At 65.4% G+C, this 57113-nt stretch carries 54 protein-coding genes and 1 tRNA gene (2 of these 55 running past the window's edge); 32 read left to right on the top strand and 23 right to left on the bottom strand.

What is annotated here, in order from left to right; genetic code table 11:
- From tsf to rpmE, 11 genes are all read left to right on the top strand, one after another.
- Positions 1-85, top strand: the end of a protein-coding gene (gene tsf / locus FHS94_RS07450; RefSeq protein ID WP_184056262.1) for a translation elongation factor Ts. 860 nt of this gene lie to the left of the window's left edge; 85 of the gene's 945 nt are visible here — the last part of the coding sequence; its start codon lies off the left edge, out of view; the stop codon is at positions 83-85.
- Positions 86-221: 136 nt separating this feature from the next.
- Positions 222-962 carry a UMP kinase gene (pyrH, locus tag FHS94_RS07445; protein ID WP_184056260.1) on the top strand — a complete coding sequence of 247 codons (741 nt, stop codon included), beginning with the start codon at positions 222-224 and terminating at the stop codon, positions 960-962.
- Positions 949-1506 carry a ribosome recycling factor gene (frr, locus tag FHS94_RS07440; protein WP_184056258.1) on the top strand — a complete coding sequence of 186 codons (558 nt, stop codon included), beginning with the start codon at positions 949-951 and terminating at the stop codon, positions 1504-1506. The genes pyrH and frr overlap by 14 nt, the downstream gene beginning before the upstream one ends.
- Before the next feature lie 73 nt (positions 1507-1579).
- Entirely contained in the window at positions 1580-2302 is a 723-nt protein-coding gene (gene uppS, locus FHS94_RS07435) for a polyprenyl diphosphate synthase (protein ID WP_184056256.1), read from the top strand.
- Positions 2299-3123 (top strand): phosphatidate cytidylyltransferase, encoded by an 825-nt coding sequence (locus FHS94_RS07430; RefSeq protein ID WP_425506169.1) that lies wholly within the window; start codon positions 2299-2301, stop codon positions 3121-3123. The genes uppS and FHS94_RS07430 overlap by 4 nt, the downstream gene beginning before the upstream one ends.
- Positions 3120-4292, top strand: coding sequence for a 1-deoxy-D-xylulose-5-phosphate reductoisomerase (locus tag FHS94_RS07425; protein WP_184056254.1), 1173 nt, complete (start codon positions 3120-3122; stop codon positions 4290-4292). The genes FHS94_RS07430 and FHS94_RS07425 overlap by 4 nt, the downstream gene beginning before the upstream one ends.
- Entirely contained in the window at positions 4289-5422 is a 1134-nt protein-coding gene (gene rseP / locus FHS94_RS07420) for an RIP metalloprotease RseP (protein WP_184056252.1), read from the top strand. Before FHS94_RS07425 ends, rseP begins: the two co-directional genes overlap by 4 nt.
- Before the next feature lie 178 nt (positions 5423-5600).
- Positions 5601-8321 (top strand): outer membrane protein assembly factor BamA, encoded by a 2721-nt coding sequence (bamA, locus tag FHS94_RS07415; RefSeq protein ID WP_184056569.1) that lies wholly within the window; start codon positions 5601-5603, stop codon positions 8319-8321.
- On the top strand, positions 8321-8992 hold the full coding sequence (locus tag FHS94_RS07410; RefSeq protein WP_246348422.1) for an OmpH family outer membrane protein: 672 nt from the start codon (positions 8321-8323) through the stop codon (positions 8990-8992). Before bamA ends, FHS94_RS07410 begins: the two co-directional genes overlap by 1 nt.
- Entirely contained in the window at positions 8989-9471 is a 483-nt protein-coding gene (gene fabZ, locus FHS94_RS07405; protein WP_184056250.1) for a 3-hydroxyacyl-ACP dehydratase FabZ, read from the top strand. Before FHS94_RS07410 ends, fabZ begins: the two co-directional genes overlap by 4 nt.
- Before the next feature lie 104 nt (positions 9472-9575).
- On the top strand, positions 9576-9806 hold the full coding sequence (gene rpmE / locus FHS94_RS07400; RefSeq protein ID WP_184056247.1) for a 50S ribosomal protein L31: 231 nt from the start codon (positions 9576-9578) through the stop codon (positions 9804-9806).
- Positions 9807-10017: 211 nt separating this feature from the next.
- On the opposite strand, the gene FHS94_RS07395 is transcribed toward rpmE, so the two are convergent.
- A tRNA-Ser gene (locus tag FHS94_RS07395) sits at positions 10018-10107 on the bottom strand.
- Between the two features lie 93 nt (positions 10108-10200).
- Here FHS94_RS07395 and FHS94_RS07390 point away from each other — a divergent pair.
- The 8 genes from FHS94_RS07390 to mazG all read left to right on the top strand — a co-directional run bounded on the left by FHS94_RS07390 (position 10201) and on the right by mazG (position 18071).
- The gene (locus FHS94_RS07390; protein WP_184056245.1) at positions 10201-11250 is read left to right on the top strand and encodes a lytic murein transglycosylase; all 1050 of its coding nucleotides are present in this window, start codon (positions 10201-10203) and stop codon (positions 11248-11250) included.
- A 154-nt stretch (positions 11251-11404) separates the two neighbouring features.
- The gene (locus FHS94_RS07385; protein ID WP_184056243.1) at positions 11405-12568 is read left to right on the top strand and encodes a D-alanyl-D-alanine carboxypeptidase family protein; all 1164 of its coding nucleotides are present in this window, start codon (positions 11405-11407) and stop codon (positions 12566-12568) included.
- A 14-nt stretch (positions 12569-12582) separates the two neighbouring features.
- Positions 12583-13563, top strand: coding sequence for a DNA polymerase III subunit delta' (locus FHS94_RS07380; protein ID WP_184056241.1), 981 nt, complete (start codon positions 12583-12585; stop codon positions 13561-13563).
- Between the two features lie 10 nt (positions 13564-13573).
- Complete coding sequence (metG, locus tag FHS94_RS07375; protein ID WP_184056239.1) at positions 13574-15145, top strand: methionine--tRNA ligase; 1572 nt, start codon at positions 13574-13576, stop codon at positions 15143-15145.
- Positions 15145-15921, top strand: a complete 777-nt coding sequence (locus FHS94_RS07370) for a TatD family hydrolase (protein WP_184056237.1) — start codon at positions 15145-15147, stop codon at positions 15919-15921. The genes metG and FHS94_RS07370 overlap by 1 nt, the downstream gene beginning before the upstream one ends.
- Entirely contained in the window at positions 15918-16682 is a 765-nt protein-coding gene (locus tag FHS94_RS07365; RefSeq protein WP_184056235.1) for an MBL fold metallo-hydrolase, read from the top strand. Before FHS94_RS07370 ends, FHS94_RS07365 begins: the two co-directional genes overlap by 4 nt.
- Positions 16679-17293 (top strand): retropepsin-like aspartic protease family protein, encoded by a 615-nt coding sequence (locus FHS94_RS07360; protein WP_184056232.1) that lies wholly within the window; start codon positions 16679-16681, stop codon positions 17291-17293. The genes FHS94_RS07365 and FHS94_RS07360 overlap by 4 nt, the downstream gene beginning before the upstream one ends.
- Positions 17294-17339: 46 nt before the next feature.
- Entirely contained in the window at positions 17340-18071 is a 732-nt protein-coding gene (mazG, locus tag FHS94_RS07355) for a nucleoside triphosphate pyrophosphohydrolase (RefSeq protein WP_184056230.1), read from the top strand.
- Between the two features lie 48 nt (positions 18072-18119).
- Here mazG and hflX read toward each other — a convergent pair whose 3' ends face one another.
- The 7 genes from hflX to dusB form a co-directional block, all read right to left on the bottom strand.
- On the bottom strand, positions 18120-19418 hold the full coding sequence (hflX, locus tag FHS94_RS07350; protein ID WP_184056228.1) for a GTPase HflX: 1299 nt from the start codon (positions 19416-19418) through the stop codon (positions 18120-18122).
- Positions 19415-19906 (bottom strand): RNA chaperone Hfq, encoded by a 492-nt coding sequence (hfq, locus tag FHS94_RS07345; RefSeq protein ID WP_184056226.1) that lies wholly within the window; start codon positions 19904-19906, stop codon positions 19415-19417. Before hfq ends, hflX begins: the two co-directional genes overlap by 4 nt.
- A 140-nt stretch (positions 19907-20046) precedes the next feature.
- Complete coding sequence (gene ntrX, locus FHS94_RS07340; protein WP_184056224.1) at positions 20047-21417, bottom strand: nitrogen assimilation response regulator NtrX; 1371 nt, start codon at positions 21415-21417, stop codon at positions 20047-20049.
- 4 nt (positions 21418-21421) lie between these two features.
- Positions 21422-23626: a sensor histidine kinase NtrY-like gene (locus tag FHS94_RS07335; RefSeq protein WP_184056222.1), complete on the bottom strand. Its 2205-nt coding sequence runs from the start codon at positions 23624-23626 to the stop codon at positions 21422-21424.
- 70 nt (positions 23627-23696) lie between these two features.
- Positions 23697-25124 carry a nitrogen regulation protein NR(I) gene (gene ntrC, locus FHS94_RS07330; protein ID WP_184056220.1) on the bottom strand — a complete coding sequence of 476 codons (1428 nt, stop codon included), beginning with the start codon at positions 25122-25124 and terminating at the stop codon, positions 23697-23699.
- Entirely contained in the window at positions 25121-26218 is a 1098-nt protein-coding gene (locus tag FHS94_RS07325) for a two-component system sensor histidine kinase NtrB (RefSeq protein WP_184056217.1), read from the bottom strand. The genes ntrC and FHS94_RS07325 overlap by 4 nt, the downstream gene beginning before the upstream one ends.
- Positions 26187-27185 (bottom strand): tRNA dihydrouridine synthase DusB, encoded by a 999-nt coding sequence (gene dusB / locus FHS94_RS07320; RefSeq protein WP_184056215.1) that lies wholly within the window; start codon positions 27183-27185, stop codon positions 26187-26189. The genes FHS94_RS07325 and dusB overlap by 32 nt, the downstream gene beginning before the upstream one ends.
- A gap of 84 nt (positions 27186-27269) precedes the next feature.
- Between dusB and FHS94_RS07315 the strand changes: the two genes are divergently transcribed.
- From FHS94_RS07315 to FHS94_RS07305, 3 genes are read left to right on the top strand one after another with little or no spacing between them, the layout of a single operon-like run.
- Entirely contained in the window at positions 27270-28427 is a 1158-nt protein-coding gene (locus FHS94_RS07315; protein ID WP_184056213.1) for a bifunctional 2-C-methyl-D-erythritol 4-phosphate cytidylyltransferase/2-C-methyl-D-erythritol 2,4-cyclodiphosphate synthase, read from the top strand.
- Positions 28424-28948: a hypothetical protein gene (locus tag FHS94_RS07310; RefSeq protein WP_184056211.1), complete on the top strand. Its 525-nt coding sequence runs from the start codon at positions 28424-28426 to the stop codon at positions 28946-28948. Before FHS94_RS07315 ends, FHS94_RS07310 begins: the two co-directional genes overlap by 4 nt.
- A complete protein-coding gene (locus FHS94_RS07305) occupies positions 28945-29475 on the top strand; it encodes a CinA family protein (RefSeq protein ID WP_184056209.1) in 531 nt (176 codons plus the stop codon). The genes FHS94_RS07310 and FHS94_RS07305 overlap by 4 nt, the downstream gene beginning before the upstream one ends.
- Here FHS94_RS07305 and FHS94_RS07300 read toward each other — a convergent pair.
- The gene (locus FHS94_RS07300) at positions 29412-29894 is read right to left on the bottom strand and encodes an SRPBCC family protein (protein ID WP_184056207.1); all 483 of its coding nucleotides are present in this window, start codon (positions 29892-29894) and stop codon (positions 29412-29414) included. The genes FHS94_RS07305 and FHS94_RS07300 overlap by 64 nt on opposite strands.
- Before the next feature lie 19 nt (positions 29895-29913).
- Positions 29914-30813 carry a lipoyl synthase gene (gene lipA / locus FHS94_RS07295; protein ID WP_184056205.1) on the bottom strand — a complete coding sequence of 300 codons (900 nt, stop codon included), beginning with the start codon at positions 30811-30813 and terminating at the stop codon, positions 29914-29916.
- Between the two features lie 102 nt (positions 30814-30915).
- Between lipA and FHS94_RS07290 the strand changes: the two genes are divergently transcribed.
- Positions 30916-31545 (top strand): carbonic anhydrase, encoded by a 630-nt coding sequence (locus FHS94_RS07290; RefSeq protein ID WP_184056203.1) that lies wholly within the window; start codon positions 30916-30918, stop codon positions 31543-31545.
- A 9-nt stretch (positions 31546-31554) separates the two neighbouring features.
- Here the strand turns inward: FHS94_RS07290 and FHS94_RS07285 are convergent, their stop codons facing one another.
- Positions 31555-32952, bottom strand: coding sequence for an APC family permease (locus FHS94_RS07285; RefSeq protein ID WP_343055210.1), 1398 nt, complete (start codon positions 32950-32952; stop codon positions 31555-31557).
- Between the two features lie 61 nt (positions 32953-33013).
- Complete coding sequence (aspS, locus tag FHS94_RS07280) at positions 33014-34834, bottom strand: aspartate--tRNA ligase (RefSeq protein ID WP_184056201.1); 1821 nt, start codon at positions 34832-34834, stop codon at positions 33014-33016.
- 158 nt (positions 34835-34992) lie between these two features.
- On the opposite strand from aspS, the gene rnd reads away from it, so the two are divergent.
- Positions 34993-36180: a ribonuclease D gene (gene rnd / locus FHS94_RS07275; protein ID WP_184056198.1), complete on the top strand. Its 1188-nt coding sequence runs from the start codon at positions 34993-34995 to the stop codon at positions 36178-36180.
- 236 nt (positions 36181-36416) lie between these two features.
- Here rnd and FHS94_RS07270 read toward each other — a convergent pair whose 3' ends face one another.
- The 4 genes from FHS94_RS07270 to FHS94_RS07255 are packed head-to-tail and all read right to left on the bottom strand — an operon-like array spanning position 36417 to position 41942.
- Positions 36417-37889 carry a Ppx/GppA family phosphatase gene (locus FHS94_RS07270; RefSeq protein ID WP_184056196.1) on the bottom strand — a complete coding sequence of 491 codons (1473 nt, stop codon included), beginning with the start codon at positions 37887-37889 and terminating at the stop codon, positions 36417-36419.
- Positions 37890-37891: 2 nt separating this feature from the next.
- Positions 37892-40054 (bottom strand): RNA degradosome polyphosphate kinase, encoded by a 2163-nt coding sequence (locus tag FHS94_RS07265; RefSeq protein WP_184056194.1) that lies wholly within the window; start codon positions 40052-40054, stop codon positions 37892-37894.
- On the bottom strand, positions 40051-40671 hold the full coding sequence (locus FHS94_RS07260) for an HdaA/DnaA family protein (RefSeq protein WP_184056192.1): 621 nt from the start codon (positions 40669-40671) through the stop codon (positions 40051-40053). The genes FHS94_RS07265 and FHS94_RS07260 overlap by 4 nt, the downstream gene beginning before the upstream one ends.
- 8 nt (positions 40672-40679) lie before the next feature.
- On the bottom strand, positions 40680-41942 hold the full coding sequence (locus FHS94_RS07255) for a heavy metal-associated domain-containing protein (protein ID WP_184056190.1): 1263 nt from the start codon (positions 41940-41942) through the stop codon (positions 40680-40682).
- 60 nt (positions 41943-42002) lie between these two features.
- Here FHS94_RS07255 and purM point away from each other — a divergent pair, with 60 nt between their 5' ends.
- The 3 genes from purM to FHS94_RS07240 are packed head-to-tail and all read left to right on the top strand — an operon-like array spanning position 42003 to position 44591.
- Positions 42003-43106 (top strand): phosphoribosylformylglycinamidine cyclo-ligase, encoded by a 1104-nt coding sequence (gene purM, locus FHS94_RS07250; protein WP_184056188.1) that lies wholly within the window; start codon positions 42003-42005, stop codon positions 43104-43106.
- Entirely contained in the window at positions 43099-44016 is a 918-nt protein-coding gene (gene purN / locus FHS94_RS07245) for a phosphoribosylglycinamide formyltransferase (protein ID WP_184056186.1), read from the top strand. Before purM ends, purN begins: the two co-directional genes overlap by 8 nt.
- The gene (locus FHS94_RS07240; RefSeq protein WP_184056184.1) at positions 44013-44591 is read left to right on the top strand and encodes a hypothetical protein; all 579 of its coding nucleotides are present in this window, start codon (positions 44013-44015) and stop codon (positions 44589-44591) included. Before purN ends, FHS94_RS07240 begins: the two co-directional genes overlap by 4 nt.
- A 30-nt stretch (positions 44592-44621) precedes the next feature.
- Here FHS94_RS07240 and FHS94_RS07235 read toward each other — a convergent pair whose 3' ends face one another.
- The 4 genes from FHS94_RS07235 to FHS94_RS07220 all read right to left on the bottom strand — a co-directional run bounded on the left by FHS94_RS07235 (position 44622) and on the right by FHS94_RS07220 (position 47577).
- Positions 44622-45140 (bottom strand): GNAT family N-acetyltransferase, encoded by a 519-nt coding sequence (locus tag FHS94_RS07235; protein WP_184056182.1) that lies wholly within the window; start codon positions 45138-45140, stop codon positions 44622-44624.
- On the bottom strand, positions 45140-45562 hold the full coding sequence (gene ndk, locus FHS94_RS07230) for a nucleoside-diphosphate kinase (protein WP_184056563.1): 423 nt from the start codon (positions 45560-45562) through the stop codon (positions 45140-45142). The genes FHS94_RS07235 and ndk overlap by 1 nt, the downstream gene beginning before the upstream one ends.
- Before the next feature lie 91 nt (positions 45563-45653).
- Positions 45654-46094, bottom strand: coding sequence for a DNA polymerase III subunit chi (locus FHS94_RS07225; protein WP_184056180.1), 441 nt, complete (start codon positions 46092-46094; stop codon positions 45654-45656).
- Between the two features lie 10 nt (positions 46095-46104).
- Complete coding sequence (locus tag FHS94_RS07220; RefSeq protein WP_184056178.1) at positions 46105-47577, bottom strand: leucyl aminopeptidase; 1473 nt, start codon at positions 47575-47577, stop codon at positions 46105-46107.
- A 162-nt stretch (positions 47578-47739) separates the two neighbouring features.
- On the opposite strand from FHS94_RS07220, the gene FHS94_RS07215 reads away from it, so the two are divergent.
- From FHS94_RS07215 to rsmA, 4 genes are all read left to right on the top strand, one after another.
- Positions 47740-49992, top strand: a complete 2253-nt coding sequence (locus tag FHS94_RS07215; protein ID WP_184056561.1) for an LPS-assembly protein LptD — start codon at positions 47740-47742, stop codon at positions 49990-49992.
- Between the two features lie 70 nt (positions 49993-50062).
- Complete coding sequence (locus FHS94_RS07210; protein WP_184056175.1) at positions 50063-51406, top strand: peptidylprolyl isomerase; 1344 nt, start codon at positions 50063-50065, stop codon at positions 51404-51406.
- A gap of 13 nt (positions 51407-51419) precedes the next feature.
- The gene (gene pdxA / locus FHS94_RS07205; RefSeq protein WP_184056559.1) at positions 51420-52421 is read left to right on the top strand and encodes a 4-hydroxythreonine-4-phosphate dehydrogenase PdxA; all 1002 of its coding nucleotides are present in this window, start codon (positions 51420-51422) and stop codon (positions 52419-52421) included.
- Positions 52418-53248 (top strand): 16S rRNA (adenine(1518)-N(6)/adenine(1519)-N(6))-dimethyltransferase RsmA, encoded by an 831-nt coding sequence (gene rsmA, locus FHS94_RS07200; protein WP_184056172.1) that lies wholly within the window; start codon positions 52418-52420, stop codon positions 53246-53248. The genes pdxA and rsmA overlap by 4 nt, the downstream gene beginning before the upstream one ends.
- Here the strand turns inward: rsmA and FHS94_RS07195 are convergent.
- From FHS94_RS07195 to guaB, 3 genes are read right to left on the bottom strand one after another with little or no spacing between them, the layout of a single operon-like run.
- A complete protein-coding gene (locus FHS94_RS07195) occupies positions 53229-53729 on the bottom strand; it encodes a tetratricopeptide repeat protein (protein WP_184056170.1) in 501 nt (166 codons plus the stop codon). The two genes, rsmA and FHS94_RS07195, sit on opposite strands and share 20 nt — an antisense overlap.
- 32 nt (positions 53730-53761) lie before the next feature.
- Positions 53762-54937, bottom strand: a complete 1176-nt coding sequence (locus FHS94_RS07190; RefSeq protein WP_184056168.1) for an RsmB/NOP family class I SAM-dependent RNA methyltransferase — start codon at positions 54935-54937, stop codon at positions 53762-53764.
- A gap of 9 nt (positions 54938-54946) precedes the next feature.
- Positions 54947-56404 (bottom strand): IMP dehydrogenase, encoded by a 1458-nt coding sequence (guaB, locus tag FHS94_RS07185; RefSeq protein WP_184056166.1) that lies wholly within the window; start codon positions 56402-56404, stop codon positions 54947-54949.
- A gap of 164 nt (positions 56405-56568) precedes the next feature.
- Between guaB and FHS94_RS07180 the strand changes: the two genes are divergently transcribed.
- Positions 56569-57113 carry the 5' portion of an SPFH domain-containing protein gene (locus FHS94_RS07180; RefSeq protein WP_246348421.1) on the top strand. It continues 445 nt past the right edge of the window, so the window shows 545 of its 990 coding nt (coding positions 1-545); it begins with the start codon at positions 56569-56571; its stop codon lies beyond the right edge, outside the window.

Raw genomic sequence — 57113 nt, 5'->3', positions numbered from 1 at the left:
CGAGGGCATCGAAAAGGAGTCGTCCGACTTCGCGGCCGAAGTGGCTGCCGTCTCCGGTGTGCCGCAGAGCGCCACCGCGGCCTGATCCGCACCGCCACGATCAGTGGCGGCCAGTCACCCCGGGCAGGCGCCCGGGGTGATCGCGGCACCGGCCGCACATGTATTGAAGATTTCGTGCAAGGCATTGCCCCTGCGCGCGACCCCGAGTACCTCCGCACCCCATGACGGCTCCCCAGTTCAAACGCATTCTCCTCAAACTCTCGGGCGAGGTGCTGATGGGTGATGGCAAGCTCGCGATCGATCCGGAGGTGACCGCCCGCGTCGCCCAGGAGATCGCCGATGTGCGTGCCGAGGGGTATCAGCTCTGCATCGTGGTCGGGGGCGGCAACATCTTCCGTGGCCTGTCCGCCGCAGCCAAGGGCATCGAGCGCGCCACCGCCGACTACATGGGCATGCTGGCAACCGTGATGAACGCCCTGGCCGTGCAGAACGCGCTGGAGCAGATCGGGGTTGAAACCCGCGTTCAGTCGGCGATCCCCATGGCAAGCGTATGCGAGCCGTTCATCCGCCGCCGCGCCGAGCGCCACCTGGAGAAGGGGCGTGTGGTGATCTTCGCCGCAGGAGTCGGCTCTCCCTTTTTCACCACCGACTCAGGCGCAGCGCTCCGCGCCGCCGAAATGAAGTGCGACGCCCTGTTCAAGGGGACGAGCGTCGATGGCGTGTACGATGCGGACCCCAAAAAGGTGCCGACTGCCAAGCGCTATGAAACCGTGACATTCAGCCGGGTGCTGTCCGATGACCTGAAGGTCATGGACGCGTCCGCCGTGGCCCTGTGCCGCGATAACAACATCCCGATCGTGGTGTTCAACATCCGTGAGCATGGCAATTTCGCCGCCGTGCTGGCCGGGGAAGGGACGTCCACCATCGTTCAGACCCAGGAGATGGCCGATGCCCGCCTATGACAAGTCAGACCTGGAGCGCCGCATGGTCGGCGCCGTCGATTCGCTCAAGAGCGACCTGGCGGGCCTGAGGACCGGGCGCGCCTCGACCGCGTTGCTCGATCCGGTGACGGTAGAGGTCTATGGCAGCCACATGCCGCTGGTCCAGGTCGCAACCGTGTCTGCGCCCGAGCCGCGGATGCTGTCGGTGCAGGTCTGGGACAAGTCGAATGTCGGGCCGGTGGAAAAGGCGATTCGCTCGGCGGGTCTCGGCCTAAACCCGATCAACGATGGCAACACGCTTCGCCTGCCCATCCCCGACCTGACCGAGGAGCGCCGCAAGGAACTCGCCAAGCTGGCCGGCCAGTACGCCGAAAAGGCGCGCATCGCGGTTCGCAACGTGCGCCGCGATGGCATGGACAGCCTGAAGGTCGATGAAAAGAAGGGCGTGTTTGGCGAGGACGAGCGCAAGCGCCACGAAACAGAGATCCAGAAGCTGACCGACAAGACCATTGCCGATCTGGACGCAGCAGCGTCGGCGAAGGAAAAGGAAATCCTGGGCAAGTGATCGTCGTCCGGCCCCTGTTCTCCTGCGCTCCTTGCGCAGCGGAGTTGGCCGGCACCACGGGGCGTCGGGGCTGGTGAGTTCCGCTCCCATCCTTACTCCGGTCGCGGAGGCGGCGGCGATCCCGCGCCATGTGGCCATCATCATGGACGGCAACGGTCGTTGGGCGAAACAGCGCGGCCGTCCCCGGATCTTCGGGCACAAGGCCGGGGTGGAGGCGGTGCGCCGTGTGACGCGAGCGGCTCGCGCAATGGGGATCGAGGCACTGACGCTGTATGCGTTCTCGTCGGAGAACTGGCGTCGGCCCGAAGCCGAGATCGGCGAGTTGATGGGCTTGCTCCGGATCTTCATCCGCTCGGACCTCAACGAGCTCGCGCGCGAGAATGTCCGCCTGCGTATCCTCGGCGACTATCGCCGGTTCGCGCCGGACCTGGTGGAGATGATCGACGACGCGGTTGCCCGGACCGCAACGAATAGTGGCCCGATCCTCGCGATTGCACTGAACTATGGTGCTCAGGCCGAACTGGCGGCCGCCGCGCGGCGGCTCGCGGCACGGTTGCCCGCCGACGCCATCGACGAGGCGGCAATCGAGGCGGAGCTCGAAACCCAAGGCCTGCCTCCTCTCGACCTGCTGATCCGCACCTCGGGCGAGCAGCGATTGTCGAACTTCCTTCTCTGGCAGGCAGCTTATGCCGAGCTCCTGTTCGTTGACACGCTCTGGCCCGACTTCGACGAGGGCGCGCTCGCTGAGGCGATTACCGCGTTCGGTTCGCGGCAGCGCCGGTACGGGGGCCTGTGACCGACACTCCTCCGGGTAGCCCGGTGCCTGCGCGATCGTCCGGGCTTGCGGTTCGAACGGTTGCTGGGATCGGCATGGTCGCAGTCGCGATCGTCGCGCTGGCCATTGGCGGTTACCTTTTCTGGCTGCTGTGCGTCGTCGCCGGCCTGTTCATGATGGCGGAATGGTCGGACCTGCACGGCATTGCGCCGCGGCAGAAGCGGCTGGCCCAGTATAGCCTTTTCGTCTCGCTCGCCCTGATGAGTCCGCCGCCGGGCGCTGGGCCGCACTTCTTTGTGCTGGGCGTGCTTGCGGGCGCAGCGTTCTTCATCGTGATCGTTACGGCACGACGAGAACTGGCGGCCGGTACCATCTATGTCGGGCTGCCGATCCTGTCCTTGCTTCTACTGCGGCACCAGCATGAAGGCATTGTCTGGACCCTTTGGGCGCTTTCGCTTGTGTGGGCGACCGACATCGGCGCGTACTTCGCGGGCCGTACGATCGGCGGGCCCAAGCTCGCGCCCAAGCTCAGCCCTTCCAAGACGTGGGCCGGGCTGATCGGTGGTGTTGTTCTGGCGTCGGCACTGGGGGCGGGCTTTCACGCCTTTTACGGCCTGCCGTTGCGAATGACGCTGGCGACGCCGGCACTCGCGGTGCTTGCCCAGGGAGGCGATCTGTTCGAAAGCTCGCTCAAGAGGCGGGCCGGGGTAAAGGATTCGGGTAACATCCTGCCGGGCCATGGCGGCGTGCTTGACCGGTTGGACGGCGTGGTACCGGTGGCGCCGGTCGCTGCATTCCTCGCCGTGGCCGTACCCTGGCTGTATACCTACGCACCGTGGTGAAGACGGTTTCGATCCTTGGTGCGACCGGCTCGGTTGGCACATCGACCCTCGACCTTGTCGAGCGCGAGCCCGGGCGGTTTCGCGTCCGCGCGTTGACCGCGAACTGCGATGTCGAGGGACTGGCTGCTGCCGCCATCCGGACCGGCGCCGAACTGGCGGTTGTAGCGGACGAGGGCTGCCTGCCAGCTCTCAGGTCCGCCCTTGCCGGAACGGGCGTGGAAACGGCCGGGGGCGCGCGTGCCGTGGTCGAGGCGGCCAGGCTGGGCGCGGACTGGACGATGGCCGCGATCGTCGGCTGCGCCGGGCTGGAACCTGTCATGGCCGCGGTAGAGGCGGGCGGCACGGTCGCTCTGGCCAACAAGGAAGCGCTGGTATCCGCGGGTGAGGTGGTGATGGCCGCCGTCCGCCAGTATGGCGCAACCCTGCTGCCCGTCGACAGCGAGCACAACGCGATATTCCAGTGCCTCAGCGTCGATCGGCCGCATGAGGTGCGGCGCATCATCTTGACCGCAAGCGGTGGCCCTTTCCGTGACTGGGCGCTCGACGACATGGCGCGGGTCACCCCGGCCCAGGCGGTTGCGCATCCCAACTGGTCGATGGGCGCCAAGATCTCGGTCGACAGCGCCACCATGATGAACAAAGGGCTCGAACTGATCGAAGCGGCCCGCTTGTTTCCCGTTCCCTCAGATCGGATCGAGATCGTGGTCCATCGCCAGTCGGTGATCCACAGCCTGGTTGATTATATCGACGGGTCCGTGCTGGCACAGCTTGGCCCGTCCGACATGCGGGTGCCGATCGCCCATGCGCTTGCCTGGCCCGACAGGATGGCGACCCCGATGGAGCCGCTCGACCTGGTGAAACTTGGTCGGCTTGATTTCGAGGCGCCTGATGAGACGCGATTCCGCAGCTTGTGGCTTGCGCGGGCGGCGGTGGAAGCGGGGGGCGCCAGGCCGGCAATTCTCAACGCCGCCAACGAGATAGCGGTGGCAGCGTTCCTGGCAGGCCGGATCGGCTTTCTCGAAATCGCCGCAATTGTGGACGATACACTTAGTCGCTACGACCCGCCCGCCCCGGAAACGCTCGACGCCGTTCTCGCGATCGATGCCGAGGCGAGGTCCATTGCGGGCGAGCGGGTGCAAAAGGGGCGCGTAAAGGATCCTGTAGCGTGATCGAGTCCCCCGGCCTTCTTCTTACTCTCCTGGCATTTGCCCTAGTCATCGGGCCGCTCGTGTTCGTTCATGAAATGGGCCACTACCTTGCAGGCCGGATGTTCGGGGTGAAGGCGGAGGCGTTCTCCATCGGCTTTGGTCGGGAGATTGCCGGCTGGACCGACAAGCGCGGCACGCGCTGGAAGCTCGGCTGGCTGCCATTGGGCGGCTATGTCCGGTTTGCCGGTGATATGAACCCGGCCAGCCAGCCGGATGCAGCCTGGCTGGCTCTGCCCGCCGAGGAACGCAACCGCACCTTCCAGGCAAAGCGTTTGTGGCAGCGTGCGATTATTGTTGCGGCGGGACCGGTCGTGAACTTCGTGCTCGCGATTTTCATCCTGGCCGGCTTTGCGATGGCCTATGGCGAGGACCGGACGCCCGCGACCGTGGGCGCGGTTGTCCCGGGTAGCGCCGCGCAGGCGATCGGGCTGCAGGCGGGCGACCGGATCGTGTCGCTGGGCGGTGAACGCATGGACACCTTTGGCGACATGCTGGTGTTCGTGAACCCGCGTGCGGGCGAGCGGGTGGAGGTGGTCGCCGAGCGCAGCGGCGCAACGTTCACCCGGACGGCGACCCTGAAGCGGCAGGTGATGCGTGATCGGTTCGGGAACACCGAAAGCTCCGGTCTGCTCGGGATTTCGCCAGGGCCGTCCAAGCTGGTTCCGGTCGCACCTTGGCGCGCGCCCGTGGTCGCTGCGCGTCAGGTTGGTGACATCGTCTCCCTGACGATCAGCAAGCTGCGCCAGCTCGTCATTGGGCAGGCTCCAGTCAAGGAGTTGCACGGCCCGGTTGGCATGGCGCGCATCTCCGGCCAGTTCCTCAGCCTTGGCGTGCCCGCGTTGGTGTATCTGGTCGCGCTGGTGTCCATCAATCTGGGGTTCATCAATTTGCTGCCAGTTCCCATGCTGGATGGCGGTCACTTGTTCTTCTATGCGATCGAGGCGGTCCGGCGGCGTCCGGTTGAGCCGCGGGTGCAGGAATGGGCATTTCGCGGCGGGCTTGCCGCGATACTGGCGCTGATGCTGGTCGTGACGTTCAACGATCTGGGGTCAGCGGGGCTTTGGAAAAGCTTGGCTGGGTTGATCGGCTGAGCGGAGTGGGGCAGGGCAGACGCGCGGCGGAGCGGGCCTGGCAACAGAATGTCGCACGGACGACAAATAGCCGCAATCGAGACATACAGGGCTGGCGCGAGCGGGTTGGGGTAAACGAGTGTTGGTAACCAAGTCTTCTTTTGGCGTTCGCACGACGGCGGTGCTGCTCACCGGCACCATGATCGCCGGCTTGGCGGGCCATGCGGATGCACAACGTGGTCCGCGTGGCGGCGGCCGTCCCCGCGCTGCCGTGACGGGCCCTGCGCAGAACCTGCCTGCGCCGGCACCGCGCCAAGCAGCGCCCATCACCGATCCTAATGCGCTGACCATCAAGACGCTCCGCGTTGAAGGGTCGCAGCGCATCGAGCCCGAGACGGTATTGTCGTACACGACGCTGCGGGTCGGGAATAGGTACACCAACGAGGTTCTGGACCAGGCCATCAAGGATCTGTTGGCCAGCGACCTGTTCGCTGATGCCCAGATCGAGGGCGCGCAGACCGGCGAGATCGTGATCCGGATTCGTGAGAACCCGATCATCAACCGCGTGATCTTCGAGGGCAACAAGCGCCTTAAGCAGGATAAGATCGACAAGGAGATCAAGCTCAAGCCGCGTCAGATCTTCACGCGCACCGCCGTTCGGCAGGACGTGGCGCGGATCGTCGAGCTGTATCGCCGCCAGGGCCGCTTTGGCGCGGTGGTCGAGCCGAAGATGGTCAGCCTCGACCAGAACCGCGTGGACGTGGTGTTCGAGGTGACGGAGGGGCCGAAGTCCAAGGTCCGGCAGATCAACATCATCGGCAACACCGTCTTCTCGGACGACAAGCTTCGCGAGCAGATGGCTACAAAGCAGGCACGCGCTTTCCGCTTGCTCTCGTCGAACACCACCTATGACCAGGACCGGCTGGCATATGACCAGCAGAAGCTGCGCCAATATTACCTGACCAACGGCTATGCCGATTTCCGGGTGACGAGCGCAGTTGCCGAACTGACGCCGGACAAGCGTGACTTCATCATCACCTATGTCGTCGAGGAAGGGCCGCGCTACAAATTCGGCGATATCACCGTTGACAGTGAGATCCGCGACTTTGATAACGCGAAGCTGGCGGCGTCGCTGCCCGAGAAAAAGGGCGACTGGTACAACGCCAAGCAGGTCGAGGATTCGGTTGACCAGTTGAGCGAGGCCGCGGGCCTGTTCGGCTATGCGTTCACCGACGTCAGCCCGGATTTCCAGCCGGACCGCGAAAACCTGACCATGTCGGTTAATTTCCATATCGCGGAAGCCAAGCGGACCTATGTCGAGCGTATCGACATCACCGGCAACACGCAGACCCAAGACAAGGTGATCCGTCGAGAGATCCGCTTGGCCGAGGGCGATGCGTTCAACAGCTTCCAGGTCAAGCGCTCGCAGGATCGCATCAACTCGCTCGGCTATTTCCAGGACAAGTTCGAGATCAAGCAGACCCCGGGCTCCGCGCCCGACCGGATCGTGCTCGAAGCGAACATGGAAGAAAAGTCGACGGGCGAGCTGCAGCTGTCGGCCGGTTATTCGAGCCTGGAGCGGTTCATCATCCAGGCCAACGTCACCCAGAACAATTTCCGCGGTAAGGGGCAGACTGCTCGCTTCGGCGTCAACTATTCGAGTTATTCCAAGTCGGTCGAGCTGGGCTTCACCGAACCATATCTGTTCGACAAGAACATCGCGTTGGGCGTCGACCTGTTCCGCCGCGACTACAACTCGTTCAACTATATTGGCAGCAATCGGAACACGACCTATCAGCAGGTCTCGACGGGTTTCCAGATTCGCACGGGCGTGCCGCTGACGGAATATTGGACGCTCGCAGGCCGGTACGGCTTCTCGTATGACAAGGTCTCCCTCGACGAGGGAAGCTTCTATACCAATGGCGTCTGCGACCCGCTGAAGGCCGGGCGCTACCTGTGCGAGGCGATCGGCAATCGTATAACCTCGTCGGTCGGCTACACGATCGCTTATGACAGCCTGAACAGCCGTCTGCGGCCAACAGCGGGCCAGCGGCTGGCGTTCAGCCAGGACTTCGCGGGCCTGGGCGGCGACGTGAAGTATATCCGTACCCGCCTGGAAGCGTCCAAGTTCCACAATGTCGGCAGCGGCTTCATCTTCTCGCTGGTCGGGGAGGGTGGCTACATCCGTTCGCTGGAGAAGGATCGTGGGCCCGGTGTCGATCGGATCCGGATTACCGACCGCTTCTATCTCGGCGAGCCCCAGTTCCGCGGATTTGACATTCGCGGTGTTGGTCCGCGCGTGCAGCGCATTCCGTTCACGGTCGCCAACGGCGTGCAGACACCCGTCACCGACCGCGACCAGATCGTCGACGACGCACTGGGCGGCAACGCTTACTACCTGACCCGCGCGGAGCTTGAAATCCCGCTCGGCGCAGGTGCCCGCGAGCTTGGTTTGCGGCCGTCCATCTACATCCAGGCGGGCAGCCTGTTCTCGATCACGCGGCCGCTGCCGACCGCCAACTTCCCGACGACGACCGATGCCAACGGCAACGTCACCGTGCTGCCGCTGACATCGCTGCTGACCGATACGCAGGGCCGCCAGCTCTATATCAACAACAGCACCCAGACGGGAGATACCGCGGCCGTCAGCCGGTACACAACGTGCGCGATCGGCTTCTCGGCGACGTATGGCGGCGCGTGCGCGGGTGGAGAGACCAACGCGATCGCGCAGAACAGTCCGATCCCGGCGTTCAAGGAAGTCTATTACGGCAGCACGGCCAAGCCGCGCGTGTCGGTTGGCGTCGGCGTCAACTGGAACTCGCCGTTCGGCCCGCTGCGTATCGACGTCGCCAAGGCCCTGCTTTCGCAGCCCGGTGATGATAAAAAGCTTATAACCTTTAATGTGGGAACCCAGTTCTGATGACCCTGAAGTCCATGATTCTTGCCGCCGCCCTGATCGCGCCGGCAACCCTCGCCGCCACCACCGCGACCGCTCAGGTTGCGGGCGTCGCGATTGCCGATCCGCAGGCAGCCATGGTGAACACGCGCGCCTGGACTGCCGCGCGCACGCAGATCCAGACTACCTACAAGGCCCAGATCGACCAGGCCGAAACGCGTCGTCAGACTGCTGAGCGAGAGCTTCAGCCGCTGATCACCGCGTTCAACACCGCTCGTGCGGCTCCGAACGCCAACCAGGCGTCTTTGCAGAGCCAAGCGCAAGCGATCCAGAGCCGCCAGGCGACGGCGCAGCAGGATCTCGATCGGCTGACCCTGCCGGCACAGCGCGCTCAGGCTTATGCGCTTGAGCAGATCCAGGCGCAGCTTGGCACCGCGGTGCAGAATGCCGTTCGCGCGAAGAACGTCACCGTGCTGCTCAACCCGCAGGCGGCACTGTTCGCACAGCCAACGGCCGACATCACCTCGGCGATCACTGCCGAGCTCGACCGGCTGGTTCCTAGCGTGAATACGACGCCGCCGGCGAACTGGCAGCCCGGCCAGCAGGGCGCGGGTGCAGCACCGGCAGCGGCAGGCACGCCGGCCCCTGCGGCCACGGCGCCGGCCTCCAACAATCGCCGCAACCAGAGCCGGTGACGGACGCCGCTTCTCCTGCGACCAGCGCGCCTTACTCGCTCGACATCGGGCGAGTAATGGCGGCGCTGCCGCACCGCTACCCGATGCTGCTGGTGGATCGGGTGGAGGAACTCGTGGTCGACGAGCGCATCGCCGCGATCAAGGCGGTGACGATCAACGAAGGGTTCTTCCAGGGGCACTTCCCTGGTCGCCCGATCATGCCGGGCGTACTGATTGTGGAAGCGCTGGCCCAGGCGGCCGGCGTGCTCGCGGTGGAAAGCCTGGGCCTCGCTGGTTCGGGAAAGCTCGTTTACTTTATGGCCATCGACGGCGCGAAGTTCAGGAAGCCGGTCGAACCCGGCGTTCTTCTTCGCCTGGAAGTCAGCTTTGTGCAGAAGCGGGCGACGGTGTGCAAGTTCGTTGGCCAGGCCAAGGTTGACGGTCAGTTGGTCGCCGAGGCGCAGTTCACCGCCATGATCGCGGATCCGCCCAAGGCTTGATCCCGGTGGGCGCCCAACGCGTACTTTGACTTGGACCCAAGGCGCGTGTACGGGCGCGCCTTCCTCCGGCCGGTCGGAAACCGGCCATTTCAGGAGTTTGTGACGTGAAGAAAGATACTCATCCCGATTATCACACCATCAAGGTGCAGATGACGGACGGCACCGTGTTCGAAACTCGCTCCACCTGGGGCAAGGAAGGCGAAACGATGCTGCTCGACATCGATCCGCTGGCGCATCCGGCCTGGACCGGTGGCAACCAGCGACTGCTCGATGCGGGCGGCCAGGTTGCACGCTTCAACAAGCGTTTCGGCGGGCTCAGCCTCAAGGGCCGTTAAAGTCTGTTGCATGGGTGCCGCAGGTCGGTGCCCGTGGTTGCCGTCGATCTCGACTCAGCAAGGCCAGACCGGCGCCGCGTTCAGCGTGCGCCGGTTTTGCTTGGCAGTGTTCCAGCGGCCGAGCCGCGCATCGCGAGCGGGCACAGCCGTTCAGCCCCGGCGATAGCGAGACGATGCTGCCGATCGTTGGCCAGTGACGCCCGGCAAGAACTGGCGGAGAGAGTGGGATTCGAACCCACGGTGGGCGTGAACCCACGGCGGTTTTCAAGACCGCTGCCTTAAACCACTCGGCCATCTCTCCGCTCGCCCCCCGTTAGAGCCGGTAAGCCCGCCTGTGCAAGAGGCGCGATGTTTGGGGTTCCGGCGTCGCCGCCCCTGTGGCACCTAGCGGACGATGGGAAAGCCACAGAAACTCGCCCGGTACATTCGCAATATTGGTGCCGCAGCCGCACTGGCGCTGGCCGGCTTGTCGCCAGCGGGCGCCCAGGACGAAGCCGGGTTTCAAAGCTACCTTGCCGGTCTGCGTGGCCAGGCGCTGGCGCAGGGGGTAAGAGCGGCAACGCTGGATGCCGTGCTGCCCACGCTCACCTTCAACCCTCGCGTGGTGGCGCTCGACCGCGCGCAGCCGGGCAACACGGAAACGCCCACCTCCTTCTCCCCTTTCGCCCCATACCGGATCCAGCATGTCGATGCGGGCCGCATCTCACGGGGCCGCGCCGTTTACCAGCGCACTCGGGGGCGGCTCGCGGCCGTGGAGCGGACAAGCGGGGTGCCAGAGGCGATTGCGGTCGCAATCTGGGGCCACGAAACGAATTACGGCAGTTACACGGGCAACTTCGACCTTCTCCGCAGCCTTGCCAGCCTTGCCTATGAGGGCCGACGGCGCGACCTGTTCGCGGGCGAGTTCATTGCGGCGCTTAAGATGATCGACCGCGGCGTCCCGCGCGAGCGGTTGAAGGGAAGTTGGGCGGGCGCGACCGGCAACCCGCAATTCCTCCCTTCAGCTTATCTGCGGTTGGCCCGCGATGGGGACGGGGACGGGCGAGCCGATATCTGGACCAGCGAAGCCGACACGCTTGCCTCCATCATTCGCTATTTCACCGATGCCGGATGGCGTGCAGGCCAGCCATGGGGCCTGGCTGTCAGCCTGCCCGCAAGCTTTGACCGCAGCATCGTGCGCAATCGACTGGTGTCGCCCCGCTGTCCACGGGTGTTTTCGCGACACAGTGGCTGGCGAACGGTGGCCGAATGGCGCGCCATGGGCGTAGTGCCGCAGTCGCGTAGCTGGCCAGCGGACAACGTCCTGGCGACGTTGATGGAGCCGGACGGGCCGGGGCAGACTGCCTATCTGCTGACCGGCAATTATCGCGTCATCCTCGACTATAACTGCTCGAACTTTTATGCCCTCTCGGTCGGGCTGCTCGCTGATGCGGTGGAGGGTTGAGCCAGACCGCGTCGTTCGCCGACGCGCACCCTAAACTCGCGCCTGTAACTGCAATTTACCTTGGCAGCGCATCCCGCGTGACGCGGCGGTGGCACGTGGCTATGGCAGTGCCCTGACCTTCCCCGTACGACCGACAACCAGCAACGGACATCCCATGAACAAGTTCTTTGCCGCACCGCTTATCGCTGCCGCCCTCGCGACATCCTCGACGGCAGCCGCGCCGCAGTTCCAGGGAACGGCGCCCATCGCCTATATGCAGGACCTGTCGACCGGCGCGGTGCTGTATGAGCGCGATGCGGACCGCCGCATGCCGCCGGCGTCGATGGCCAAGATGATGACGGTCTATGTCGCATTTGACATGATCAAGCGCGGCGACCTGAAGCTGAACCAGCAGTTCACCGTTCGGCCCGAGACATGGAAGCAATGGCACGGTCCTGCGGCCGGCAGCACCATGTTCCTGTCCGCCGGGGAGAGTGTTAGCGTTGAGAACCTGCTGAAGGGGATCGTGACTCTGTCCGGCAATGACGCTTGCGTTGTCCTGGCGGAGGGGATCTCGGGCACGGAGCAGAGCTTCACCGACCGCATGAACGATGCGGCACGCAAGCTGGGACTGACGAACAGCCATTTCGGCACGTCCAACGGCTGGCCGGACAATGGCGTGACGTATGTCACCGCGCGTGACCTTGCTAAGCTGGCATCCGCGACGATCCAGGATCATCCTGCGCTGTACAAGCGCTTCTACTCTCTCCCGAACTTCACCTGGGGCAAGACGTTGGGTGCGGGGAGCGACATCACTCAGGCCAATCGCGACCCATTGCTCGGTCGGGTCGCCGGCGCCGACGGACTGAAGACCGGGCACACGGATGAGGCTGGCTATGGCTTTACCGGGTCCGCAGAGCAGTCCGGCCGCCGTATGGTTATGGTGGTCGCCGGACTGACCAGCTTCAACGGCCGCGCCGATGAGTCGGTCCGCTTCATGGACTGGGGCTTCCGCGCCTGGCAGGCCAAGCCGCTTGTCGCGCAGGGGCGCAAGGTCGCCGATGCCGAAGTGCAACTCGGATCGTCGAACACAGTCGGCCTGGTGGCACCGACGACGTTGAAGGCGACCATGCCAGCCGGGGCTGTACCCGCCGTCTCGGCCAAGGTCGTCTACAAGGGCCCGATCAAGGCGCCGATCAAGGCAGGCGACAAGATCGCCGAACTCGTGATCACCTCGGCAGACACCCCCGAACAGCGCCTGCCGCTGGTGGCCGACAAGGACGTTGGCGAAGCAGGCTTTTTTGGCCGCGCCTGGGCGGGACTGACCTCGCTCATCTGAGCCAGGTGGGCGGCATGACGTCATTGGTGGGGCATGCCGCCGCGCAGGCCGAGTTCGACGCCGCGTTGGCGGGCGGCCAGGTTCACCATGCCTGGCTGCTTGCCGGGGCGGAGGGCGTCGGCAAGGCTACCTTCGCCCGTGAAGCCGCCCTGCGCCTGATCGGTGACGATGCGCGTAGCCGCGCGTTGGTGGAAGCGCGTAGCCACCCCGATTACCAGGTTGTCACGCGGGAGGTATGGGACAAATCCTCGCCGCCGCGCATCGTGCCTTATGACCAGCGCAAGGACGACGACGCTCCGGCCCGCAGCATCCGCATCGCACAGGTGCGAGCCTTGCGCGGACAGCTGGCGACCCCTCCGGCACTTTCATCGCGTCGCGCCGTCATCATCGACGCAATCGACGATCTGGAGCGTGAAGGTTCGAACGCCCTGCTGAAGAGCCTGGAAGAGCCGCCGCAAGGCACCGTGTTCTTCCTGGTCAGTCATGCGCCGGGCAAGCTGCTGCCCACCATCCGCTCGCGGTGCCGCCTGCTGCGGTTTTCCCGATTGAGCGATGCCGATGTTGCAAAGGTGCTCGGGACGGTGTTGCCGGGTGCTGACAGCGGTGAAATGCAGGCCCTCGTCACTGCCAGTGAGGGTGCGCCAGGGCGGGGGGTGCGCTATGCCGGGCTAGACGTTGCCGGGCTGGATCGGGCGTTGGACGCTATTGCGCGATCGGGTGACCGCGATCATCGCGAACGGCTCACCCTGGGTCGCGCGCTGGCGGGAAAAGCAGCCCAGCCACGATATGAGCTGTTTCTTGACCGCGCACCGGCGCTGATCGCCCATGCCGCGCGTGAGCGGCAGGGCGAGGCGCTGCGGGTCGCACTCGACGCTTATGCGGCTGCCCGCGACCTGTCCGGTGCAGCCATCGGCCTGTCCCTCGATCCTGCGACGACCGTGTTCGAGATGGCAGGGCTCGTCGCGCGGCTTTCATCGGCGGCGACGGCGGGGTAGGGAGCCCGACATGGGCGACCCCTTCTACATCACCACCGCAATCCACTATCCCAACGGGCGGCCGCATATCGGCCACGCCTATGAGATGGTTGCCGCCGACGCGATCGCGCGATTTCAGCGTCAGGCTGGCCGGGATGTCCTGTTTCAGACGGGGACCGACGAGCATGGGCTGAAAATGGCGCAGGCCGCCCGGGCGCGTGGGATCGAGACGCGGGCCTTTGCCGACGAGATGTCGCGCCATTTCCACGAGATGGCGGACAAGTTTAATGTCGGCTATGATCGCTTCATCCGCACGGTGGAGGTTGATCACCACCGTGCCAGCCAGGCGATCTGGCAGGCCATGGCCGATCGCGGTGACCTGTATCTTGATCGCTATGAGGGCTGGTACTCGGTCCGTGATGAGGCCTTTTACGACGAGGGCGAACTGGTTGCGGGTGAGGGCGGCGAGAAGCTGTCGCCGCAGGGAACGCCTGTTGAGTGGACAGCGGAGGAGACTTGGTTCTTCCGCCTGTCCCGGTATCAACAGCCGCTGCTGGACCTGTATTCGACCAATCCGGACTTCATCCGCCCCGAAAGCCGGCGCAACGAGGTGATGCGGTTCGTTGAGGGCGGCCTTTCCGATTTGTCGGTGTCGCGGACCAGCTTTGACTGGGGCGTGCCGGTGCCGGGTAGCCCAGGGCACGTGATGTACGTGTGGGTCGACGCGCTGACCAACTACCTGACGGGGACCGGCTATCCTGACAAGGACGCGGCCAATGCCCGGTTCTGGCCCGCCGACCTGCATCTTATCGGGAAGGACATTGTCCGTTTTCACGCCGTGTATTGGCCAGCTTTTCTGATGTCGGCGGGCGTTCCGATGCCCCGGTCCGTGTTCGGCCACGGATTCCTGCTCGCCCGTGGTGGTGAGAAGATGTCCAAGTCACTGGGCAACGTCGTCGATCCCATGACGCTGGCCGACAGCTTTGGCGTTGATGCCCTGCGCTACTTTTTTCTGCGGGAAGTCAGCTTCGGCCAGGACGGCAGCTACTCGCCCGAGGCGATCGTGCTGCGCGTGAATGCCGAACTCGCGAACAGCTTCGGCAACCTTGCCCAGCGGACATTGGCGTTCATTGCCAAGAACCTGGACGGCGTTCTTCCTGAGGCTGGCAGGTCGGATCCAGCCGATGCCATGCTGATCGAGGAGGTCGTTGTTGCTTGCGCGGGGCTGAAGGCCGCGTTCGGCGATCTCGCGCTCAGCCAGGGTATAGAGGCGTGGATGCGCGGCGTGTTCGCCTGCAACGGCTACATCGACACACAGGCGCCCTGGGCTTTGCGCAAGTCCGACCCCGAGCGGATGCACGCGGTATTGCGGACGCTGGTACGAGCGATCCGGATGCTGGCGATCGCCATCCTTCCCGTGGTGCCAAGTTCGGCGAACCGGCTGCTCGACCAGCTCGGCGCCGGTCCGGATGAACGGGACCATGCTGCCATTGACGATGATGGCTGGTATAACCGGCTGGCGGAAAGCGCGTTTCGTCTTTCCCCGCCGGTGCCCATCTTCCCGCGGCTTAACATGCCCGTCGACGCAGAGGCGGGGGCCTGATGCTCGCCGACAGTCACTGTCATCTGAACTACAAGGGCGTTGCCGAGCAGCAGGCGCAGGTGCTTGCCCGGGCGCGGGCGCGGGGCGTGACGGCGATGCTCAACATCTCGACCCGCGAAAGCGAATGGGACGACGTGATCGCGACCGCAGAGCGCGAGCCGGACGTCTGGGCCAGCATCGGCATCCATCCGCATGAAGCCGACCAGCATCCAGACATGCAGACGGCGACGCTTGTCGACCGGGCACGACACGCACGGGTCGTCGGTCTGGGCGAAAGCGGGCTAGATTACTTCTACGACCACTCCGATCGCACCCGGCAACAGGCAAGCTTCCGGGCCCACATCGCGGCCGCGCGGGAGACGGGACTACCGTTGATTGTCCATACCAGGGATGCCGAGGACGACACAGCCGCGATCCTGGCCGAAGAGATGGAGCAGGGGGCCTTCACCGGGGTCATCCATTGTTTTACCGGCACTGGCGCATTCGCGGATCGGGCTATGGAGTTGGGCTTCTTCATCTCCATCTCGGGCATCGTGACGTTCAAAAACGCGCGCGACCTACAGGAAACCGCTGCGCGGCTACCAATCGAGCGGCTGCTGGTCGAAACGGACAGCCCGTTTCTGGCCCCGGTTCCGCATCGGGGAAGACCCGGCGAGCCTGCCTTTGTCGCCGACACCGCCGAATTCCTTGCGAAGCTCCGCGGAGAAGATATCGCCTTTCTTCAAGAGCGTACCGCCTACAACTTCCACAGTCTGTTCGCGAAAACCCAGGCGTGAAGGTGCGGATCCTTGGCAGCGGCACGTCGTCGGGTGTGCCGCGGATCGGCAACGACTGGGGCGCATGTGATCCAACCGAGCCCCGCAACCGACGCACTCGTGCCGCCATCCTCGTGGAGCATGAAGATACCCGGATCCTTGTAGATACCGGTCCCGACATGCGCGAACAATTGCTTGCCGCGCAGGTGGGCGCGGTTGACGCGATCATCTGGACCCATGGCCATGCCGATCACACGAATGGGATCGATGATGTCCGGCAGATCTACCACGCACTTGGACATGCCGTGCCCGGCTATGCTCGCGACGAGACCTTTCAGGTACTTACGGCACAATTTGCATATGTATTCGAAGGGCGGGGCGGGTACCCGGCTACGGTTGAACGACGGACGCTGCATGATCAGCAGCGGATCGGCGCGATCGATATCAGCGTCGTAGACCAGCCGCACGGACGCATCTCATCGTCAGGGCTCCGGTTCGAAGCGGGCGGGGTGCGTGTCGGCTACGCGACCGACTTCCATGATCTGACCCCGGCCATGCGAGCATTGTACCGCGATCTGGACCTGTGGATAATTGATGCGCTGCGAAAGCAACCACATCCAAGTCACCCGACATTGGATGCGGCTTTGGGCTGGATCGCGGAGCTCGGCCCCAAGCGGTCAGCGCTGGTACATATGGACCAATCCATGGACTATGCCACACTCTGCGCGACGCTGCCCGCCGGCGTGGAGCCAGGTTACGACGGGCTGGAATATCACCTATGACGCTGGACGGCGTTCATGCGCTGCTTCTCGGACTATTGATTCTTCTGCCCCTGTCGGCGTTGATCGCACGACGCGTTCCGGTTCTTAGGATCGCTCTCAATCTGTTGAGCTGGGCTGCAATCTTTGGCGTCGGTCTGTTCGTGCTCGCCCAGCGAGAGAAGTTCGACCCATATCTGGGCCAGATCGCACAAGCTTTGAAGCTCGACGATCAGACCGTTGTCGGCGAGGAAGTCCGGATACGCATGTCGCCCGACGGCCATTTCTGGGCGCGGGTGACCGTCGATGGCGTGAAGCGTCGGATGCTCGTCGATAGCGGTGCCACGATCACAGCTCTCTCAACCTCAACCGCAGATGCTGCCGGGTTGAAGGTGGAGGAGAGCCTTATCCCGGTGCTGCTTCGAACCGCGAACGGGACGGTTCAGGCGCAAACGGCCAGCGTGGATGAACTGCGGTTCGGCACCATTGTCGCTCGAAAGCTGCCCGTGGTCGTTTCGCCGGCGTTCGGCGACTCGGATGTCCTTGGCATGAACTTTCTGTCGCGGCTTAAAACGTGGCGGGTGGAGAACAACACGCTGATCCTGACCCCCCACCATCCGCAGGACTTTACATAATGTATATTATCGATCTCACAGCCGTGCTGGGTGGGGTGGTCTCCCAATGATTGAGCGGCTGTTGGCTATCATGGCGCGGCTTCGCGGCTCTGATGGTTGCGACTGGGACCGTGCGCAGACATTCGCCACGATCGCGCCTTACACGATTGAAGAAGCGTATGAAGTTGCGGATGCGATCGAACGCAACGATCCGGCCGACATCAAGGACGAATTGGGCGACCTGCTGCTTCAGGTCGTGTTCCATAGCCGGATCGCTGAAGAAGCCGGCCAATTCACGCTGGCCGACGTGGTGGCTTCGATCAGCGACAAGATGGAACGGCGGCATCCCCACATCTTCGGCGACGCGGCAACATCGCCCGGTTGGGAGGCGATCAAGGCAAGTGAGCGTGACGACCGGTCGGACACGAGTGCGCTTGCTGGCGTCGCGCTAGCCTTGCCGGCGCTGTTGCGGGCAGAGAAGTTACAGAAGCGCGCTGCCCGCACCGGCTTTGACTGGCCTGACGCTGATGGGCCCCGCGCCAAGATTATCGAGGAGTTGGAAGAGATTGCTCAATCCTCGCCAGATAAGCTGGCAGAGGAAGCGGGTGATCTTTTGTTCGCGGTGGTCAACTATGTTCGGCACCTCGGGCTGGATCCCGAAGCTACCCTTCGCGCGGCAAACAAGAAGTTCGAGCGGCGGTTCAGGGCGATGGAGGCCGCCGGTCCTGCGTTCCCGACATTGACCCTGGAGCAGCAGGAAGCCCTTTGGCGGGGCGTCAAAGATACCGAACAGCGTTGATTGCGGAGCTATCCGGGCGCGCTTGCCCGGATAGATGGTAAATGACCGTTAACCGTGCCTCTGCTCGAACCGCTCGAAATCGGCCGGCGACATCCGCACGTCATATGACGCCTGTTCGCCTTGGACTTCGCTTGCCAACACCTCACCATGCGCGTGGAGCCATGCCGCGCCGGCCCCGTCGCCCGCAGCAAGCGTGATCGTGTAACGCCGATGTCCCTCGGTCAGGCGATCGGCCACGGCGGTGCGAAGATTGTCGACCCCCTCCCCGGTCAGCGCCGAAATGGCGACGACGACCTCCCGGCGAGCAGCCTCGGCAAGGCGAGCGGCGCGGGCTTCGTCGTCCAGCAAGTCGAGCTTGTTCCAGGCCTCGATCACCGGTGTCTGTTCGGATACGCCGATATCGGCGAGCACGCCCTCGACATCGATACGTTGAGCTTCGGTGTCCGGATGCGCGACGTCGCGGACGTGGATGAGAAGATCGGCTGAGACGACCTCTTCCAGCGTCGCCTTGAACGCGGCCACCAATTGGGTCGGCAGTTCCGACACGAACCCCACCGTGTCCGACAAGATCGCCTTGTCGAGACCCGGAAGCGCAATCTGACGCAATGTCGGGTCTAGCGTCGCGAACAGAAGGTTCTCCGCCATGACGTCAGCGCCGGTCAGCCGATTGAATAAGGTCGACTTTCCAGCGTTGGTATAGCCAACCAGCGCGATCACGGGCCATGGCGCGCGCTGTCGTCTTTCCCGATGAAGCCCGCGCGTACGGCTGACGCCCTCGAGCTCGCGACGAAGCCGAGCCATGCGGTCGCGGATCAATCGGCGGTCGGCCTCGATCTGCGTTTCGCCAGGGCCGCCCAGGAAGCCGAAGCCGCCCCGTTGCCGCTCAAGGTGGGTCCAGCTGCGTACGAGCCGGCCAGCCTGATAGTCGAGGTGGGCAAGTTCGACCTGCAGTCGCCCCTCGGCTGTGGCTGCCCGTTCCCCGAAAATCTCGAGTATCAGGCCGGTTCGATCGATCACCTTGGCTTCGAGCGCGGTTTCCAGGTTGCGCTGCTGTACGGGCGTCAGGCTCGCGTCGAAGACGACGAGGTCCGCTTCTTCCATGCGCGCGGTTGCTGCGAGCTGTTCAACCTGCCCGCTGCCGATCAGGGTCGCTGGGCGCGGCTGGCGGACGCGCAGAGCGACTTTCTCCGCGACGACGATGCCGATCGCGGCAGCCAGACCAGCGGTCTCGTCCAGCCGTGCGTCAGCATCGCGGCTCGATCCACCCTGGTCGGGCAACACTATCAGGGCACGTGCACCCCGGGTGAACTCACCCTTGTCGCGCTCAAATCCGGAATTCGTGCTCAATCATCATCCGATCCGGCCGTTTCCTCGGCCAAGTTCAGGGCGTGGGCTGGCTGGATGGTCGAAACCGCGTGCTTGTACACCAACTGCACCAACCCTTCGCGCTGCAGGAGCATGCAGAACAGATCAAAGCCGGCGATGGCTCCCTGGAGCATCACCCCATTCACAAGAAACATGGTGACGCTGTCACCAGACCGGCGGACGGCATTCAAGAAGATGTCCTGCAACAGCGGCTGCTTACGAGGCGCATCCTGGGCCGCGTCGACGATCGCGGCGAGGTCCATTTGCCCGGTCGGCATGATGGTCGAGATGGCGTGCTTGTAGATCAGCTGAGATTGCCCGTCCCGCCGCAGCAGCACGGAGAAGTTGTCGAACCAGGTCACGATGCCCTGCAGCTTCACGCCTTTCACCAGGAACATCGTGACCGGGGTCTTGGAACGGCGGAGCGCGTTGAGGAAGAGGTCCTGGAGCGAACCTTGCTTATCGGCCATGGGGTGTCATCCCTTTCATTGTTGGCGGGAGCATGCCCCGCAAGAGCGTCGTTGTCCGACGTCGGATGCCTCCGGATGAAAGCTCCAATAATCTATGGTCGCGGCAGCTGTCCGTCCATAGCCGTATGTTGGGCTATCACTCACTCGTCGCGCGGTTCGGTTATTCCCAACAGCTTCAACTTGCGATGGAGAGCGGAGCGTTCCATCCCGATGAAGCTCGCAGTTCTCGAGATATTGCCGGAAAAACGGCGGATCTGGACGCGCAGATATTCGCGCTCGAACGACTCGCGGGCTTCGCGCAGCGGGGCACCCATGATTGCGCTGCTCGCCGCGCTGTCGCCGCCATCGCCCAGCACCTCTGCCGGCAAAAGGTCCAGGTCGATGCGGCCAATCCTGTCCCCTGGCGCGAGGATGATGGTTCGCTCCACCACATTGCGCAACTGTCGGACGTTGCCCGGCCAGTCGTAGGATTGCAGCGCAACCATGGCGTCGGTCGCAATCTCCGGGGTTGGGACGCGCCGTTCAGACGCGTAGTGGGCCATGTAGTGCTGCACGAGCGGCGGTATATCTTCGCGCCGCTCGGCCAACGAAGGCAGCAGCACCGGCACGACGTTCAGCCGGTAGTACAGGTCTTCCCGGAAGCGGCCCTCGGAAATCAGTTCTGTCAGGTCACGGGCCGTGGCGGAGACGACGCGGACGTCCACCTTGACCACGCGCGTGCCGCCCACGCGGGTAAAGCTTTGATCCGTCAACACGCGCAGGATCCGCGCCTGGGTAGCAACGGGCATGTCGGCAATTTCGTCCAGGAAAAGCGTGCCCCCGTGCGCCTGTTCCAAAAGGCCGGTGCGGACGAGGTCACCCCCCTCCTCCACCCCGAACAGCTCCTCGTCGACACGCTCCGGCGTCATCCGCGCCGCGCTGACGATCACGAACGGTGAGTCGGCACGCTGGCTCCAGGCATGGAGCAGGCGCGCAGCGACTTCCTTGCCGACCCCTGCTCCGCCCATGATCAGGACACGGCTGCCGGTGCCTGCGACGCGTTTCAACGTGGCGCGGACGCTGTTGATCGCGGTGGAGCTGCCGGTCAGGTCAGTATCGCGCCCCACGGAGGCGCGCAGCGATGCCACTTCACGGCGGAGCCGTTCGGTTTCCGTGGCACGCGCTACCATCAATAGCAGCCGCTCCGCCTCGAACGGCTTTTCAATGAAATCGGCAGCGCCGCGGCGGATGGCCGCCACCGCCGTGTCGAGGTTGCCGTGGCCGGAGATCACCAACACGGGGATGGAAGGATCGCGCCGCTTGATCTCGTCAAGCAGTTCAAGCCCATCGAGACGTGACCCTTGCAGCCACACGTCCAGCAGTACGAGCGAGGGCCTACGGTTGGCGATCGCGTCCAGGGCCGCATCGCTGTTCGCCGCAGAGCGTGTCTCATAGCCCTCGTCCTCCAGGACGCCGGCTACCAATTCGCGAATGTCGATCTCGTCGTCGACGACGAGAATGTCGAGGGCCATCAGCTCAAGTCCTGCCTAGTGTAAGCGTTGCGAGCTGGCCCGGCTCGATCGGTACGCCATCATCATACGCCGCCAGCGCAACGGTGTCGAAGCGCATGGTCACCCTCGTTCCGCCCCCTTCCCGATCATCAAAGCTAATGGTTCCATGATGTTCCTCGATGATCTTCTTAACTATTGCGAGCCCCAGACCAGTCCCGCGAGCCCGGGTGGTCATATAAGGCTCAACAATCCGGTCCCGTTCCGCGGGCAGGCCAATTCCATTGTCCTCCACCTCGACCACGACCTCGTCCGGCTCCTCGCGAACAGCCATGACGATGTGGCCATCAGAAACCTTTTTCTCCTCCACCGCTTCGGCCGCGTTCTTGACGATGTTGGTCAGTGCCTGACCGATCTGTCGGCGGTCGCACACCAGCATGGGGCCAGGTTCGTCGACGCGCAGGTCAAAGGTGATCGAAGGGTATGCAACTTCATGCAGGAACATCACCTGCCTTGCGGTGTCGAGCAGGGCCTCGTGCTTGAACTCCGGCTTTGGCATACGGGCAAAGGACGAAAACTCGTCCACCATTCGCCTGAGGTCGCCGACCTGCCGCACAATCGTCTCCGTCAAACGGCCAAAGGTGGTGTCCCCCTCGTCGACCTTGTTGCCATAGCGACGCTGCAATCGTTCCGCGGCAAGCTGGATGGGGGTCAGCGGGTTCTTGATCTCGTGCGCGATCCGCCGTGCGACGTCGGCCCAGGCGGCGCGTCGTTGGTCCTGTTGCTGCTGGGTAATGTCGTCGAAAGTCAGGATCGGCCCTGCCTCGGTTCGTGCCAGCCGGGCGGCCAGCGTGCGCTCGCCCACCTGGATGATCGCCTCGCGCTGGCGTTCCGCAACCATGGCGTCCAGTTCCGGCGCGACATCGCCCAGCGTGCGGCCGACCAGTTCCTCGCCAGCGCCGACAAGGCGAACCGCGGAGGCGTTTGCGATTCGGATCGTGCGATCCTCGCCCGTCGCGACCACACCCGCGGACACCCCGGCCATCACTGCCTCGATCAGCGCACGCCGGCTGTCGAGTTGGTCGTTGGCCGATACCAGAGCCGAGTTCTGTAGCTGCAGCCGTTCGGTCATCTGATTGAAGGCGTTGGCTAGCGTGCCGAACTCATCACGCCGACGTGGATCGGTCACGCGCGCGGTAAGGTCCCCACCGGCCACCCGCCGCGCCGCATCGACCAGTTCACCGACCGGACGGACCAGCCGGTCGGCCAGGGCCAGCGCAATCCAAACGGCAAAGGCGACGATCAGAAGCGACAGGACCAGCAGGGCCGTGTTGAAGCGCACCTGAAGCGAGCGAGCGCGAACGAGCAGGGCATGATAGTTCGCCAACGACGCTTCGGCTCGCGCGGTCTGCTTTTGCATCTCGCTCGGGTCGGTCAGGCGCGCTGCATACAAGACCAGGTCGGTGCCTGGCACGGGCGTCACGGTCTGGATCCGGTCCCGCGTGACGTTGACGACGCTGCGCTGTCCCTTCCGCAGGTCGGTGAGCATTTCCCGATTGAGCTGGCGTACCGGATCGATGCCGTACGGGTTGACGCTGATGACGACGCGGACGCGATAATTCTGGTCGACCGACATCAGCGCGCCCTCGCTCATGCTCCGGACGTAGAGCTGGGTGCCAAGGTAATTATAAAGTGCGTCGCCAGAGATCGGCCGCCGTTGAAGCTCGGTCGCGATGTCTGCGGCGGTCGTGACTGTCGCCTCTTCCCAACGCTGTAGCAGCTGATTGTAGGACTGGCGGGTAAGCGTGGTCGCGTTTTCGAACACAGCACGCGCGCGATCGGAGTACCAGAACTGTACGCCGTACTGGAACAACAGCGATGCTGCGATCGTGACCAGCAGCATCGGAACAGCAGCCACGACAGAGAAGAGCGCGACCAGCCGGACGTGCAACAACCCCTCGCCGCCGACGGGTGACTTGCGGGCGCGGCGACGCGCGATGGCGCGGCCAATCAGCACGATCACGGCTGAATCGCACACCAGGTTTGCCACGAGAAGCAAAGCGACGAGCGGCGGCGCTAGCAATTGCTGCGGGTTCGGCGCGCGGCTGACGGTCAAATAGCTGACCAACGCTACCCCGACAGCGACCGCGAGAACCAGCACTTCCAGGGCGGCCGTGACGCCGCGGCGTCGCGGCTGCGGCCCGTCCGGTCGTTGGGTCGCGACTGCGGTCATTGCGGCGCTGCTACGCGATTATCTGTTGCCGGGAAACCACAATCCGACAATTTCGTCAGGGCAACGTGATCTACGGTCGAGTCCAGTGCTCTGCATCGATCCCAAGCGCGTCGAGTCGTTTGCGCAAGGTATTGCGATTGATACCCATCGCGCGCGCTGCCCGCAGCTGATTACCCGCGTGTCGGGCCAGCATGACCTCAATCAAGGGCCGCTCGACAGCGGCGATGACCCGATCGTACAAGCTTCCGTCTTCCAGAGCAGCCGGCGTGTTGCGGGCGATCCGCTCGACCAGGGCAGCGACTCCGGCAGCAAGATCGGGATCGGCCAGCTCGGCTGGCAGGGACTCCTGTCCCATAATGGAGCGGATCGCGTCGGCCCCGATCACCTCGTCGCGAGCAAGCACGGCAAGTCGCCGCATTAAGTTTTCGAGTTCGCGCACATTGCCTGGCCAGTCCTGCCCTTCCAGCAAGCCCAGCGCCTCCGTCGAGAGTTGCCGGCGTGGAAGCCCTTGCGCGGCGGCCCGGTCCAGGAAATGCCGGGCGAGCAGCGGCACGTCCGCCCGCCGCCCCCTCAGGGCAGGCAGGGCGACTGGCACGACGTTCAGCCGGTAGAACAGGTCTTCGCGGAAACGACCTTCGGTCACTTCCCGGGATAGGTCGCGATTGGTTGCCGCGACGATGCGGACGTCGGCGCGGATCGGACGCGCACCGCCGACGGTGGTAAACTCACCCGATTGCAGGACCCGCAACAGGCGGGTCTGTGCGTCGCGAGGCATATCGCCGATCTCGTCCAGGAACAGCGTGCCACCCGCCGCCTGCTCGAACCGCCCCGCGCTACGTGCGCCAGCGCCCGTGAAGGCCCCGCGTTCATGGCCGAACAGCTCCGCTTCGATCAACTCGCGCGGGATCGCGGCCATGTTGATCGCCACAAAGGGAGCGTGGCGGCGCGGGCCAAGGTCATGGATCGCGCGGGCAACCAATTCCTTGCCCGTCCCTGACTCCCCCTGAATCAATACCGTAAGGTCGTTGAACACGACGCGCGCGATCACGCGGTACACGTCCTGCATCGCGGGCGAGCGCCCGATGAGCGGCAGCGAGCGGTCCTCTTCGCCGCCCAGCCCCGGATCCGCCGTTAACGCGCTTCGTCCGGCTGCACCCGCGACTGCCCGTACCAGCGCCTCCAGGTCGAACGGCTTGGGAAGATAGTCGTAGGCGCCGGCTTCCGCGGCTCGGACCGCGGTTGTCAGTGTATTCTGCGCGGACAGGATGATGACAGGCAGCCCGGGACAACGCTCGGCAATGAGGGCAAGGTGTTCCAGGCCGTCGCCGTCGGGTAGCTTGACATCGCTGACCAGGACATCGGGCGTGCCAGACCCAAGCGCCTGGTCGAGCGCGGCAAGCGTACCCACCGCAGTCACGTCGTACCCGGCACGGCGCAGTGCCTGCACGATCACTGTGCGAATCGCATCATCATCCTCAACGACGAGAACCCGGCTCATGACGCGGCCCTCGGCAGAAGAAGCCGGAACACGGTCATCGGCGGCGATCCCTCACGGGCATATTGCACGATCCCGCCCATGTCCCGGACGAGCTTGTCGACCAGCGCGAGCCCGAGCCCCTGTCCGTCACGCCGACCGGACACGAAGGGATCGAAAAGATGATCGACAAGATCGTCGGGCGCTCCGGGTCCATTATCGAGCACGCTGATCTCGATCGGCAGAGCCACCCGAGGACGCCCCGCCGTGGCGCTGACCGCCATTCCGTGGCGATAAGCCGTGGCGATGGCCAGCCGTGGCTGGCGTTCGTTGCGCACCGCTTCCCGCGCATTCTTCAGAAGGTTTATCAAGATCTGGAGCAACGCGTCCCGATCGATCAGGGCCGGCGGCAACGAGGGATCGAAACGCTCTTCGATCGGTATCCCCCTCGCGAAGCCCGCAAGCGCCAGGCGCCGGGCGTGGTCGAGCAGGGGGTAGATATTCTCCGACGCGACCGGCCGGGGGCGTGTGTCGCTGAAGTCCTGCATGCGATCGATCAGGGCGGCGATGCGGTCGACCTCACGCGTGATCAGGTCCGTCAGCTCGCACGCGCCGATCAGTTGGGCGGCACCGCGGATGCCGGAAAGCGGGTTCTTGATCTCATGCGCCAGCATCGCCGCCGCGCCCGTCGCGGCTCGAGCGGCGGCGGCGCGATCGGCTCCGTGGCCGAGGCGGCGGGAGGACGCGGCGCCGTGCAGCGCGATGACCCGCCAGCCCGGATGGTCGGCCAATTCGGCCTCGATGAAGTCGACACGGATACGAACGCCGCGCGATGTCTCGATAGCAACATCGTACAGGGCGACATTCTGCCCATCCCGGCTGCGCTCGCCCTCCGGCACCGGCAGGATTGCGGATAGCGGCTGGCCCACCATCAGCCGTTCGGACAGGTTCAACATCTGCTCCGCACCCGCATTCACCTGCTGGATGCGTTCATCCGGGTCGACCACTACGATTGCGACTGGCAAGGCGCCGAACAACGCGCCAAGGCTGGGGCCACCCCGTCCGGCCGCCACCGACAGCCTGGGCTCAGGCCGCGGCAAGCTGCCGCCATGGAGCATAGAAGTCGGCCAGCATGGCCTTGACGCGAAGGTGGTCGGGCTCCTGGTTCACCGCATTGCGGAACTCGGCGGATCCGGTCAGCCCCTTGGTGTACCAGCCGATGTGCTTGCGAGCCATGTTGACGCCGGTAAAGGTGCCATAATGCTCCAGCATTGCGTCATAATGGCCGGTGATCACTCGGTATTGCTCGTCGAGGTCTGGGTCAGGCAGTCGCTCGCCCGTGCGCAGCCAATGCATCACCTGGCCTAACAACCAGGGACGACCATAAGCGCCACGACCGATCATGATGCCATCGGCACCCGATTGCTCGATCGCAGTTGCTGCATCGTCGATCCCGCAGATGTCGCCATTTGCGATTACCGGCACGCTTACGGCATCCTTGACCCGACGGATAAACCCCCAGTCGGCCTGTCCCTTGTACATCTGGTTTCGGGTGCGGCCGTGAACGGTGATCATCTTGACCCCCAGATCCTCGGCTATACGCGCAAGTTCCGGCGCGTTCAGGCTGTCATGGCACCAGCCCATCCGCATCTTGAGCGTGACCGGCACCGAGACGGCCTTGACCGTCGATTCAACGATGGCCGCCGCCAGCTTCAGGTCACGCATGAGCGCAGAGCCTGCGTCCCCATTGGTGACCTTGCGAACAGGACACCCCATGTTGATGTCGATGATCGCAGCGCCGCGATCCTGGTTCAGCTTTGCCGCCTCCCCCATCTGGTACGGCTCGCACCCGACCAACTGCATCGAGACCGGCTCTTCCACCGGATCCCAGGCCGCTTTCTGCAACGACTGTCGAGTTTCGCGGATTGCTGCCTGCGTGGCAATCATCTCGGTCACGTTGAGGCCAGAGCCGTATCGGCGGACAAGGGTACGGAACGGCCGATCGCTGACGCCGGTCATGGGCGCGAGCACGACGGGGGTCTCAATCCTCACCGGACCGACCTGGATATGTTTGAGCATCTGCATGGTGCCTGAAAAACAGGCACATACCCGATCGGCCCCGCGGCGACAAGGTTGGCAACCTTGGCTGGCATGGGCTAGGCGACGGCGATGACCGAAGCTCGGCGCGTAGTCGCGATCCTGGTCGCCGCCGGCTCCGGTAGCCGGATCGGCGGAGGCATGCCCAAGCAGTTTCTTTCCGTTGCTGGCCGGCCGATGCTGGCCCACGCCCATGCCGCGCTCACCCGCCACCCGGGCGTCACCGACACGGTTGTTGTCGTCGCGCAGGGCGAGGAAGAGCGGCTGTTACATACGTTGCGAGAGGTGCGCTGGACCCATGGTGGCGCAACACGGCGGGAGTCGGTTGCACGCGGGTTGGATGCTGCGGCCGAACTCGGGGCCACCCACGTGCTGGTTCATGACGCCGCGCGCCCGTTCCTTCCCAAAGCGGTGATCGACCGACTGCTTGCGTCATTCGACCAGACCGATGCGGCGAGCCCTGCCCTGCCAGTCGCAGATACACTTGCCGCTGCTCCTGACGGGAAGCTCGGGGCAACGGTGCCGCGCGCCGGGCTGGTCCGCATCCAGACACCACAGGCGTTCCGGCTCTCCGTGCTGCGTGACGCCCATGCCGCCTGGCCCGCGAGCGAGGAAGCGACCGACGACGCCCAGATGGTGCGGCGGCTTGGCGTCAGCGTCGCGGTGGTGCAGGGCGATGCGGTGCTGGAAAAGATCACACACCCCGCCGACATCGCCGCTGCCGAGGCACGGGTCGGTGCCGAGTACCGCACCGCAACTGGTTTCGACGTTCATCGTCTGGAGCTTGGCGAGGAGCTGTGGCTGGGCGGTGTGCTGATCCCCCATGACAAGGGGCTGTCCGGGCATAGCGATGCCGATGTCGCCCTCCACGCCCTTACGGACGCCCTGCTCGGCACCATTGCCGCCGGCGACATCGGGACTCACTTTCCGCCGAGCGATCCGCAGTGGCGCGGCGCGGAATCCGGTCAGTTCCTCCAGCATGCAGTCGGGCTGGTGCGTGCCAAGGGCGGTACGGTGACGTTCGCGGACCTGACCATCCTTTGTGAAGCGCCCAAGATTGGGCCGCATCGTGCCGCCATGGCGGCGCGCATCGCGGAATTGGTCGGCATCACGCCCGATCGGGTCAGCATCAAGGCGACCACAACCGAGCGCCTGGGGTTCACCGGCCGTGGCGAGGGAATAGCGGTGCAGGCTGCGGCAACGGTCAGATTTGGCGGAGTGTTCGCATGAAGGCAGCCGCCATTGTCGCTGCAACGCTGATGGTGGCAACGCCAGCGGCGGCGCAACGGCCCTGCCTGTCCGGGTCGGAGGCCGAGGATATCGCGCTGGTCGCATTGCCCGAAATCCTGAGCGAAACGGGCGTTGTTTGCGCGCCGCGGCTGCCCACGACCAGCCTGCTCCGCCGGCAGGACGGGCCGTTTCTGGCCAAGTATCGCGCCGCGGCCGACCTCGCCTGGCCCGCGGCCCGCGGCGCCATTGTAAAGCTCAGCAATCCCGCAGCGGACCTGCTACTGGACTCCTCTTATGCGCGGCCGCTCCTCACCACATTGTTGGTTCCGTTGCTGGTCGGACGGATCGCGCCAGGCGACTGCGGAATGCTTGACCGGCTGGTGACCCAGCTCGCACCCCTGCCTGCTCGCAATACGGCAGGGGTGGTCGTGACGGCGCTTCAATACGTCAACAAGCAGAGGGCCAAGGGCAAGCAGGTCGACGTGCCCGAATTGCCGCTTTGCCGAGAGGATCAGCCATGAACGCCGATACGATCCTGCCGTCTGAACTGGTTGAAGCGGCCCAGCGCGTGATCACGGCCAATCGCGAGGCGGGCCGCCGTGTTGCGGTCGCGGAAAGCTGCACGGGTGGCCTGGTCTCCGCCGCCCTGACGGAGATCGCCGGATCTTCAGACGTGTTCGAGGCCGGGTTCGTAACCTACTCCAACGACGCGAAAACGGCCATGCTGCGGGTCAGCGGCGACGTGCTCGAAACCTTTGGCGCCGTTTCCGTCGCGGTCGCCTGGAGCATGGCGCAAGGAGCGCTCGCGATGAGCGGCGCCGACGTTGCGGTCGCGATCACCGGCGTGGCGGGGCCAGGCGGAGGTACGGTCAAGAAGCCGGTCGGAACGGTTGTCTTCGCTCGCGCGGAGAAGGGCGGCGACTCGTCCGACGTTCATGCCGACAAGAAGCAATTCGGCGAACTCGGCCGCGGTGAGATCCGCCTTCAGGCGGCGCTGTGTGCGCTCGAGTTGCTGTTGCCGGAACCCGCGGCGTCGCTCGATCCATAAAGCGCTATCGCGCGCGCCTCGAACGCACCGATCATGCGGCGCAGGGCGACGCCGAACACCTGGCCGGCCAAGGCCTCGAACACTCGGTTCTTGAACTGGAAGTCGACCGCGAAGTCGACGGTGCAGCCACTGTCTTCGTCGCGGAACACCCAGTCGTTGCGCAGGTACTTCAGCGGTCCATCGACATAGTCGACATGGATGCGAGTGGGTCGTTCCTTGTCGACCTTGGACGTGAAGCTTTCACGCAGGCCCTTGAAACCGACGATCATGTCCGCGATCGTCTCCGTCGGCCCGTCCCGGCGTACCCGCATGGCGCTGACCCAGGGCAGGAACTCCGGATAGCGCTTCACGTCGGCCACCAGGTCGAACATCTGCGTCGCGCTATAGGGCAGATGCCGGGTCTCGGTGTGCTTAGGCACGAACCAGCCCCAGCTTCGCCTACCGCGCGGCGCGCAGGCGGGCAAAGTCGTCGCCTGCATGGTAGCTCGACCGGGTCAGCGGCGATGCGGCGACCAGCAGAAAGCCCTTTGCGCGGGCGATACCGGCATAGGCGTCAAACGCCTTGGGAGTGACGAATTCCTCGACCCTGGCGTGCTTCGGCGTGGGCTGCAGATACTGGCCCATGGTCAGGAAATCGATGTCGGCGGAGCGCATGTCGTCCATGACCTGGTGCACTTCCAACCGCTGCTCGCCCAAGCCCAGCATCACGCCCGACTTGGTGAAGATCGATGGATCGTGCCTTTTCACGCTCTCCAGCAGCCGCAGCGACGCGTAATAACGGGCGCCCGGGCGGATTGTCGGATACAGCCTCGGCACGGTTTCCAGATTGTGATTGTACACGTCGGGCCGGGCCGTCACGATCGACTCGATCGCCGCCTGTGCCTTGTTGCGGAAGTCTGGCGTCAGGATCTCGATCGTTGTCTTGGGCGTGTTCCGACGAAGCGCCTCAATCACCTTCACGAATTGGGACGCGCCGCCATCGGGCAGGTCGTCGCGGTCCACGCTGGTGACAACGATATGCTCCAGGCCCAGCTCGGCCGCCGCAACCGCTACGTGCTCGGGCTCCAGCGGGTCGACCGCGCGCGGCATCCCCGTCTTGACGTTGCAAAAGGCGCAGGCACGGGTGCAGGTGTCACCCAGGATCATCACGGTGGCGTGCTTCTTGGTCCAGCACTCACCGATGTTCGGGCACGCCGCTTCCTCGCACACGGTGGCAAGGCCCAGCCGCCGCATCAAACCCTTGGTTTCCGAAAAGCCAAGGCTGGTCGGCGCCTTGACCCGGATCCAGTCGGGCTTGCGGGGGCGCTCAGGACGGGCGAGCGGCGTCATCTCGTTCATGGTGGCGCAGATAGACATGCGCCGGGCATGGAGCAATGGTGGGAACCGCTTGCCCCCTGCTAGATTAGGTTTTCAGGCGAACACCGAGAACACGGGACTCCAATGACTCACTTTTCCGACCTGATCGACGGCTATTACCGGTTTCGCGGCGGCGAATGGCTGCAGGAGCGGGAGCGCTGGAGCGAACTGGCTGAAGGGCAGGAACCCAAGGTCATGATCATCAGCTGCTCCGACAGCCGCGTCGATCCGGCCACCATCTTCGGCTCACGCCCGGGCGAGGTGTTTGTGGTCCGCAACGTGGCGGCGTTGGTGCCCCCGTTCGACGCGTCGGGTGGCTTGCATGGCGTATCGGCCGCGGTCGAGTTTGCCGTGACCAAGTTGAAGGTCGATGAAATCCTGGTGCTCGGCCACGGCGCCTGTGGCGGTGTCAGTGCAGCTCTGACTCGCAGTCTTGCTGATGCAAAGCCCGGAAACGGCGGCTTTGTGGCGGGATGGATCGGCCTGCTTGATGAGGCTCGTGATCGGGTCGTGGCAGAACATGGCGACGGAGCCGAAGGGCAGCGAGCGCTGGAGCAGGAAGGGGTGAAGGTCTCGATCGAGAACCTGAAGACCTTCCCATTCATCCGCGAGGCGTTGGATGCGGGCGCGCTCACGATCCACGGCGCCGTGTTCGCGATCGCCGACGGCAAGCTGCGGGCATTGCAGGAGAACGGCCGCTTTGAGCCGGTCTGACAATCCGCTTCAGGCGGGTTGGTCGATTTGCGGCAAGGTTGCCGCCCAGCCCCGCCGACGCAGCACCAGCCAGTAGTACGCGGCCGATCCAGCTATCTGGAACGCCGTCGCGATCAGGGCGGGCCGGCCCTCGGCGGGATCGAGCCAGCTCGTCCAGGTAACGTACCCGAGTGCCGCCAGTGTCAGCAGCGGCGCTAGGGGATAAAGGGGCATGCGGTAACCCGCCCCGTCCGTCGCGCCCGTATGGCGCCCGACCATCGCCGCCAGCGCAATGCCGGCGTAGATGGCGATCAGCCCTGCCCCACTCCAGATCAGCAGCAGCCTGAGCGGCAGAAAGCAGAGCGCCATGCCCGTCACGCCGATCAGCATCGTGCCGAGCCAGGGGGAGCCCCAGCGCGGATGGATCGCCTGCAACCATGAATCGAGCGGGCGACCCCATGAACCGTCCCGTGCAGTGCCGTAGAAGAAGCGAGCGCAGGCAAGCACCCACGCGATGATCGCGTTGACGATGGCCAGCACCACGCCCCAGGCAAGCCAATGCGCGGCGGTGGGTCCCGCCCATTGGCGGACCAGCAGCCCGAACGGGTCCTCGCTCCCCAGCGTCGGCGGAAGATCTGGCGCTCCAGACAGCGCCGCCACGACGGGCACGCCTTCCAACACCAGTGTCGCGACAAGTGCGATCAGAATGGCGCGAGCGATCCGGCGGGGCGCCTGGTGCATCTCCTCGCCAAAATAAACGGCCGCGCCGTAGCCGTTAAGAGCGAAGATCGCGATCGTGGTCGCCAGGCCGACCGAAGCCAGGTCGGCTGGCCTCAGCTCGCCGGCGGCGGCGACCACCGGCGCAGTAAGGAACGCGGCGGGGTTACGACTCAGGTGACCAAAGCCAAGCATGCCGACAACCGCGAGCGCGAGCACCTCCACGGCCAGAAACAGTCCGGTCAGCACCGCATTCACGCGAATGTTGAACAGCCCGACCAGAGTGCACGCCCCGACAACCGCGATGGCGGTGCCACGCGGCGGCAGTCCGGGCACCACGCCGGCCAGAACCTCGCTTACGCCAAGCCCAGCCACAGGCAGAAAGAGCAGATTGTCGAAGGCGTTGACGCCCAGCATCACGAAGCCGGCAAGCGGCCCCAGGGTGCGCGCCACTGCTACATACTCACCGCCCGCGACCGGCCATGCGGACGACAGCTCTGCATAGATGAAGGCGGTCGCCACGCACACCAACCCGGCGATGATCATCGCCCAGACCGCGCCCGTGCCGGCGACTTGGAACATGCCGGGCACGATCACGAACACCGACGAGGCAGGCGTCGCGACCGACAGGGTCAGGAACAATACGCCCGCGACGCCCAGGCTGCGCGTCAGCGCGGTGGGCGCTGCCGGTCGCAGCTGGTCGTCGAGCACGCCCTTTTCCCTCGTTTCTCAGCCTGTGCGTCCGCTGACGCGGCACACTCGACCCAGCACGTTACCCGGCAGAGGGTGCAACCGCCCTGTCCACGTCCTTCACCTCTGCCGTTGAGCGCAGGTTCAGCTCGCGCAACTGTTTGGCCGACACGAAGCTTGGCGCGCCCATCATCAGGTCCTCCGCCTTTTGCGTCATCGGGAAGGTGATGACCTCGCGGATGTTCGGCTCATCGGCGAGCAGCATGACCATGCGATCAATGCCTGGCGCCGAGCCACCGTGCGGCGGGGCGCCGAATTTGAAGGCGTTGATCATGCCCGCGAAATTGGTGTCCACGTCCGCCTGGCTGTAGCCCGCGATCTCGAACGCCTTGTACATGATCTCTGGTCGATGGTTCCGGATCGCGCCCGACGACAGCTCGATGCCATTGCAGACGATGTCGTACTGGTAGGCGAGGATGTCGAGTGGGTCTTTGGTTTCCAGCGCTTCCAGCTCGCCTTGCGGCATCGAGAACGGGTTGTGGCTGAAGTCGATCTTCTTCGCGTCCTCGTCATATTCGAACATCGGGAAGTCGACGATCCAGCAGAACTCGAAACGCTTGGGATCGATCAGGCCCAGGTCGTGGCCGACTCGGGTGCGGGCGAGACCCGCCAGCTTGGCCGCTTGCGCTTCCTTGCCCGCTGCGAAGAACAATCCGTCATCCGGACCAAGTCCCAGCGCGTCGGCAAGGGCGTTCATCTTGTCCTCGCCATGGTTCTTGGCGATCGGACCACCCCATTCGCCGCCCTTGCGGGTCGCATAGCCAAGCCCCGCGAACCCCTCGCTCTGCGCCCAGGCGTTCATGTCGTCAAAGAACTTGCGGCTCTTCTCTGCGGTGGCGGGCGCCGGGATCGCGCGCACCACGTCTCCGCCATCGACGATCGAGGCGAAGCGCCCGAAGCCGGAGCCTCGGAAGTGGTCGGACACGTCGGAGATCTCGATCGGATTGCGCAGGTCGGGCTTGTCATTGCCGTACTTAAGCATCGACTCGCGATACGGGATGCGGCGGAACGGCAGGGCGGAAACCTGACGCCCCTTGCCCTGCCAATCGGCGAACTCTTCGAACAGGCCGTGGAGCACCGGCTCGATTGCCTGGAACACGTCCTCCTGCGTGACGAAGCTCATTTCGAAGTCGAGCTGGTAGAACTCACCCGGTGAACGATCCGCTCGCGCGTCCTCGTCACGGAAGCAGGGCGCGATCTGGAAATAACGGTCAAAGCCCGCCACCATCAGCAGCTGCTTGAACATCTGCGGCGCCTGGGGGAGCGCATAGAACTTGCCCGGATGGACGCGGCTGGGGACGAGGTAGTCGCGGGCACCTTCGGGGCTTGATGCGGTCAGGATCGGCGTCTGGAATTCGGTGAAGCCGCTGTCCACCATGCGGCGGCGGATGGAAGCGATGACGTTCGACCGCAGCAGGATATTGGCGTGCAGCTTCTCACGACGCAGGTCGAGGAAGCGATAACGAAGGCGTATGTCCTCCGGATATTCGGCATCGCCTGCCACCGGCATGGGCAGTTCCTGCGCGGTGGACTGGACGGTCGCCGCGCGGGCGAACACCTCTATCGCGCCGGTCGGCAGGTTCGGGTTCACCGTGGCAGGGGTGCGCGCCTTCACGACGCCATCGATGGTAATCACCGACTCGGCGCGGGCAGCTTCCAAGGTTGCCAGCGCCGGGCTGTCGCTGTCCGCCACTACCTGCGTGATTCCATAATGGTCGCGCAGGTCGACGAACAACACGCCGCCGTGATCGCGCTTGCGATGCACCCAGCCCGACAGGCGAACAGTGTCGCCAACCGCCGAAGCGTTCAGCGCGGCGCAGGTGTGAGTGCGATAGGCGTGCATCGTCTGGTCCGTATTCCCGCGCAGGCTGGACCCCGAAGGGTTCCGGACACCACGCGCTATGCCCCCGCTCATCGCGAGGACGTGATTGAATGAAGGCGTCGCCCTCCCCTCCTCAACCCCCTTTTGTCAACCGGGAAGCGCCGCGCTACAGCGGGCCGATGCACATCCACCCCCTGGTCACCGACAGCGTAACGCTCGCCAACCTTTGCCACCGCTGGGCGCAAGCCGACTTCATCTGCGTCGACACGGAGTTCATGCGTGAAAGCACGTACTGGCCCGAACTCTGCCTGATCCAGGTCGCGGATACGGAAGAGGCTGCCGCCATCGATCCAATGGTGCCCGGCCTCGACCTCCAGCCGCTTCTCGACCTGATGGTGAACAACGAGGAAGTGCTGAAGATATTCCATGCCGGTGGGCAGGACATCGAGATCATCTATAACCTGACCGGCAAGACTCCTCACCCGCTGTTCGACACTCAGGTCGCCGCGATGGCGCTGGGGCAAGGCGAACAGATCGGCTATTCGAACCTGGTCGATAGCTGGCTGGGCATCAGCATCGACAAGGGCGCCCGCTTCACGGATTGGGCTCGTCGCCCGCTCGATGCGCGCCAGATCGAATATGCCATCGGCGACGTCACACACCTCGCGAATATCTTCCCGAGAATGCTTGAGCGGCTGCGAAAGACTGGTCGCGGTGCCTGGTTGGATCAGGAAATGGAGCGTCTGGCGGATCCCGCAAACTATGCCAACGATCCTGACCTCGCCTGGAAGCGGATTCGCGTGCCGAGCCGCAAGGCCGACGTGCTCGGCCGATTGAAGGCCTTGGCGCGCTGGCGCGAGCTGGAAGCGCGCAACAAGGATCTCCCGCGCGGCCGGATCGTGAAGGATGAAACGCTTGCGGATCTTGCCGGCCATTCCCCACGCAAGCAGGCCGACCTTGCCAAGGTGCGCGGACTGTCCGCGACCTGGGCCAGCAACGACATCGGCGCGCGGCTGATGGCGACCCTGGAAGCGGCAACCCCGCTGCCGGCCGACGAGATGCCGCCCCGCGACGATCGCAAGCCCGGATTGGGCAAGGACGGCTCCCTCGTGGCGGACTTGCTGAAGCTGCTGCTCAAGATTCGTGCGCGCGACATCGACGTGGCCCCACGCCTTCTCGCGCGATCCGAGGAACTGGAGGCACTCGCCGCAGGCGTGCGCGGCGGATTGCCGATGCTGGAAGGCTGGCGTTTCGACCAGTTCGGCCGCGACGCGCTCGACCTGGTGGAAGGGCGGCTTGGCTTCGCCGTAAAGGGCGGCAAGCTGAAGATGACCAGGGCCGACGAGGCTGTCGACGCCGCTGCGTGAGTAGGGGTGGGCAGCCCTGCCCCTAACGGTGCGCAACGGCGGTTGGAGCTTCGCCTTTGCGCGTGGCCGTCGTACCAGGGCTGACTGCCACGACTGAACGCCTTAGCCTCGTCGGTCGCCGGCGCCCTTACGCGCATTGCGTCCGACTCCCCGTCGGGTGCCCAGGTCACTCACGTCCGGCTCCGTCGCCCCGGCGGGTCGCGGCCGATCACGGGTGAGCCTGTCGGTGCCGCCGCTTAATCGCTGACCTTCAGCTTGGCGGCTGCGTTCCAGGCGGCCGCCAGGGCGCCGTGCCGCTTTTCAACTGCCTCACCGTACAAGGCCCGGTCGGTGGGCGCGAGCGCAAGGGCGACCTCGCCTGGTGTGCGCTGCAGCGACGATCGCTCCAGCGGGCCCGCAAGACCGCCGGACAACCGCTGGCCAAGCCGCATGGCCAGTCCCCACGCGCTTGCCATCTTCAACTCCGCCGCGCTTGCCAGGGCCGGCAAGGGAGGCGGGCTGTCCGTGCGCCCGCACAGGCTGGTGAACAATGCCTGGGCCAGCATCGCACGCTCATGTGCCTCGATCGCTACCCAGTTGCCATGCAAGGCGATCTCAACGCCGCGCTCGGCCCGGAACTCTGGGTTGGCGCGCCAGCCCACATCGGCCAGCAGGCAGGCCGCGTGCCGGATGCGCGTCGCCCAGCCCGGCTCTCCCGCGAAGACCGGCTGGACCCATCGGTCGAGCAGGTCACCATGTTCCGCGAACCGTCCAAGCAGCCGCCCTTCATCGCGCGCGGCTACGATCAGCGGGTCGAGCGCACGCGTCTGTGGGTCCAGGGCGGCGTGCAGCAACCCTTCGCGCAGCCCGAAAGCCGATGCGATAGCGACCCGGCTCCCCAGCAACCGGAACAGCACATCCAGCAGCGCGGCCGCATCGGCCAGCGTGGCTGAGCGTCCGGCGGAAAGGCCTGGCACGTGGCGCAGGGTCGCCTTGTCCATTCGCGGCAGGGCCCGGCACAGATGCGCTACCCGATCAGGCGTCAGGCCATATTGGTGGATCACGGGCAGGGGGTATCCGGTCAGGCCCATGTCGAGCCGGGCCAATGCGCGCCATGACCCGCCGACCAGGTACAAGGGCAGGCCTTGTCCCTTGTTCAGCCACCCCGCCGCCTCCACCAGCGCGCCGACATGACGCTCGAAGCCCTTGCCGCGCCGTTCCTTCAACGCCGCCAGCCGCAACACGCCAAGGGGGAAGGATACGCGCGCGGCGACCGACCCTTTCTTAATGCGGACCAGTTCCAAACTGCCGCCGCCCAGGTCTCCCACGATGCCATCGGCCCCGGGTATCGCCGACAGCACCCCGTTGCCGGCCGCGGTCGCTTCCTCTTCCCCAGTCAGCAGTTCCACCGTCAAGCCAAGGTCGCGTGCAGCTTCGATCAGGCGACCGCCATTGGAGGCATCGCGTACCGCAGCGGTCGCTACCGTGCGGACCTGTTCCGCCCTCATCTCCCGCGCCACTGCGGCAAAACGGGCCAGCGCGATCTTCGCTGACGCCATGCCGGCCTCATCGATCGCGCCCGTCGCGGACAGGTCGCGGCCAAGGCCCGCCAGCACCTTTTCATTGAACAGTACCGCCGGAAGCCGGGGCGGTCCCTGGTACACCACAAGCCGGATCGAATTCGAACCGATGTCGATAATGGCCGTGCGCGGCTGCGTGGTGTTGTTCATTATCAGGCGGAACCGATCGTCAGCGTTGGCACCTGGGCAGGGGAATCGAGCGCCGCACCCCGGCCCGACAGCGACGGGTTCGTCATGAAATAGCGGTGCAGGTTGAACGGCCGCTCACCTGGCGACAGCCGGGTGTAGCTACCGTCCGGGTTCAGTGCCCAGCTTTGTTCGGTATCGATCAGGTTCGCGACCATCACCTGGTCCAGCACCTGGTCGTGCACCGTCGGGTTCAACAGTGGCAGCATGTATTCCACCCTGCGGTCGAAGTTCCGCGGCATCCAGTCGGCAGAGGAAATGAACACAGCCGCGCCGTCGTTGGGCAGTGCAGCCCCGTTTCCGAAGGCCCAGATGCGGCTATGCTCCAGGAAACGGCCGACGATGGATCGAACGCGGATGTTTTCCGACATGTTCTCCACGCCCGGCCTCAAGCAACAGATTCCGCGGATGATCAGTTCGACCTTCACCCCCGCCGCACTCGCCTCGTAAAGCTTTTCGATGATCGCAGGATCGACAAGGGAGTTCATCTTGGCCCAGATCGCGCCTGGTCCGCCGCCCTTGGCCGTGGCGATCTCCGTATCGATCAGGTCAACCAGTCGGTCACGCAGGTCGCGCGGGGACAGGCTGACGCGCGCCATGGACGATGGCTCAACGTATCCGGTGATGTAGTTGAACATCTGCGCCGCATCCGACCCGATCTTGGGATCGGCGGTGAAGAAGCTGAGATCGGTATAGATTCGGGCCGTGACCGGGTGATAGTTGCCGGTGCCAAAGTGGCAGTATGTGCGATAGCCCTGCCCTTCTCGGCGGACCACCATTGCTACTTTCGCGTGCGTCTTCCAGTCGATGAAGCCATAGATGACCTGGACGCCCGCACGCTCCAGCGCGCTGGCCCAGGCGAGGTTCTGCTCCTCGTCGAAGCGCGCCTTCAACTCGACCACCGCCGTGACGGACTTGCCCGCCTCCGCCGCAGCGATCAGGGCGTTGATAACGGCCGGCTGCTTACCCGCGCGATACAACGTTTGTTTAATCGCGACCACGTCAGGGTCGTTCGCCGCCTGTTTCAGGAAGGCGAGCACCACCTCGAAAGTCTCGTAGGGATGCTGGACGACAAGGTCCTTGGACTTGATCGCGGCAAAGCAATCGCCCCCAAACTCCCGGATCCGCTCGGGAAAGCGAGGAGTAAAGGGCGGAAACTTCAGGTCGGGCCGGCCCTCGTCAACCAACATCGACAGGTCGGCGATGCCGAGCAGGTTGCCGCTTTCCGTGATGATCGCGTCGGCGCCACCCAGTTCCTCCTTCAACACCGCGGCGAGCGCGTCGGAGATGCCTGTCTCCAACTCCAGCCGGATCACCCGGCCACGGCGGCGGCGCTTGATGGCATTGGCGAAGTAGCGGACCAGATCCTCCGCTTCTTCCTCGATCTCGATGTCGCTGTCGCGCAGCACGCGAAAGCTTGCGGCCCCGCCCACGTCATAGCCGGGGAACAACAGCGGCGCGAACCGCTTCAGGATCGTCTCCACGGCTACATAGCGGGCGACCTCACCCGGAAGCCGGACAAAGCGCGGCGTGGAGGCGGGTAGCATCACCAGTTCGCGAATCGGCTCATCGTCCGACCGGCGCACCAGGTCGAAAATGACGCTGAGGCCGCGATTGGGGATGAACGGAAACGGATGCGCCGGGTCCAGCGCCTGCGGTGTCAGCGTCGGGAAGATCTGCTCGAGAAAATGCGTCTCGAGCCACTTGGACGTCTCGTCGTCGATCGCGTCCCGGCGCAACACGAACAAGGACGCCTCATCGAGAGCCACGCGCAAGTCGCCCCACACCGCCTGCTGGCTGTCCATCAACCGATCGGCCTCCGCTGTGATGGCGGCAAGCTGTTGCGTGGTGGTCAGCCCGTCGGCAGAACGCTGGTCCACATCCTGCTTCTGCTGCCCCTTCAGCCCGGCAACGCGGACCATGAAGAATTCGTCGAGGTTCGAACCGGAGATCGACAGGAAGCGAAGTCGCTCGAGCAGGGGGTGCGCCGTGTTGCAGGCCTCCTCCAGCACGCGGCGGTTGAAGGCGAGCCAGGACAGTTCGCGATTGAAGTACCGGTCCCCTCCCGCGCCATCAAAGGGATCATCGTCGCGCGCGGCAAGGCGGGTCAGGTGCGCAGGCCGGCTCATGCCACGTCCCTTCGGGGCGCGATCAGCCCCGCGTCGAGCAGGGCGTTGCGCGCAAAGGGAATCGACAACCTCTTGCGCCGCTCAAAAGCTTCCTGGTCCAGCAGATCCACCGTGCGCATAACGGCCAGGTGGCTGCGTTCGATCCGGCTCGCGAGCCAATCGAGAAGGTCGGGTCGGGCGTCGAGCCCGCGCCGGGCGAAAAGATGTTCAAGCAAGGATCGCATCAGCGCGTCATCGGGTGGTTCGATGACGGCAACGTTACTGGCCGCTATGCGCGACCGAAGATCGGGAAGTTTTATCGTCCACACCGGCGGTGCGGCGTCCGCGATCATCAGCAGCGGCATCCGTTCCGCCTGCGCGCGGTTCCAGGCGTGGAACAGCTCTGCTTCGGGCACCTGCTCCGCTTCGTCGATGATGGTGCCCCCGCTTTTCGCGGCGAAGATGCGGGCCAGCAGGCTGCGCCCGGATTTGCGGGGACCGACGAGCAGCGCCGCTCGCACTGACCACGTCCCCCAATGATCCAGCAGGTGAACGGCCCGCGCATTGGACGGGGAAACCAGAAAAGCGTCGTCACGCGGCACCGCGGGCCAGGCCAGCGGTAAGGCGATCTGGCTCATTCCGCTCCTCAGCCCCCCGTCACATTGTCGCGCGACAGGTCTGGCGGCAGCAGTTGCGGCACCCGCCGGATCCGAATGGCGGTTCCGCTGCCGAGTACCTGATAACCGCGCGCTTCCATGGCGGCGCGGAACCCGTCGGGATCGCCGTCAAAGGTGACGCGCAGCACCGACACGCCGCCCAGTGCAAGGCTGGTCGTCTGGGCCGACCGCACACCCGGTACTCCGCGCAAGATCGATTCGATATTGGCGACCGCCGACGCGGAGGGCGTGTCGGCCTGCACCGTGATCGCGATACCCGGCGAGTTCGATAGGGTCGCCGGGTTGTTCGGGTCGTTGATGACGCCGTCTGCCGAATCGACCGCATCCCCTTCATCCGTTTCGACGGGGGTTGGCGCTGGCGGCGGTGACAGGGTCGGGTCAACCGACAGCATTCCTCCGCGCAGAGCCCGGGCATACATGTCGTCCAGGCGCTTGACGCCCGCGTCCAGCAGCTGGGCGATGCCCGCGGAACTGCCGACCCGCAACGTGAAGCTGCCGATCAATCGATTGTCAGGCCCATGCCGTGCCTGGAATACACCGATGACCGGGCCACCGGGCCATTGCCGATACAGCCTGACCACCGGGATCAGGATGTCCGATGCGCCATACTGGTCGATGACCGTCCGCCACCAGCCGCGACCCGGGCGTTGAACCTGGCCAACGTTGAGGAGAAGCGAATCGGCACCGGTGCCGGCCGGCCTGATGTAATCGATCGCGCTGTTGCCGGTGCGGAACCGGGCCCAGGCGCGCTGCCAATCGGTGGTCTGCTCGAAAACCGTGCCGACTCCACCCGACCATTGTACCGGAATGACCAGCATGGGCGGGGACCGATCGGCATAGGCACTGATGCCGAGCAGGCTCGCGGCCCGCGACCGATTGAACAGCACGCCAAGCCGCGCGACATAGCGCTTCGGGCCGATCTGCTCGTTCTCGACCACGATGCCCGACACGATCTGGTCCAGCGTGCCGTCGCCGATCGCTGCGCCGCCTCCGCCCAGGCGGTTGGAAAGCTGCACCCATGCCTTGCGCTGGGCGAGGCGCCAGCCGCCATAGCGCGCCTGGTCGGCAGTGGGCGCGGCCACGTCGACGGTCACGCCCGACACCTCGTAGCTGCCGGAACTGTCGACCGGCGCGACGCCGCGAGCCGTATCGACCTGCGCCGATGTGCTGTGCCCTGCCCCCATGGCGAGCGCGACAGCCGCGCCGGCGGCAAGGATGGAACGGAAACGCATTGCCCGCCTTTTGGCGAAGCAGACGTGGAAATCCAAGCGCGTTGTGGTTAGTCGCCAGGAATGGCCGAAGACACCTCCCCCGCATCCTACACTTATGCCGACGCTGGCGTGTCGATCGCGGCCGGCAATGCGCTGGTGCGCGCCATTGCCCCGCTCGCGCGCGCCACCCGCCGTCCAGGCGCTGATGCTGACCTCGGCGGCTTTGGCGGCATCTTTGATCCCAAGGCGGCAGGCTTCAAGGATCCGTTGCTGGTTGCCGCTAATGACGGTGTCGGCACGAAGCTGAAGCTCGCGATCGAATGGGACCGGCACGAGGGGGTCGGCGTCGACCTCGTCGCGATGTGCGCGAACGACCTGATCGTGCAAGGCGCAGAGCCGCTGTTCTTCCTCGACTATTTCGCGAGCGGCCGGCTGGATGGTGCGATCGCCGAGCGGGTGGTCGCCTCCATTGCAGAGGGGTGCAAGCAGGCCGGCTGCGCGCTGATCGGGGGCGAGACCGCGGAAATGCCCGGCATGTATGCGGAGGGTGATTATGACCTCGCCGGCTTCTGCGTCGGCGCGGTGGAGCGCGACCAGTTGCTGACCGGTCAGCAGATCGCGCCCGGTGACGTCATTCTCGGCCTCGCCTCCTCGGGAGTGCACTCCAACGGCTTCTCGCTCGTGCGCCGGCTTGCGGCCGACAAGGGTTGGCGACTCGATCGCCCGGCTCTGTTTGACGCCGACCGCCTGCTGATCGACTGGCTGATGGCGCCGACCCGCATCTATGTCGCCAGCTTGCTGCCCTTGCTGCGCGCCGGGCGGATCCGGGGCCTCGCACATATCACCGGCGGCGGATTGCTGGAGAACGTGCCCCGCGTGCTGCCGCGCGACACGCACGCCGTGATCGACGCGGACAGCTGGCCCTTGCCGCGCCTGATGGCCTTCCTCCAGGCTCAGGGAGCGATTGAGCCCGAGGAGATGGCGCGCACCTTCAACACCGGCATCGGCATGGTCGTGATCGCGGGCCCGCACGAGGTAGAACGCGTCACGGCGTCGCTGACCGACGCTGGCGAGACGGTGCACCGGATTGGTTATGTCGAGGACGGCCCCCGCGGTTGCACCGTGCGTGGCAGCACCGATGTCTGGAGCGCGCGGTCGGACTGGAGCGCTACGCACCATGGCTGATCCGGCGCGGGTCGCTGTGCTTCTGTCCGGCCGCGGGTCCAACCTGCGCGCCCTAGTCGAAGGAGCGCAGGGCTATCGCGTCGTGCTGGTCGCGTCAGACAAGCCGGATGCTGGCGGGCTCGCCTGGGCCGCGGAGCAGGGCATCGCTACATTCGCTCTCAGCCCGCGCGGGATCGGCAAGCAGACCTATGAAGAGGCGCTGGATGCTGCGTTGTGCCAGGCCGGGGTGCAGGTGATTGCGCTTGCTGGGTACATGCGCCTGCTGTCCGACGCCTTTGTGGATCGCTGGCGCGGGCGAATGATCAACATCCACCCTTCCCTCTTGCCCAAGTACAAGGGGCTCGACACCCACGCCCGCGCAATCGCGGCGGGTGATGCGGTTGCGGGCTGTTCGGTGCACCTGGTCACTGAGGAACTGGACGGGGGGGAACTGCTCGGTCAGGCGGAGGTGCCGATCGAGCCAGGTGATACGCCCGACAGCCTCGCCGCCCGCGTGCTGGTGGCGGAACATCAGCTTTATCCCCGCGTCTTGTCGGAGTTCAGCCGAGCCATGACCGACCACCCCGCCCTGCCTCGCCTTCGCGACCTCGCCCATGCCTTGCCGGGTACGGAAGAGCGCCCGAGCCACGGACAGCCGACCTTCTTCGTCGAGGGCAAGATGTTTGCTCAGTTTCGTGACGACCACCATGGCGACGGTCGCACGGTCGTCGCGGTCAAGGCAAGCTCCCCGAACGAAGCTTCCATGCTGATCGAGGCGGCGCCCGACCTTTATTCAAAGGTGGCGTATTTCCGGGCCGAATGGGTCGGGCTCAACCTCGTCGATCCAGACTGGCAGCTCGTGGAGGATCGGGTGGCGCAAAGCTGGGAGCTTGCTGCGCCCAAGGCTCTGCTGGAAGCAGGCGGCCGGTGAGCGAAAGCGCGGATCAGGCGCGCACTCGCCGCCGCTGGATCAGCCTGGCCGAGTTTGTGGCGGTCGCCGGTCTGATCATCGCCGCCCTCGGCTTCTGGAACAGCTGGTCGGAACGCCGCGACGCGCAGGCCGACCGGGCGCAGGCCGCGCAGGATGCGGCCAAGAAGTCCCGCTACGTGCTGAAGGGTGAGGTGGCGTCCGACAAGTCGGTCAAGCTGACCCGTGATGAGAATCACCCGCTCAGCGAAGCACGGGTCAGCTTTCCCAAAGCGCTCGGCGTCGGTCCGCAGGACGCCTTGGCGGACTCGATCAACGCCGACTGGTTCGCGAAGCCGCTGCTCAAGCTGACGGATGGCGGTCCCGACGATCGGACCGGCCGCCTCCCGGTGCTGATCACCTACACATACAACGACGCCGACGGGGAACATCGCGCCAGCGGCATCTATGATGTGATCTGGCAGACCAGGCCCGGCACCCTGCCGCTGCAGGGCCGCCGGCTTACCATCGCCAACTTCCGTCTGCGCCATGCGGGCGGAAGCCAGGCCGAGCTCGATCGCTTGTGGACCAGGCCCTGACCGGCCGGTCAGCGCAAAAGCCTGTAGCTCCTAGATCTCTCGCGCGTAGACGACATCGTCGAACCAGGTCGATCCGACCAGAAACCGGCGCTCGCCGCGCAGCATGAAGCCCTGCCGCTCGTAAAAGGCCCGCGCCCGCGCATTGGTGGCAAGTACCCCAAGCCATAAAGTCTGTGCGCCGAGCGTCTGCGCATCCTCGGTCGCCCGCTCCATCAGCTGCGCCCCAAGGCCCTGCCCCTGGCAACGCGACAGAGCATAGATACGTCGCAGTTCGATATCCTGCGGACCAAGCTGCATCGGCAGGTCGGGTCGCGTCAGGACCGAATAGCCCAGCGGCGCCGCGCCATGTTCATGCTCGGCAAGCGTGACGACGCTGTCCGGGTCCGAAATCCACGCCGCGAAAGCGTCCGTCGAACTCTTGCGCGCGACATGGGCGATGATGTCGGGGCCGGCGAGCACACCGGCAAACGTGTCGAGGAAAGTAGCCGCCGCGACCAGCGCGGCCGCGGCGGCGTCGTCGACCGACGCGCGCCGCAGCCGCCAGGACATCAGCCGACGATCTCGTTCGGCTGGAAGAAATAGGCGATCTCGATCGCCGCATTCTCGTCACTGTCGGAACCGTGGACGCTGTTCGCCTCGATCGATTCGGCCAGCTCCTTGCGGATCGTGCCCGGCTCGGCATTGGCGGGGTTGGTCGCGCCCATGATGTCACGGTTGCGCTTCACGGCGTCCTCGCCCTCGAGCACCTGTACGACCACGGGGCCCGAGATCATGAACTCGACCAGGTCGTTGAAGAAGGGGCGCTCGCGGTGAACGGCGTAGAAACCCTCGGCCTGCTCGCGCGACATCTGGATGCGCTTGGACGCGACAACGCGGAGGCCGGCTTCCTCCAGCATCTTGGTGACCGCACCGGTCAGGTTGCGACGGGTCGCGTCGGGCTTGATGATCGAAAAAGTACGGTTCGCGGCCATGACGGTCACGCTGCTCCTGCTCTGGTGTGGGAAGTCGCCGCGCCTCTAGTCGGCGGGTCCGGCGGATGCAACCGCCACGCCGGGCCGCTGGTCAGGCCGCCTGTTCCCAGCGCCCGGCCTCGTTCTGTTTCCAATAGCGCCGCTCGATGCCGTCACGGTCGCCCAGCCCCTTCCAGGCCGCACGCGCCGCGCGGATCGCGTCTTCATCAAAGAAGTGGAAAGCGCGGTCGAAATCGAGCGCTTCATCGCGCCAAATGCCGTCCACCAGTGCGATGAAACGCGCGCCATTGGCGGCGTTGACGTCAGGCGCGATCAGCACGGGCTGGGCACGATCGTCACCCGCCCCCAGTTGCGCATGGGGCAGGAAAGAGTCGGGAGCGTAATTCCACAGCAGCCGGTCGAGGCCGGTTCGCTGGCCCGCATCCTCCGACACGATCAGCAGACGGGCGCCGCTCCCGATCACCTTTTCGACGATCTTCGGCAGCGCCCGGTCGAGCGGCATGGCGGTGAGGTGGTAGAAATCGACCTGCACCGCCCGCCCCTCAGCCTTCCAGGTTCTCGGACACGAAGCGATCGAGCAGGCGCACACCGTAACCGGTCGCGCCCTTGTCATGGTGGGTGCCCGGCTTGTCGGACCAGACCATGCCGGCGATGTCGAGGTGTGCCCACTTCACGCCTTCTTCGATGAAGCGGCCGATGAACTGCGCTGCGGTGATCGATCCTGCGCCCTTGCCGCCGATGTTCTTCATGTCGGCGATGGGCGAATCGATCATCTTGTCGTAGGTTGCCGACAGCGGGAACCGCCACAGCTTGTCGTCGCTGGCCAGGCCCGCCGCGATTAACTGTTCGGCAAGTCCGTCATCGTTGCTGAACAGGCCGCCATTCTCGTTGCCCAGCGCCACGATCATCGCGCCGGTCAGGGTGGCGAGGTCGACGATCGTGGTCGGCTTGTGGGTCCGCTGAACCCAGGTGACGGCGTCGGCCAGCACAAGCCGCCCCTCGGCGTCGGTGTTCAACACCTCGATGGTCTGGCCGGACATGGACGTCAGCACGTCGCCCGGACGCGTCGCGTTGCCGTCCGGCATGTTTTCGACCAGCCCCATGACGCCAACGACGTTCGCCTTCGCCTTGCGCAGCGCGAGGGCCTTCATGGTCCCGGCAACCGCCCCGGCGCCACCCATGTCCCACTTCATGTCCTCCATGCCGGCCGCCGGCTTGATGGAGATACCACCCGTGTCAAAGGTCACGCCCTTGCCGACCAGCGCGGTGACGGGGTCGCCCTCGCCAGCGCCGTTCCACCTCAGCGCAAGCAGCCGTCCCTCCCGCGCGGAACCCTGGCTGACGCCCAGCAGCGCGCCCATCCCAAGCTCCCGCATTGCCGCTTCGTCGAGCACCGTTGCCTCGATCCCCAGGCCCTCGACGCTCGCCAGCACCTGCTCGACGAAGGTTTCGGGATACAGGATGTTTGGCGGCTCGCTCACCAGCGTGCGGGTCAGCGCCATGCCGTCGGTCACCGCCGACTGCGCGCCCCAGGCAGCGTCCGTGCCGTCAGGCGCGCCGGCTATCGTGATCCGCTCAAGAGTCGGCTTCGAGTTTTCGGGCAGCTTGGTGCGATACTGGTCGAAGCGCCAGGCGCGCTGGGTGGCTGTTGCAGCGAAGCGCGCCACCGCCGCCGCGCTCGGCGTGTCCGGCGTTGCGGTCAGGTCGACGCTGACGTCCGTGGCACCGGACGTCAGCAGCTTGGCGGTCAGGGCGCCACCGGCCTTGGCCCACCCGTCCTCATCGCCAGCGCCGACGCCCAGCAACAGGATCTGACGCGGCGTGGCACCCGCCAGAAATACGTCAACGATGCTGCCTGCCTCACCCTCGAACCGCGCCGCCCTGGCCGCAGCGGCGATGACAGCCTGGCCGCTTTCATCAACGTTGCCCCACGCCGCGCGCTCCAGCCCGTTCTTCGCGACGGGGACAGCGGTAATAGGGCTGCCGTCAACGGCAGTGCTGAAAACGATCTGCATGGGACACGAACCTTGACCAAACTGAAACATTACGCCCGCTCTAAGCTCCTCGCCCATATGCGGTAAAGCGCTGCGTTGCGCCCGGCCCGCGGCAGTGCGATAGGCGGGTCGATCCCGCTTTGTGCCGGCGTGGTCGACGACAAGGGTGACGGGGGGCTCGTGCTGCGTTGTAATCTGCTGGTGGGGAGCAGCCTTGCCCTTTCTCTCCTGTTCGGAACGGCTGCGGCCGCGCAGGACCTGGGCGACCGCAGCGTTCCCGCGCCCAGTGCCCCTGCCGCGCTGCCTGCGGACGCGCCCGTGCCCACCGCCGACCAGATCCAGTTCAGTGCCGATGCGCTCGAATATGACACGGACGCGGACATCGTCACCGCAACGGGCGAAGTACGCATGTCCCGCGACTCACAGCGGCTGCGGGCCGACAAGGTCGTGTGGAACCGCAACACGGGCCGGGTCGTCGCGACCGGCAACATCGCCGCCACCAACCCTGAGGGCGACATCGCCTATGGCGACTCGATCGAACTGACCGACACGTTGAAGGACGGGGTGGTCGCCAACCTGCTTCTCGTGCTCGAACGCGGTGGGCGCCTTGCGGCGGAGCGCGGGACGCGATCGGGGGATGGCACGGTCAATCTGGATCGCGCCGCCTATACTCCTTGTGCTGTCACGACCTCGGCCGGCTGCCCCAAGGAGCCGTCGTGGAAGATCACGGCGGTTCGGGTGACGTACCGGCCGGAGCGCGGGCGCGTGTATTACGTGGGCGCCCGCTTCAACCTGTTCGGGCTGCCGACGGTGCCGCTTCCGAAATTTTCGCACCCGATCGGCGGGGGCAGCGACAGCGGCCTGCTCACTCCAGACATCCGCTACGACCGCGTCAATGGACTGGAGTTTGCGCTTCCCTATTACCGCGCCTTCGGGCCGAACCGCGGCCTGACGGTCACGCCGCACATCCACAGCAGTGTTCTGCCGATGGTTCAGGCCGACTATTCGGCGCTCGGTGACATGGGTGCATTCCGCGTGACCGCCTATGGCACCGTCAGCCGGCGCAGTGACGACCTGACCGCGGCCGGAACCAGCGTCAGCACCGAACAAGCGTTCCGCGGCTACATCGATGGTGTCGCGCGCTATCAATATACACCCAACTGGAGCGCGTCGGCTTCTGTCCGCCTCGCCACCGACCGCACGTTCCTGCGCCGGTACGACATCTCGCGCGACGATCGGCTGCGCAGCACGGCGAGCCTTCAGCGGATCGACGACAACAGCTATTTCGCGTTGACCGGCTGGTATTTGCAGACCCTGCGCGTCAACGATCGTCAGGGGCTCCAGCCCGTCGCGTTTCCTGAGCTCGACTACCGCAAGCGGTTCGATGACGGTCTGATCGGGGGCCGCTTCACCGCGCAGGTGAACACCCTCGCGATCGGCCGTTCCGCCGGGCAGGATACGCAGCGTGCTTTCGCCAGCCTGCGCTGGGACCTGCGCCGCCTGACCAATTGGGGTCAGGAGGTGACACTCACCGCCTACGCCCGCGGCGATGTCTACCATACCAACGAAACGCTCACGAGCCCGCTGCTGTATCGTGGGCTGGATGGGTACCAGGCCCGCGCCATCGGTGCGTTGGCCGTTGACGTGCGCTGGCCTTTTGTTGGCAGCTTCCTTGGCGGTACGCAGCGCCTGACGCCCCGGCTTCAGATCGTTGCGGCGCCGCACCTCAAGAACCTGAGCATCCCGAATGAGGACGCCCGTGCGGTGGATCTTGAGGACTCGAACCTGTTCTCGCTGAACCGCTTTGCCGGTTACGACCGGTTCGAGGACTCGAGCCGAGCCACCTATGGCGCGGAATGGGCGGTCGACCTTCCCGGCGTCAGCCTGAACGCGGTGATCGGCCAGAGCTACCGCCTCGATGAACGGTCCGGCATCTTCTATGACGGCACTGGCCTCTCGGATCGCTTCTCCGACATCGTCGGCCGGACCGAACTGCGCTTCCACGACCTGATCTCCGTCACGCATCGGTATCGCCTGGATAAGGACAGCCTTGCGGTCCGCCGCAACGAAGTCGACGCGACCCTCGGCTCGCGCAGTACCTATGTTCTGCTCGGCTATCTGCGGCTCAACCGGAACATCTCGCCTGCAATCGAGGATTTGCAGGACCGTGAAGAAGCGCGGGTTGCCGGGCGGGTTCAGTTCGCGCGGTTCTGGTCGGCCTTCGGTTCGGCGGTGGTCGACCTCACCAACCGTGCGGAGGACCCGCTCAGCCTGTCGGACGGGTTTGATCCTGTCCGCCACCGCCTGGGTGTCCAATATGAGGACGACTGCCTTCGCCTGGGGCTTACCTGGCGGCGCGATTACAACAACACGGGCGATGCGCGGCGCGGCAACAGCTTCCTGTTGACGCTGGCGTTCACCAACCTCGGCCGCTAAGCCCGGGTTCAGCTAATTTGCGGCAAGTAGCGACCGATTGCGCGTGCCGCGCGAATGGGATGAACGATCAGTGACTCACAGCTTCGCACGCGCCGCGCTGGGCCTCGCTGCCGCCGCGGCGCTGACCGGTTCCGGATTTGCCCAAACGGTATCCGACTCGACCGTGCCCCAGACCAGCCTGAACCTGCCTGCTAACCTGCAGATCTTCGGCAAGCTCGATCCGAACGTTCGCAAGGCGACGGCGATCGTCAACGACTCCGTGATCACGGGCACCGACGTCGACCAGCGCGTGGCGTTGATCAAGCTCGCGAATGAGGGAGAGATACCCGGCGGCGACCTCGACGCGTTGAAGCTTCAGGTGCTGCGGAGCCTGATCGACGAGACGTTGCAGATCCAGGAAGCGAAAACGGCCGACATCAACGTTTCTTCCGACGAGATCAATTCCAGCTTCAACAGCGTTGCAGGCCGCTTCCAGCAGACACCGGCAGCGTTCCGGGACTATCTGCGCAAGAACGGTACGTCCGAACGCTCGCTCCGTCGCCAGATCGAGGCGGGGCTGGCGTGGCAGCGCTATCTGCGCCGCCGCATCGCGCCAACCGAGAATGTGGGCGATACGGAGGCTCAGGCCATCATCGATCGCTTGAAGCAATCGCAGGGCGTCGAGGAATACGCGGTTCACGAGATCTACCTGCGCGCCGACCCGTCCAACCAGGAACAGGTAACCGGGCAGATGCGTCAGATCGTGGCCGAGCTGCAGAAGGGGCAGCAGCCATTCGAAGCGTTCGCGCGCAAATACTCCCAGTCGCCGACGTCCGGCGTGGGCGGCGATCTTGGCTGGGTTCGTGCGGCGGTGCTGCCGGACACGATGGCAGAGGCGCTGAACCAGATGTCGGTGGGTCAGGTCGCAGGGCCGATCCCGACGCCCGGCGGCGTGTCGCTGGTTTACCTGACGGACAAGCGGCGTGTCGGCGCGGCCGACCCGCGTGACGCGCGTCTCAGCCTCAAGCAGATGACGATCAAGTTCCCGGCCGGCACCAGCCAGGCCGAAGCGTCCGCTCGCACCGCCGCCTTTGCCAAGACGATCCAGACCCTGCGCGGCTGCGGCAGCGTTGAGAAGGTCGCGGCAAGCGTCAACGCGGACGTGCTCGACAACGACACCGTTCGTATCCGCGACATGCCGCCGCAGCTTCAGGACATCATGCTGAAGCTTCAGGTTGGCGAAGCGACTCCCCCCTTCGGCTCGCCGGAACAGGGCGTTCGCACCCTGGTCCTGTGCGGCCGCGACGACCCGCGCACGGCTTCGTTGCCGGGCGTGGAGCAGGTCCGCGACCAGCTCGAACAGCAGCGCGTGAACCTGCGCGCCGATCAGAAGCTTCGCGATCTGCGGCGTGACGCGGTGGTGGAATATCGCTGAGGCGACCGCCGCCGTGACCGCCCCGCTGGCCGTCTCGATGGGCGATCCGGCAGGGATCGGGCCGGAAATCATCGCCAAGGCGTGGGCGGCCCGCAAGGAGCATGATCTGCCCGCCTTTGCCGCTATCGGCGATGCCCGCGCGGTGGCGCAGGTGTGGCAGGGTCCGGTTCAGCAGGTGCGCAGCCTCCTGGAGGCCGCTAACGTGTTCGCCGCTGCTTTGCCGGTGCTGCAGATCGATGGCGTGCACCAGATCGTCCCAGGCCTGCCCGACGTCGAGGGCGCGCGCAGTGCACTGCATTCGCTCAACACCGCTGTCGGCCTGGTTCGGGAGGGGTCGGCACGCGCGCTGGTGACTGGGCCTGTGTCGAAGGCGCAACTCTATGCCGCCGGATTCGACCATCCCGGCCAGACCGAATTTGTCGCCGAACGCTGCGGCGTATCGGGTGAGAACGCCGTGATGATGCTGGCCGGCCCGACGTTGCGGGTCGTGCCGATCACCCAGCACGTGCCCCTGGCCGCCGTGCCCGGGCTGCTGACGGTTGACCTGATCGTGGCAAAGGCGCGGGTCACGGCGCGTGGCCTTGCCCGCAACTTCGGGATCGACGCACCCCGCCTCGCCTTTGCTGGCCTCAACCCCCATGCCGGTGAGACCGGCACGATCGGGCGCGAAGAGATCGAGATCATTGAGCCTGCCATCGCCCAGCTCCGTCAGGAAGGGCTCGACGCCACCGGCCCATTCGCGGCCGACACGCTGTTCCACCCTCGCGCTCGCGAGAAGTACGACGTGGTGCTGTGCCCGTATCACGACCAGGCGCTCGTGCCGCTTAAGACCATTCACTTCGATGAGGGCGTGAACATCACGCTGGGGTTGCCGATCGTGCGGACCTCTCCCGACCACGGAACCGCGTTCGGCATCGCCGGCCAGGACCTGGCGAACCCCGGCGCGATGATCGCGGCGATCGCGATGGCCGCCCGCGCGGCGGAGCACCGTGCCGCCCACGTCCTTTCGCGATGACGACCCCCGAGCTGCCTCCCCTTCGTGAGGTCATCGCGCGGTACGGACTGTCGGCCAGCAAGGCGCTAGGGCAGAACTTCCTTTTCGATGGACAGCTCCTGGCGCGCATCGCAGCCGTACCGGGCAACCTGGAGGACCAGGACGTGCTGGAGGTCGGGCCGGGTCCCGGCGGCCTCACCCGCGCGCTGCTGGCCGCCGGCGCGCGCGTCACCGCGATCGAGCGCGACCAGCGCTGCATCCCGGCACTGGAGGAGCTTGGCGCGGCCTATCCCGGCCGCTTGCGCCTGATCGAAGGCGACGCGCTCGCCGTGGACGCGCCCACGCTGTTCGAGGGGCGGCCGCACATCGTATCCAACCTGCCCTATAATGTCGGCACCGCCCTGCTCGTCGGCTGGCTCAGCGGCGCATGGCAGCCCTGGTGGCAGTCGCTGACGCTGATGTTCCAGCGCGAGGTAGCAGACAGGATCGTCGCGACGCCTGACAGTTCGGCGTACGGGCGCCTTGCCGTCCTCGCTCAATGGCGCAGCACGGCGCGGATCGCGATGCCGGTGCATCGTTCCGCCTTCACGCCGCCGCCAAAGGTGATGTCGGCCGTTGTCGCGATCCGCCCAGCCGAGCCGCCGGCCGGGGTTGACGTTGCCACTCTGGAGCGGGTCACCGCTGCCGCCTTCGGCCAGCGCCGCAAGATGCTGCGCCAAAGCCTCAAGTCAGTGCCCGGTGCTCTCGCCGCGCTCGATCGACTCGGCATCGACCCGACACGCCGGGCCGAGACCCTGTCCGTCGACGACTTCGTGGCGGTGGCGCGTACTATTCGGGTTGCGGAGTAACCTTGGTCGCCACCTGAGCCGTGGTGACCGGAGGCCCCTTGGCGATCACCGCTGCCAGTTGCGTCGCTTCACCACAGCTCGCCTTGCACAGCTTGCGGATGCGGGACAGGTTCTCACGCGCCTGCGCGATCGCCCCCTTGTTGACCAGCGCCTCTCCCTGCCCGCTCAGGGCGGCAAGGTCGTTGGGCTCCAGCAACAGCGCCTCACGGTACAGCCGGATCGCCTTCCCAGGCAGCCCGCGCGCCGATGCGACCTCTGCCAGAGCGATGAAAGCGGCGCGGTTGCGCGGGTCCACCGCCACGGCTGTCTCGATCAGGTCGGTCGCACCATCCAGGTTGCCCGCCGCGCGAGCGGCCCTGCCCTGCGCCAGCAACTGCATGGAACGCGCGTCGATCTGATCGTCCGGCTTCTGCCCGCTGAGCGACGTCGACACGCACACCAGCGTCAGGGCGGCAGCGAAAGCGACGGAGGTAACGCGCATGAACAACTCCACGGGAGACACAGGCGAACGAACTACCATGGTGCCCGCAACCGCGCGACAAAAAAGCCGTCGGTGCTGTCACTCGCCGGGTCCAGCCGCCATCCATGGCCGCGGGCTCGCCCGAGTGGCAGATCAAGGGCGTCGACGCTCCAGTCCGCGTGATCGGCCAGGAACGCATCGACCTGATCCGTCCCCTCCGCATCCAGCAGGGAGCAGGTAACATAGGTCAGCGTACCGCCCGGCCGAACCAGCGGCGCGGCCAGCGACATCAGGTACGCCTGTGTCGCGACCAGCCGCTCCAGTCGTGCAGGCGTCAGCCGCCATCGCGCTTCAGGGTTCCGACGCCAGGTGCCCGTCCCTGAACACGGTGCGTCGATCAGCACCGCGTCTATCCGTCCAGCCTCACCGCCCAGCGCCTCGGCCTCACGACCCGGATTGAGCAGCCTTGTTTCGATGATGGTCGCGCCCGCCTGCTCCGCGCGCGCAGGCAGGCGGGACAGGCGCGCCCGGTCGGTGTCGGTCGCCAGGATATGCCCGCTGTTCGCCATCATCGCCGCGAGCGCCAGGCTCTTGCCGCCGGCACCCGCGCACAGGTCCAGCACCCGGGTGTTGGCGGACGCGGGCACGACGCTCGCAACGATCTGGCTGCCTACATCCTGGATCTCGACCAAACCCGCCAGCCGCGCCACATCGGTTCCAGCGGGCAAGCGCAAGGCATCGGGGGCGCCCGCGACCGGGAAAGCATCGGGCAGCTCCGCGACGATCTGCGCAGGCTCCGCGCGCAGCCGGTTCACCCTGACATCGAGCGGCGCTCGCTCGATCAAGGCCGCCTGCTGCTCCGCATTCAGCCCCGATGCTGTCAGCGCCTCGGTCAGCCAGGCGGGCGCCACCCCCGCTGGCGCAACCGGCTCGGCGGCGTCGATCGGGGCGGGTCCATGATGCGATCCGTCAAAGGTGTCGGCCAGCGCCGCGTCCTCTCGCGCCAGCGCCAAAAGCGCCGCGCGGCCCGTCACCGGCACCTCTCCCGCGCGGCGTATAGCGGCATAGACCAGCTCGCGCACGGCGCGGCGGTCCTTGGACCCGGCATAACGACGCTGGGCGAAATAGCGGGCGATCAGCGTGTCCGCAGCCGCCCCACCCTCCCTTGCCGAAGAGATGATGCCATCGAGCAGCTCGATCGCGGCTTCTGTTCGTGCCGCCGGTGTCATCCTGGCAACCTAGCGGGTGGGATAATTGGGCGCTTCACGGGTGATGGTCACGTCATGGACATGACTTTCCTTCAGCCCCGCGCCCGTGATCTGGACGAACTGCGCCCGCTCCTTCAGGTCGGGGATGGTCGCCGCCCCGGTATAGCCCATCGCCGCCTTGATGCCGCCGACCAGCTGGTGGATGACCTCGCGCGCCTGACCCTTGAACGCCACCTGGCCCTCGATCCCCTCGGGTACCAGCTTCAGCTGATCCTTGACCTCGCCCTGAAAATACCGGTCGGCCGACCCGCGGCCCATGGCGCCGACGGACCCCATGCCGCGATACGACTTATAGGCGCGCCCCTGATACAGGAACGTCTCGCCCGGCGCCTCTTCCGTGCCCGCCAGCAGCGATCCGACCATGCAGGTCGACGCGCCCGCCGCGAGCGCCTTGGCAAGGTCGCCGGAGGTGCGCAGGCCCCCGTCGGCGATCACCGGCACGCCGTGACGGTGCCCTTCTTCGGCGCAGTCCATCACCGCGGTCAGCTGCGGAACCCCTACGCCAGCGACAACGCGGGTGGTGCAGATGGAACCGGGGCCAATGCCCACCTTGATCCCGTCCGCCCCCGCATCGATCAGCGCGCGCGTGGCCTCGGCCGTGGCGACGTTGCCCGCCACCACCTGCACCGCGTTGCTCAGCTTCTTCACTCGCTCCACCGCGCGCGCGACGTCGCGGTTGTGGCCATGCGCGGTGTCGATCACGATCAGGTCGCACTCGGCATCGACCAGCGCTTCGGTCCGGTCGAAACCCTTGTCGCCGACCGTGGTCGCGGCGGCGACGCGCAGCCGTCCTGCGGCATCCTTGGTCGCGTCGGGATAGGTGACAGCCTTCTCGATATCCTTCACCGTGATAAGCCCGACGCAACGATACGCGTCGTCCACCACCAGCAGCTTTTCGATACGGCGCTGGTGCAACAGCCGCCGCGCTTCTTCCTGCCCGACGCCGACGGATACGGTGGCTAGATTATCATGGGTCATCAGCTCGGACACTGGCTGTGCCGGGTTCTCGGCAAAGCGGACGTCGCGGTGCGTAAGTATGCCGACCAGCCGACCATTGCTTTCCACCACCGGGATGCCGCTGATCCGATGCTTCTCCATCAGGCGGCGCGCATCGGCCAGCGTGGCGTCGGGCGCGATGGTGATCGGATTGACGACCATGCCGCTTTCAAAGCGCTTCACGGCCCTTACCGCGTCCGCCTGCTCCTCAACCGTCAGGTTGCGGTGAAGCACGCCAATGCCGCCCAGCTGCGCCATGACGATCGCCATGTCGGCCTCCGTCACCGTGTCCATCGCGGCCGACAGGATCGGGATGTTGAGCCCGATCCCTCGGGTCAGCCGCGTGCGGGTGTCGGCTGCACTCGGCAGCACCTCGCTCGCGCCCGGCACGAGGAGCACGTCGTCAAAGGTGAGGCCGAGGCGGATGTTCATGGGTGCCGTGATCCTGCGAGGGGCAAGTGGCGGGCCATGTAACCGCGGCGGCGCTGAAGCGCTAGGGTGTGTTCTTGTCTCGCGATGCGCCAAGCTGTGCTCGATTGCTTTTGAACCCGCCCGGCAAGGCTCCTACGCTCCGGCAAAACTGGGAGGAACGAAAGATGGGTCTGATTGTCGCCGGCCTCGCGCTGCTGCTGGTGCTCTTCTACCTCATGACCAGCATCAAGATCGTGCGTCAGGGCTATCAGTATACGATCGAGCATTTCGGCCGGTTCACCGCCGTCGCAAAGCCCGGCTTCAACTTCTACCCGGCCTTCTTCTACCGCGTCGGCCGCCGGGTAAACATGATGGAGCAGGTGATCGACATTCCGGGACAGGAGATCATCACCAAGGACAATGCGATTGTCGCGACCGACGGCGTGCTCTTCTTTCAGGTGCTTGACCCGGCCAAGGCCGCCTATGAGGTATCGGACCTGTACATGGCGCTGCAACAGCTCACGACCACCAACCTGCGGACCGTGATGGGCTCGATGGACCTGGACGAGACCTTGTCCAAGCGTGACGAGATCAACGCACGACTGCTCTCGGTCGTCGACCACGCGACCAACCCGTGGGGGGTCAAGATTACGCGCGTGGAGATCAAGGATATCCGTCCGCCCCAGGACATCGTCGCCGCCATGGGCCGCCAGATGAAGGCCGAACGCGA

The organism is Sphingomonas aerophila, assembly GCF_014199305.1.
GTDB lineage: Bacteria > Pseudomonadota > Alphaproteobacteria > Sphingomonadales > Sphingomonadaceae > Sphingomonas > Sphingomonas aerophila.
This window is presented reverse-complemented; position numbering and strand designations above follow the sequence as displayed.

Bases quoted from the DNA above. Each gene is read 5' to 3' on its own strand.
- pyrH (WP_184056260.1), top strand. From the start codon at position 222: ATGACGGCTCCCCAGTTCAAACGCATTCTCCTCAAACTCTCGGGCGAG.
- frr (WP_184056258.1), top strand. From the start codon at position 949: ATGCCCGCCTATGACAAGTCAGACCTGGAGCGCCGCATGGTCGGCGCC.
- bamA (WP_184056569.1), top strand. From the start codon at position 5,601: ATGATCGCCGGCTTGGCGGGCCATGCGGATGCACAACGTGGTCCGCGT.
- FHS94_RS07410 (WP_246348422.1), top strand. From the start codon at position 8,321: ATGACCCTGAAGTCCATGATTCTTGCCGCCGCCCTGATCGCGCCGGCA.
- FHS94_RS07390 (WP_184056245.1), top strand. From the start codon at position 10,201: ATGGGAAAGCCACAGAAACTCGCCCGGTACATTCGCAATATTGGTGCC.
- FHS94_RS07385 (WP_184056243.1), top strand. From the start codon at position 11,405: ATGAACAAGTTCTTTGCCGCACCGCTTATCGCTGCCGCCCTCGCGACA.
- FHS94_RS07380 (WP_184056241.1), top strand. From the start codon at position 12,583: ATGACGTCATTGGTGGGGCATGCCGCCGCGCAGGCCGAGTTCGACGCC.
- metG (WP_184056239.1), top strand. From the start codon at position 13,574: ATGGGCGACCCCTTCTACATCACCACCGCAATCCACTATCCCAACGGG.
- FHS94_RS07370 (WP_184056237.1), top strand. From the start codon at position 15,145: ATGCTCGCCGACAGTCACTGTCATCTGAACTACAAGGGCGTTGCCGAG.
- FHS94_RS07360 (WP_184056232.1), top strand. From the start codon at position 16,679: ATGACGCTGGACGGCGTTCATGCGCTGCTTCTCGGACTATTGATTCTT.
- mazG (WP_184056230.1), top strand. From the start codon at position 17,340: ATGATTGAGCGGCTGTTGGCTATCATGGCGCGGCTTCGCGGCTCTGAT.
- hfq (WP_184056226.1), bottom strand. From the start codon at position 19,906: ATGGCCGATAAGCAAGGTTCGCTCCAGGACCTCTTCCTCAACGCGCTC.
- ntrX (WP_184056224.1), bottom strand. From the start codon at position 21,417: ATGGCCCTCGACATTCTCGTCGTCGACGACGAGATCGACATTCGCGAA.
- FHS94_RS07335 (WP_184056222.1), bottom strand. From the start codon at position 23,626: ATGACCGCAGTCGCGACCCAACGACCGGACGGGCCGCAGCCGCGACGC.
- ntrC (WP_184056220.1), bottom strand. From the start codon at position 25,124: ATGAGCCGGGTTCTCGTCGTTGAGGATGATGATGCGATTCGCACAGTG.
- FHS94_RS07325 (WP_184056217.1), bottom strand. From the start codon at position 26,218: ATGCTCCATGGCGGCAGCTTGCCGCGGCCTGAGCCCAGGCTGTCGGTG.
- dusB (WP_184056215.1), bottom strand. From the start codon at position 27,185: ATGCAGATGCTCAAACATATCCAGGTCGGTCCGGTGAGGATTGAGACC.
- FHS94_RS07315 (WP_184056213.1), top strand. From the start codon at position 27,270: ATGACCGAAGCTCGGCGCGTAGTCGCGATCCTGGTCGCCGCCGGCTCC.
- FHS94_RS07310 (WP_184056211.1), top strand. From the start codon at position 28,424: ATGAAGGCAGCCGCCATTGTCGCTGCAACGCTGATGGTGGCAACGCCA.
- FHS94_RS07305 (WP_184056209.1), top strand. From the start codon at position 28,945: ATGAACGCCGATACGATCCTGCCGTCTGAACTGGTTGAAGCGGCCCAG.
- lipA (WP_184056205.1), bottom strand. From the start codon at position 30,813: ATGAACGAGATGACGCCGCTCGCCCGTCCTGAGCGCCCCCGCAAGCCC.
- FHS94_RS07290 (WP_184056203.1), top strand. From the start codon at position 30,916: ATGACTCACTTTTCCGACCTGATCGACGGCTATTACCGGTTTCGCGGC.
- aspS (WP_184056201.1), bottom strand. From the start codon at position 34,834: ATGCACGCCTATCGCACTCACACCTGCGCCGCGCTGAACGCTTCGGCG.
- rnd (WP_184056198.1), top strand. From the start codon at position 34,993: ATGCACATCCACCCCCTGGTCACCGACAGCGTAACGCTCGCCAACCTT.
- FHS94_RS07270 (WP_184056196.1), bottom strand. From the start codon at position 37,889: ATGAACAACACCACGCAGCCGCGCACGGCCATTATCGACATCGGTTCG.
- FHS94_RS07265 (WP_184056194.1), bottom strand. From the start codon at position 40,054: ATGAGCCGGCCTGCGCACCTGACCCGCCTTGCCGCGCGCGACGATGAT.
- FHS94_RS07260 (WP_184056192.1), bottom strand. From the start codon at position 40,671: ATGAGCCAGATCGCCTTACCGCTGGCCTGGCCCGCGGTGCCGCGTGAC.
- FHS94_RS07255 (WP_184056190.1), bottom strand. From the start codon at position 41,942: ATGCGTTTCCGTTCCATCCTTGCCGCCGGCGCGGCTGTCGCGCTCGCC.
- purM (WP_184056188.1), top strand. From the start codon at position 42,003: ATGGCCGAAGACACCTCCCCCGCATCCTACACTTATGCCGACGCTGGC.
- purN (WP_184056186.1), top strand. From the start codon at position 43,099: ATGGCTGATCCGGCGCGGGTCGCTGTGCTTCTGTCCGGCCGCGGGTCC.
- FHS94_RS07235 (WP_184056182.1), bottom strand. From the start codon at position 45,140: ATGTCCTGGCGGCTGCGGCGCGCGTCGGTCGACGACGCCGCCGCGGCC.
- ndk (WP_184056563.1), bottom strand. From the start codon at position 45,562: ATGGCCGCGAACCGTACTTTTTCGATCATCAAGCCCGACGCGACCCGT.
- FHS94_RS07220 (WP_184056178.1), bottom strand. From the start codon at position 47,577: ATGCAGATCGTTTTCAGCACTGCCGTTGACGGCAGCCCTATTACCGCT.
- rsmA (WP_184056172.1), top strand. From the start codon at position 52,418: ATGACGACCCCCGAGCTGCCTCCCCTTCGTGAGGTCATCGCGCGGTAC.
- FHS94_RS07195 (WP_184056170.1), bottom strand. From the start codon at position 53,729: ATGCGCGTTACCTCCGTCGCTTTCGCTGCCGCCCTGACGCTGGTGTGC.
- FHS94_RS07190 (WP_184056168.1), bottom strand. From the start codon at position 54,937: ATGACACCGGCGGCACGAACAGAAGCCGCGATCGAGCTGCTCGATGGC.
- guaB (WP_184056166.1), bottom strand. From the start codon at position 56,404: ATGAACATCCGCCTCGGCCTCACCTTTGACGACGTGCTCCTCGTGCCG.